This is a genomic window from Streptomyces tateyamensis (genome assembly GCF_003205575.1).
Lineage (GTDB): Bacteria > Actinomycetota > Actinomycetes > Streptomycetales > Streptomycetaceae > Kitasatospora > Kitasatospora tateyamensis.
In genome coordinates this window covers 1-54,917 of the sequence record NZ_PYBW01000047.1, presented here as the reverse complement: position 1 = coordinate 54,917, position 54,917 = coordinate 1, and the positions used below count along the sequence as shown (strand labels likewise).

Genomic DNA, 54,917 nt, shown 5'->3' with positions numbered 1-54,917 from the left:
GGCCCGGGCCCGCAGGCCGGCCAGCTGGGGTGCGTCCGGCGGGTAGGCGTAGGGCGAGTGGCCGGCTGCCTGCACCTGACCGTCCCACAGGTACCGGTAGGCGTCGTCACTGGTGCGCGGCGCCGCCACCAGCGCCACCGCGGCGGCCGCGACCGCGCCGGCCAGCACCAGCGCGGACACCTGCCGGGCCGGCAACCGGCGCAGCGCCCACACCGCCACCGCGAAAAGCACCAGGTCCACGGGGTACCAGAGGGCCAGCGGGCCGGGGTGCCCGAGGGTGCCCCCGGTGGTGAAGGTCAGCGCGAGGGCGGCGACCAGGGCGGTGAGCGGGAGCAGGGCGGCGCAGAGCCGGCGGGTGTCGGACACACCGTCACCCTGCCACCGCAACCGGCGTGCACCGGCTCCCGCCCGCGCGCCGTCCCACTTCCGTAAGGAGACGGGCCGGCGCCGCAAGCCGTGCTCCGCAGCCGCACCCGCCCCGCCCAGGCAGGTACTGACAGGACCACCTTGGGCCCGCCGCCGGCCCGGTTCGCGGGCCCACAATGGGCGCATGGACCGTAGCAGCGAGCTGGCCGACTTCCTCCGCTCCCGCCGGGCCGGCCTCACCCCCGCGCAGGCGGGGCTGTCGGCCGGCGGCCGCGCGCGGCGGGTCCCCGGGCTGCGCCGCGACGAGGTGGCCCGGCTGGCCGGGGTCAGCACCGAGTACTACACCCGCCTGGAGCAGGGGCGCTCCGGCCACCCTTCCGCCGAGGTGGTGGACGCGCTGGCCCGCGCGCTGCGGCTGGACCAGGCGGAGCGCGAGCAGCTGGACGACCTGCTGGCCCGCCCGCTCCCGGCCCGCCCGGGTCCCGCCGCCGCGCAACGGGTGCGCCCGGGGCTGCACCTGATGCTGCATACGCTGGAGCAGGTGCCGGCCTTGGTGCTGGGTCGGCGCACCGACGTGCTGGCCGCCAACCGGCTGGCCCGCGAGGTGCTCACCGACTTCGATGCGCTGCCGGCCACCCGCCGCAACCTGGCCCGCTACTACCTGCTCGACCCCGCTGCCCGCGACCGGGTCGGCGACTGGGCCCGGATCGCCGCCGAGACGGTGGCGATCCTGCGGTTCGAGGCCGGCCACCACCCGCACGACCGCCGGCTCGCCGCCCTGGTCGGCGAACTGACACTGCGTTGCCCGGAGTTCACCATCTGGTGGAACGACGACCGGGTGCTCCGGCGGACCCACGGCAGCGCGTCCTACCACCACCCCGAGGTCGGCGAACTGCACTTCGCCTACGAGTCCTTCCAGTCGCCGGGCGACCCGGACCAGACGCTGTGCGTCTACAACGCCGAGCCGGGCTCGGCGACCGCCGACGCGCTGCGGCTGCTGGGCAGCTGGACGGCCGACCCGGCACTGCATCCGGGGCCCGTAGGACTTCCGTAAGCAGGTCGCAGCGCCGACTCGGGCCGCCGGCGCGGTCTGATGGAGGGGTGGACCTCAAGACTTCCCGCACCCCCCGCGCCGCCCGCCTCCAGGCGCTGCTGCGCCGCGGGCCGCTGCCCGAGGGGGCGTTCCGCTCCCCGCTGCACGAACCTCGCACCGCCGTCGTGATCGGCCGCTGGCTCGGTGCCGCGCTGCTGATCTGCTTCGCGACCGGCCTGTTCAGCCACGTGCTGCAGGATCCGCCCAGCTGGCTGCGCGACCACCTGCCGAGCCGTCCGGTGGACGGCTACCGGGTGACCCAGGGCCTGCACGTCATCAGCGGCATCGCGGCCGTCCCGCTGCTGGGCGCCAAGCTGTGGACCGTGTACCCGCGACTGTTCGAGTGGCCGCCGGTGCGCGGGGTGCGGCACGCCCTGGAGCGCGTCGGGATCGCGGTGCTGGTGGCCGCGCTGCTGCTGGAGCTGTTCACCGGGCTGCTGAACACGCTGCAGTGGTACCCCTGGCCGTTCCCGTTCCGGCAGACGCACTTCTGGCTGGGCTGGCTGGCCACCGGCGGCCTGCTGGTGCACGTGGCGGCCAAGGCGCCGCTGATCGCCGAGCACTGGCGCCGGGTGCGGCCGGCCCTGGTCGAGCGGCGCGGCTTCCTGACGGCGGTGGCGGTCTCGGTCGGCGCGGTCACCCTGACCACGGCCGGCCAGACGGTGCCCGGGCTGCGCCGGCTCGACCTGTTCGCGCCTCGCCGCCCGGACCTCGGCCCGCTGGGGCTGCCGATCAACCGCACCGCCGCCCAGGCCGGGACCACCACCGCGCCCGCCGACTGGCAGCTCGTGGTGGACGGCCCGCGGGCCTACCGGCTCACCCTGGCCGACCTGCGGGCGATGGCGCAGGTGACGGTCCGGCTGCCGATCGCCTGCGTGGAGGGGTGGAGCGCGGACGCGCACTGGACCGGGGTCCGGGTGCGGGACCTGCTGGACCGGGCCGGTGCGCCTCCGGGCGCCCGGGTGCGGGTCACCTCCTTCGAGGCGGACGGCCCGTACGCGGTCAGCGAGCTGCCGGCCGACCACGCCCGCGACCCGCTCACCCTGCTGGCCCTGCGGGTGAACGGCGAGGAGCTGACCGCCGACCACGGCTTTCCGGCCCGGATCATCGCGCCCAACCGGCCCGGCGTGCTGCAGACCAAGTGGGTCGCCCGCCTGGAGGTGCTGTGATGAGGGCGGGCACCGTGCTGCGGGCCGCTACCGCACTGGGCGGGGCGGCACTGATCGGCTACGGCCTGTACGGGCTGCTGCACGACCACTACATCACCGACCCGCTCGACGTGCTGGGCTGGGCGGCGGGCGGCCTGGTGCTGCACGACGGGATCTGGCTGCCACTGGTCTGCCTGGCCACCGTGCTCTTCGCCCGCCTGGTGGCGCCGCGGGTGGGCACGCTCGCGCGCTCGGTGCTCACGGTGCTGGCGGTCACCGCGCTCGCGCTGACCGCCGTCGCCCTGCCGGCCGCGCTGCGCGCGGGCACCCCGCGGGTCAACGCGACCGTGCTGCCGCTGCCCTACCTGCGCAACTACCTGCTCGCGCTGGCGGCGCTGGCCGGGCTGGCCGTGGCCACGGCCGGCTGGGCGGTGCTGGCCCGGCGGCGCGCCGGGCGGCGCTGAGCAGCAAGGTGGTCTAGCACCTGAATATTTGACATGATGAAGTACTGGCCGGCCACCGTCCGGTGTGCCGGCCCAGTGCTCCCGAGAGGCGACCCTCATGCCCGCCCTGCCCAGCGCCACCCACCAGGCCGCCGTGGCCGCCGAGACCGAACGGTTCGCCGAACTGCTGCTCGGCGCCGACCCGACCACTGAGGTGCCCAGCTGCCCGGGCTGGACGCTGAGCAACCTCGCGGTGCACGCCGGCAGTGTGCACCGGTGGTTCAGCAAGCTGCTGGACCAGCGCGTCCAGGAGCGCCCGACCAGCCGCGAGGTGGACCTGCAGCTGCCCGCCGACCCGGCCGACCACCCCGAGTGGCTGGCCCGCGGCGCCTCCCTGGCCGCCGCGACCTTCGCCGCGACCGACCCGGAGCTGCCGATGTGGGCCTGGGGCGCCGACCAGCACGCCCGGTTCTGGATCCGCCGGATGCTCTTCGAGACCCTGGTGCACCGGGTGGACGCCGAACTGGCGCTCGGCCGCACGCCGGCCGTCGACCACGCGCTCGCGGTCGACGGCATCGACGAGTTCCTGACCAACCTGCCGTTCGCGACCCTGTTCGCGCCGGGCGTGGCCGAGCTGCGCGGCACCGGCCGGACGATCCGCTTCACGGCCACCGACGGCGGCGGCGACTGGACCGTCCAGCTGCGGCCGGACGGCTTCGGCCTGGTCGAGACGGCCGCGTACCCGGCTCCCGACGCGAGCCTGGGCGGCACCGCGGCGGACCTGCTGCTGCTCCTGTACGGACGCCTCGAGCTGGCGGCCGGCCGGTTCGAGACGGCGGGCGACCGGCAGCTGCTGGACCACTGGTTCGCCCACTCGGCCTTCTAGTGCCGGTCCGGCCGACGCCGGGTCAGAACCCGGGCAGGCCGGTCGCCACCCCGTCCAGCGCGTGCGAGCAGATGCAGTCCCGGGTGGCGGGCAGCGCCTCGACGGCCTTGAAGAGCACTCCGCGCAGCCGGTCCACGTTGCGCGCGAAGACCGCCAAGACCTCGGCGTGGGTGACGCCCTCCCCGGTCTCCACGCCGGCGTCCAGGTCGGTGACCAGGGCCAGCGAGGTGTAGCAGAGCCCCAGTTCACGGGCGAGCACGGCCTCCGGATGGCCGGTCATGCCGACCACCGACCAGCCGTTGGCGGTGAACCAGCGCGACTCGGCCCGGGTGGAGAACCGCGGGCCCTCGATCACCACCAGGGTCCCGCCGTCCATCGGGGGCCAGTCCTGGTCGCGGGCGGCGGCCAGCGCGGCCGCCCGACCGACCGGGCAGTACGGGTCGGCGGCGGAGACGTGCACCACCTCGGGCACCGTGCCGTCGGGCAGCGGCAGCCCGTCGTAGAAGGTCTGCACCCGGCCGCTGGTGCGGTCCACGAACTGGTCGGGCACCAGTAGCGTGCCCGGGCCGTACTCGGGCCGCAGGCCGCCCACCGCACACGGGGCGACCACCTGGCGCACGCCCAGGGCGTGCAGCGCCCAGAGGTTGGCCCGGTAGTTGATCCGGTGCGGTGGCAACTTGTGCCCGCGGCCGTGCCGGGGCAGGAACGCGACGGAGCGCCCCGCGATCTCGCCGAGGAAGAGCGAGTCGCTGGGCGCTCCGTAGGGGGTGCCGACGGTGATCTCGGTGACCTGGTCCAGCAGGGCGTAGAGGCCGGAGCCGCCGATCACGCCGATCTCGGCCCGCTGCTCGAGGTGGTGGGAGTGCATGTCCCATGATGGGCACACCACCCGCCGCGGACGGGGCAACCGGCTAACGCGTCAGCGATCCGTAACCGGTCTCAGTGGTGCACGGTCGGCTTGAGCACGGTCTTGAAGGCCGGCACGTGCCACCGGCCGGCGATCTCCTCCTCCTCGCGCGGGTCGCCGCCGTGCCGCTCGCGCCAGTACGGGTTGTCGTGCGGCAGGCGCCCGCTGACCCGGCCGTACATCCCGAAGGTGGCGATCACCAGCCCGAAGACGAAGCTGAAGAGCACGTTGGCCATCCGGAACGCCAGGTGGTTCCAGCCGCTGTCCAGCGCGGCCAGGCCCACGAAGCCGGCCACGAAGAAGATCAGGCCGACCACCATGTTGATCCAGGAGGCGATGTTCCCGCCGATCACCGCGCCGATCATCAGGATCGCGCCGAAGACCACCGAGAGCACGCCCAGTGCCCCGTTGCTGGACATGCCCGCCACGTTGTTGCCCTGGGTGTCCAGGAAACCCGGCGCGCCGGCCAGGCCGAAGCAGCCCCAGATCAGCAGCAGCAGACCGGCCACGCCCGCGCCGTACCGGTAGACCCGGCCCAGGCGGTGGTCGACCGGAAGTTCGTCCCGCAGTCTCATCCCGACCTCCACTGGAGGGTTCGCGGTGGGCCCCTTGGCGGCCCGCGGGCCCCTGGAGGGGGACCCGTTCCGCACTACCGATCAACGCTACGCCCGCACCGGGGACAAGGCGCACCGGCGCCGCGCAAGCTCCCGACCGGCCGTCCTGTCACCGCAGTTCGGCCATTTCGGTCCGCACGATGGCCACGCCCACCAGTGCGGCGTAGCGTCACCAGTCGCACACGGAACGCACTGCGACGGAGTTCGGGACGACCAGAAGGGCAGATGCACATGTGCGGAATAGCCGGCTGGGTGGCGTTCGACCAGGACCTGACCCAGCAGCGCCCGGTACTGGCGGCGATGACGGGGACGATGGCCTGCCGCGGCCCGGACGCCGGGGGGATCCACCTGAGCCCGCACGCCGGCCTCGGCCACCGCCGGCTGGCCGTGATCGACGTCGAGGGCGGCGCCCAGCCGATGACCGTCGAGCAGGACGGCCGGCTGCTGGCCGCGCTGACCTACAGCGGCGAGGTCTACAACCACCTGGAACTGCGCGCCGAGCTCGAAGGCCTGGGCCACCGGTTCCGCACCCGCAGCGACACCGAAGTGGTGCTGCACGCCTACCTGCAGTGGGGCGGCGCCTTCGTCGACCGCCTCAACGGGATGTTCGCCTTCGCCCTGTGGGACGCCCGGCAGGAGCAGCTGCTGCTGGTCCGCGACCGGATGGGGGTCAAGCCGCTGTTCTTCCACCGCACCCCGGACGGGGTGCTGTTCGGCTCCGAGCAGAAGGCGGTGCTGGCCCACCCCGCGGTCGAGGCGGTGGTGGACCTGGACGGGCTGCGCGAGCTGTTCACGCTGGCCAAGAACCCGGGACAGGCGATCTACCGGGACCTGTACGAGGTGCGGCCCGGACACGTCGTCACGGTGCGCCGCGAGGGCCTGACGGACCGCCAGTACTGGCGGCTGGCCGCGGTGGAGCACACCGACGACCTGGCGGCCACCGTCACCACCGTGCGCGAGCTGCTGCACGACATCGTGCGCCGCCAGCTGATCTCCGACGTGCCGCTGTGCTCGCTGCTCTCCGGCGGGCTGGACTCCAGCGCGATCACGGCGCTGGCGGCCAGGGCGCTCGCCGAGGCCGGGGCCGGGCCGGTGCGCTCCTTCGCGGTGGACTTCGCCGGGCAGGCCGACCACTTCCGCCCCGACGAACTGCGGCCCACCCTGGACGGCCCGTTCGCCCACCTGCTGGCCGAGCACGTGGGTGCCGACCACGCCGACATCGTGCTGGACGCGGCCGCACTGATCGACCCGGAGCACCGGGGCGCGGTGCTGCGCGCCGCCGACGTGCCGACCGGGTTCGGCGACATGGACACCTCGCTCTACCTGCTGTTCCAAGAGGTCCGCCGGCACTCCACGGTGGCACTGTCCGGAGAGTCGGCGGACGAGCTGTTCGGCGGCTACGCCTGGTTCCACCGGCCGGCCGCGGTGGCCGCGCCCACCTTCCCGTGGATCGCCGCGCAGCAGCAGGTGCTCGGCCCGAACGGGCTGCCGCGGACCGGGCTGCTGGACCCGGACCTGCTGGCCGCCCTGGACCTGCCGGCCTACCTGGGCGACAGCTACGCGACCGCGCTGGCCGAGGTCGAGCACCTGCCGGGGGCCGAGGGCCGCGAGCGCCGGATGCGGGAGATCTGCCACCTGCACCTGACCCGGTTCGTCCGCACCCTGCTGGACCGCAAGGACCGGATGAGCATGGCCAGCGGCCTGGAGGTGCGGGTGCCGTTCTGCGACCACCGGCTGGTCGAGTACGTGTACAACACGCCGTGGGCGATGAAGGTCTTCGACGGGCGGGAGAAGAGCCTGCTGCGGGCGGCGACGGCCGACGTGCTGCCACGGAAGATCCTCGAGCGGGTGAAGAGCCCCTACCCGGCCACCCAGGACCCGGGCTACCCGCTGGCGCTGCGGACCGGGCTGCGGACCGTGGCCGGCGATCCGCAGGCGCCGGTGCAGGGGCTGTGGAACCGGGCCCTGGTCGGCTCGGTGCTGGCCGACGGGCAGGACCCGCAGCTGACCCGGGGCGCCACCGAGATGGTGCTCGCGCTGGACAGCTGGCTGCGCGAGCGTCCGGTCTCGCTACGGCTGTGACGGTCCGGGCCGGGGCGGTGCGGGTCGGCCCGGGTGCCGGCAGGCGTCAGCGCGGGTACTCGTCGTCGTCGACCGGGACCTGGCGGGTCTGCTCGACGGCATCGGCCACGTCGGCGGCGGCGGAGAGCGGGAGCTCGGCGCGCGGCGGGATCGACTCCTCCGCCGCCCCGGACTCCAAGTCCTCCAGGTCCTCCGGGTCCAGCGCGTCGACGGCGAACTCGGTGGCGTTGTCGGTCATGACCTCACACCCCTCACGGCTCGAGGACCCGGGCGGCCCCTGCTGTGTCCAACACTTACCCGACCTGCGCCCTCCCACTCGGCACTGTCGGCCAAGCGTCGGCGTGTTGCGGTCCCGGGCAGCGGGGTGCGGCGGAATCGGGACCGTCAGTCCCGGTGCGGCGGGAACTGACGGTGCAGGACGGTACGGCTGGCGGACCTCGACCCGGTGGGGTCAGATCCAGGCGGTGTCGCGCCGCGTGGTGGACGGCTGAATGGCCATCGGTCTACCTCCCTCGTGAAGCGGTGCAGCCGATCCGGACCGGCTGGGTCGGTGCCCTCCCCTGTTCGGCACCGACCCAGCCGGGCTCGGTCGTGAAGAGTCTGCTGCAGGCCGCTCACGGCCGGGTAACATCCGGATAATGGACCATCAACAGGGGGCCGACCAGGCCCGACAAGGCGGTACCGGCATGCCCGGCGACACGCTGCGGTTCGGGCTGCTCGGACCCCTGGCGGTCCAGCGCCCGGACGGCACCGCCCTGCCGGTCAGCTCGCCCAAGGTCCGCGCCCTGCTGGCCATGCTGCTGCTGGAGCCGAACCGGGTGGTCTCCCGGGACCGGCTGACCAGCGCGCTCTGGGGCGAGCAGCCGCCCGCCACCGCCCCCACCTCCCTGAACAACCACGTGGTCCAGCTGCGCCGGCTGCTCGGCCCGGGCGGACCGGTCCGCCTGCGCACCGTACCGCCGGGGTACCTGCTCCAGGTAGCCCCCGGGGAACTGGACAGCGAAGTCTTCACCGAGCGGCTCGAGGCCGCCCGCAGCGCCCGCCGCGAGGAGGACTGGCAGCGGGTCGGCCTGCTGACCGCCGAGGCGCTGCGGCTGTGGCGCGGCACCCCGCTGACCGACCTGCCGGCCATGGCCGAGGAGGCCGAGCCCTACGTGCAGCGGCTGCGCGAGCTGCAGTTGCAGGCGCTGGAGTGGCAGTTCGACGCCGAGCTGGAGCTCGGCCGGCCGCACGGGCTGATCCCGGAGCTGGGCCGGCTGACCGCCGAGCACCCGCTGCGCGAGTCCTTCCACCGGCAGCTGATGCTGGCCCTGCACCGCACCGACCAGCGGGCCGAGGCGCTGGCCGTGTACCGCCGGCTGCGCACCACCCTGATCGACGAGCTCGGCATCGAGCCGGGCCCCAGCGTGCGGGCCGCCCACCAGGAGGTGCTGAACGGCGACCTGGTCGGTCCCGAGCCGCCCGCCGCTCCGGCGCCGCCGGAGCCCGAGCCGGGCCTGGCGGTGGCCGCCGGCGCCGGGCTGCCCCGGGACGTGGCGGGCTTCACCGGGCGGCACGAGGAGCTGGAGCACCTGCTGGCCGCCTGCCGCACCGCCCGGGCGGGCGGCGAGCTGGTCGGCATCCACGTGCTGGACGGGATGCCCGGGGTGGGCAAGAGCGCGCTCGCGGTGCACGCGGCGCACCGGCTGGCCGCCGACTTCCCGGACGGCCAGATCTTCCTGCCGCTGCACGCGCACACCCCCGGCACCCCCGCCGTCGCCCCCGCCGAGGCGCTGTACGCGCTGCTGCTGACCATCGGGGTCGCCCCGCAGCAGATCCCGCCGGACCTGGACGCCCGGGCCAACCTGTGGCGCAGCCGGCTGGCCGGGCGCCGGATGCTGCTGCTGCTCGACGACGCCAGCGGCAGCGAGCAGGTCCGCCCGCTGCTGCCCGGCACTCCCGGTTCGCTGGTGCTGGTGACCAGCCGGCGCCGGCTGCCCGCGCTCGGCGACGCGGTCCCGATGACGCTGGGCGTGCTGCCGCCGCACGAGGCCGCCGCGCTGTTCACCGCCACCGCCGGGCGGACCGACCTGACCCCCGGCCACCCGGCCGTGGTGGAACTGGTCCGGCTCTGCGGCTACCTGCCGCTGGCCATCCACCTGACCGCGGCCCGGCTGCGCCACCGCCGCACCTGGACGGTGGCCGACCTGGTGCCCGACCTGGCCGCGGCGGCCGGCCGGCTGGCCGCGCTCAGCGCCGAGGACGTCTCGGTGGCGGCCGCCTTCGACCTCTCCTACCGGGACCTGACGCCGGCCCAGCGCCGACTGTTCCGCCGGCTCGGCCTCTACCCCGGCGACCACTTCGACGCCCGGGCCGCCGCCGCGCTGGACGGCACCGACCTGCCCACCGTGCGCCGGCTGCTGGAGGAACTGGAGGACCACCACCTGGTGGACGAGCCGGTCCGCGGCCGCTACCGGATGCACGACCTGATCCGCGAGCACGCCCGCGCGCTCGGCGACGGCGACGGCCCCGAGGTGCGGCGGGCCGCGGTGGCCCGGCTGCTCGACTGCTACCTGGCCACCACCGTGGAGGCCGGCCGCCAGCTGGCCAGCCGGCGCTGGGGCGTGCCGGCCCAGCGCACCGCGGTGCCGGCCATGACGGACGAGCACGAGGCCTCCACCTGGCTCAAGCTGGAGCGCAACAACCTGCAGGCCGCCGTGGAGTACGCGGCCGGGAACGGGCACCCGGAGTACGCGGTGCGGCTGCCCGCCGCGCTGCACGACTTCCTGCGGGCCCAGGGGCACTGGAGCCAGGCCCGGGCGCTGCACCTGACCGCGCTGGAGACCGCCGAGCGGATCGGCGACCGGCTCGGCCAGGCCGAGGCCCTCACCCACCTGGGCACCTTCCAGCGCCTGACCGGCGAGCACGAGGCCGGGCGCGCCCGCCTGCTGCGGGCGCTGGAGCTGTTCCGGGAGCTTGACGACGCCACCGGGCAGTCCGCCGCCCTGGTGCAGCTGGGGGCGATGGCGCGCACCTTCGGGGACAACGCGGGGGCGCTGGACCTGTTCACCGAGGCGCTGGAGCTGGCCCGGCGGGCCCGGGACCTGCCCGGCGAGGCGGAGTCGCTCAGCCAGCTGGGCATCCTGGGCCGGATCACCGGGGACTACGCCGAGGCCACCGGGTACGCGACCCGGGCGCTGGCGCTCTACCGGGACCTGGGCAACCGCACCGGCGAGACCGCCGCGCTCAGCGAGCTGAGCCTGATCCAGCAGCTCACCGGCGACCTGCGCGGCTCCGAGGCCAGCCTGCAGCAGGCGCTGGCGATCTGCCGGGCCCGCGGCGACCGGCCGGGCGAGGCGTACGCACTGGCCAGCCTGGGCTCACTGCAGCAGCTGACCGGCCGTTACCCGGCGGCCGAGGCGGCGCACCGTCAGGCCCTCGCCCTCTACCGGGGCCTGGGCAACCGGATCGGACAGGCCAACGCGCTGATGGCGGTCGGCGCGGTCCGGCTGGTCACCGGGCAGTACGAGGCGGCCGAGCAGGACCTGCTGCGGGCCAGCGAGATGTACCACGAGCTGGACGAAGCGCGCGGGCGGATGAACACCGTGGCGTACCTGGGGGTGCTGCGGCACGCCACCGGCCGGCACGCCGCGGCGGCGGAGAACCTGCGGGCGGCGCTGACCCTGTACCGCGAGCAGGGGGACCGGTTCGCCGAGTCCCGGGTGCTGGCGTACCTGGGGGACGTACTGCTGGCGCAGGGGGACCACGGCGGGGCCGAGGGGCACCTGCGGGCGGCGCTCGGGCTCAACCGGGAGCGGGCGGACGTGGCGGGCGAGGCGGAGACCCGCAACATCCTGGGCCGGCTGCTCACCGCGGCGGGCGACCCGGACCGGGCCCGCTGCGAGTTCGCCACCGCCCTGGAGGCGGCCCTGGCGGTCGGCTCCCCGCTCGAACAGCTGCGGGCCCTGATCGGACTGGGCGAGGGCGACCTGGCCGCCGGGCGCCCCGCCGAGGGCACCGCCCAGCTCCGCGAGGCCCTCGTGCTGGCCACCCGCCTCGGCGTCCCCGAGGCCGCCCGTCTGCACACCCTGCTCGCCACCACCCGCGCCGCCTGCTGACCCGCCGTCACCCGTCGGCGGCTGACAGTAGATGACCTCGGGTGACGGGGGGTGACGGCGGATCAGCCGGTTGGCCCGGGTGGGGTTGCGGTGCCGACCCGGGGCGGCAGGCTGGGTGGGGACGGGGTGACGGTGCGTGCGGCGGGAGGTTTGCGGTGGGCTACGCCTACTGGTCGGTGCGGGTCGTGTCCTACCTGATCGACTTCCTGGCCTGCGCCGCGCCGAACATCATCGCGGGCGTGGTGGCCCCCGGCTCGCCCCGCCTGCAGCTGGGCCTGGCCGTGCTCTCACTCGCGCTGCTCGGCTACAACCGGTGGTACCTGGCGGGGCGGACCGGCCAGAGCTGGGGCCGCCGGCTGATGGGAATCCACCTGTTCCTGCTGGACACCACCACCCCGGTCGGCCCGCTGCGGGCCTTCCTGCGCGACCTGGCGCACGCGCTGGACTCGCTGCCCTTCTTCCTGGGCTGGTTCTGGCCGATCTGGGACCGACGGCGCCAGACCTTCGCGGACAAGGCCGCCCGCACCGCCGTCCTGGCGGGCTGACGGCGAACTCTTGGTGACGCCGGGGCGAACAGTTGTGCCGCAAGCCCGCCTAGCACACGGAACCGTTCCTTCCGGACTGACTAAGGTGGCTGGACAACTTTCCACCGCTCCCCCGCAGATCGGAGTCCCCGTGTCGTCCAGCCTCTGGCCCGCCGGCCCGCGTCGTGTCCTGGTGGTCGGCATCGACGGCGTCCGGCTGGACCTGCTCGGCCAGCTCGCCACCCCCGCCCTGGACCAGGTGGCCGCCGCCGGCTTCCTCGCCCCGGTCGAGGTGGACGAGGCGACCCCGACCATGTCCGGACCGTGCTGGGCCACCATCGTCACCGGCGTGACCGTGGCCAAGCACGGCGTCTTCGGCAACCACCTCGGCGGCAACCGGCTGGACGTCTTCCCCGACTTCACCACCCGGCTGGCTCGCACCCACCGCCGCCGCACCTTCGCGGTCGGCGGCTGGGACCCGCTCTTCCTGGCCCGCGAGGGCGGCCCGCTCTTCGCGGCGCCGGGCCGGCTGGCCTACATCGGGCCGCTGGAGGACACGCCCGAGGCCTGGGAGGTCTGTGACGAGCGGGCCACCGCCGAGGCGGTCACCGTGCTGACCGGGGACGACGACCCGCAGGCGAGCTTCGTCTACCTGGGCGCGGTGGACGAGACGGCGCACTTCCTGGGCTGCGGCGAGGAGTACCGCCGCTCGATCGAGACCGCCGACGCCCGGCTCGGCCGGCTGCTCGCTGCCGTCCGCTCCCGCCCCGGGTACGCCGAGGAGGAGTGGACCGTCATCGTGGTCACCGACCACGGCCACCTGGACCAGGGCGGCCACGGCGGGCGCAGCACCCTGGAGCGCACCGCCTGGGTGGCCGCCTGCGGCCCGGGCCTGGTGCCGGGCGCCCCGGTGCAGCCGGTCCGCCACGTGGACGTGGCCGCGCACGTCTACCAGGCGCTGGAGATCGTGCCGGACCCGCACTGGACCCTGGACGGCCGCCCGTTCACCCCGGCCACGGCCCCGGTGCCGCACCCGGCGGGCGCCTGACGGGACGTCAGAGCACCTTCACCAGCTTCTCGAAGGCCAGGTCGGGCCGCTTCGGCTGCCCGAACCGCTCGTCGCCGTAGGGGAACGGGGAGAGCTCGCCGGTGCGGGTGAAACCGCGCCGCTCGTACCAGGCGATCAGGTCGGTGCGCTGGACGATGACCGTCATCTCCAGCGTGGTGGCCCGCCACTCCTCGCGGGCGATCCGCTCGGCCTCGGCCAGCACCGCCCGCCCGACCCCGCCGCCCTGCAGGGCCGGGCGGACCGAGAACATGCCGAAGTAGGCGCCGGCACCGCGCCGCTCGACCTGGCAGCAGGCGAGCAGCTCACCGGTGGCGGCGTCCTCGGCGAGCAGCACCAGGGTGCCGGCGACGGCCAGCAGCTCGGCGAGCGACTGCGGATCGGTGCGCTGACCGTCCAGCAGGTCGGCCTCGGTGGTCCAACCGGCCCGGCTGGCCTCGCCCCGGTAGGCCGACTCCACCAGCTCCACCAGCGCGGTCACGTCGGCCTCGGTGGCAGGGCGGAAGGCCAGGTCAGGGACGGTGGTGGACATTCCGGACTCCCGGGGCGGCTCGGCGAAAGGGACGTCCTGGCATGGTGCCACACCCACGCACACGCCCCGGATGGCCCACCTGGTGTCGGCTTCGGCCGCCGGAGCGGGGAGGATGGGCGAGTGCCTGTCCACACTGATCGTCGGGGGATCTGAGAAGCCATGCACCCGCGTTTCTTCGCGTTCGTGACCGCCGTGCTGCTCGCGGCCCTGGGGCTCGGCGCGCTCGCCGTCACCCACTGGGTGCCCGACGCCGCCCCGGCGGCGGCTCAGGTGGGCCAGGCGGTGCCGGCCGGCACCGGGCCGGCCAGGAGCGCCCCCTCTGCCGCCGCCTCGCCCACCGGGGACCCCGCGGTGTGGACCCGGTCCACCCTGCGCAACAAGCTGATGGCCGAGATGGAGTCCACCGACCCGGGCGTCGCGCTGGCGGACCTGGACCGGATCAGCAAGGACAAGCCGTACACCGTGCGGTTCTGCCACCCGATCGCGCACGAGCTCGGGCACGCGGCGGTGAAGCGGTACAACCACGACTTCCAGAAGGTGCTCTCCTTCCCGCACGACACCTGCGCGGCCGGCTACCTGCACGGCGCGGTGGAGGAGATGCTGATCGCCTCCACCGACCCGGGTAGCGACCTGCTCAAGCTCTGCCAGCCGCAGATGACCGGCCCGTGCGTGCACGGGGTGGGCCACGGCACCATGTTCGTCAGCAACCAGAACTTGGACAAGGCGCGTGACCTGTGCAGCAAGTTCGGCTCCGCGAGCCGGATCGTCACCTGCTCCGAGGGCCTGTACATGCAGTTGTTCGGCCCGGACGAGGAGGACGAAAAGGCCAAGGCACTGGTCCCGGCGGACAAGCTGGCCGCCGAGCCGCTGTACCCGTGCCCCGAGCAGCCGTCCCTGTTCCAGTCGGCCTGCTTCTTCTACGCCCCGACCTACTACCTCTCCTCACACGACTACGCCAACCACCCCGAGATCTACGCCCAGGCGCTCAAGTGGTGCCTGAACGCCCAGGCCAGTGGCGGGGCGAACGACTGCTCGCGGGGTGTCGGCTCACGGCTGATGAAGTACAACCTGGACCGCGAGGACTGGGTGGGCCAGCAGTGCGCCACCGCGGCCGACGGCTGGCAGAAGAAGGCCTGCGTGGACGGGATCGTCAGCTACTACACCGTCAACTACACCGATGCCGGAGCGGCCGGGCGGCTGTGCGGGAAGCTGACGAACCAGGAGATCGCCCGCTACTGCCGCTCCTCGGCGCACCTGTCGGGGTCGCTGGACTGACCGGCCGTACGATGATCAGCATGGCTGACCCGAACTTCCGCACCGCCGCCCGCGCCGCCGCCGACCTGGTGGCCGACTACCTGGCGGCGGTGCCGGACGGTCCGGTCTGGCAGCCGATGGACCCGGCCGCCCGCCAGGCCCTGCTGGAGGCACCGCTGCCCGAGCAGGGCCGCGAGCTGACCGAGCTGCTCCAGGTGATCGCCGCCGAGGTGATGACCGCGCCGATGGGCAACGGGCACCCGCGGTTCTTCGGCTGGGTCAACGCCGCCCCCGCCCCGGCCGGCGTGCTGGCCACCCTGGCGGCCGCCGCGGTCAACCCCAGCTCGGCCGGCGGCGACCACGCCGACGTGCACCTGGAGCGCGCGGTGGTGCGCTGGATCGCCGAGCTGGTCGGCTACCCCGCGGCCGACGGCGCCGGCGGGCTGCTCACCTCCGGCGCCTCGATGGCCACCATCGTCTGCCTGGCCGCCGCCCGGCAGCGCGCCGCCGCCCGGGCCGGCTGGGACCTGCGCGAGGACGGCCTGTCCGGCCTGCCCCCGCTGGTCGGCTACGCCACCGGCGAGACCCACTCCTGCGTGCGCAAGGCCGCCGAGCTGCTCGGCATCGGCAGCCGACAGCTGCGCGTGGTCCCGGCCGACGCCCAGGGCCGGATCGACCCGGACGGGCTGCGCGCGGCGATCGCCGCCGACCGCGCGGCCGGCCGGCTGCCGTTCCTGGTCGCCGCCTCGGCCGGCACCGTCAACACCGGCGCGGTGGACCGCCTCGACGCGCTCGCCGACCTGTGCGAGCAGGAGGAGCTGTGGCTGCACGTGGACGGGGCCTACGGCGCCTTCGGCGTGCTCGACCCGGCGATCGCGCACCGCTACGCCGGGCTGGACCGGGCGGACTCGCTGGCGCTGGACCCGCACAAGTGGCTCGGCGTCCCGGTGGACTGCGGCTGCGCGCTGGTCCGCGACGCCGCCCAGCTGCGCGGCACCTTCAGCCTGGTCCCCTCCTACCTGCGCGACGAGGAGGGCGACGGCTTCGGCTGGTTCTCCGAGTACGGCATCGAGCAGACCCGCCCGTTCCGCTCGCTCAAGGTGTGGGCCACCCTGGCCCACCGCGGCCGGGCCGGCCTGGCCGCCGACGTGGCGCACTGCACCGCGCTGGCCCGCCGGCTGGGCGAGCTGGTGGCCGCCGATCCCGAGCTGGAGCTGCTGGCCCCGGTGGAGACCTCGATCACCGCGTTCCGGGCCCGCCCGGCCGGGCTGGACGAGGCGGCGCTGGACGCGCTCAACCGGGCACTGCCGCTCGCGGTGCAGAAGCGCGGGCGGGCCTTCGTCACCGGCACCGTGCTGGCCGGCCGGGAGGCGCTGCGGGCCTGTCTGATCAACGCCGCCGCCACCGAGTCGGACCTGGCCGTCCTGCTGGCCGAAGTCCGGGCCGCCGCGGCCGACCTGATGCACCCACAGTAACCGTCCGGCGACCTGACGCTTCCCGAAGACATTTACCGCGCGGTCATAACAGATTCGTGATCGCGAAACACCCACGCGTCATCGTGGTGTCATGACTCAATCGCCGATTACTACCCACTGCCCGCCGACTCAGTCCGGCCCGTCCCGGGCGGCCCGGCGCCGGGCCAGAAGCGAGCGCTGGCGGCACACCAGCGTTGAGCTGGCCGGCGTCTTCCTCGCGGTGGCCATCGCCGACCTGGTCGCCAACATCGTGGTGCACGGTCAGCACGGCCCGGTGCTGCTGGCCGCGTCCGCACTCGCCCTGCTCGCCACCGCGGTGGGCCACGCCTGGTGGGCGCACCGGCACCCGCACGGACCGCCGGGGCCGCGCCCAGGGCCCGAGCCGGCCGCGGAGGCCGCCGAGCCGGCCGGGGTGCTGGCGGCGGAGGGCCGGCTGTGGCGGGTGCGGACCACCGTCTCGGACGCCCCGGGCAGCCTGGCCACGGTCTGTGCGGCGCTCGCCGCGCTGCGGGTCAGCATCGTCTCGCTGCAGACCCACCCGCTGCCGGACGCCACGGTGGACGAGTTCCTGCTGCGGGCACCGCGCTCGCTGCCCCGCGCCGAGCTCACCGAGGCGGTGGCCCGGGCCGGCGGCCGGGAGATCTGGACCGACCCGGCCGACGCCCACGACCTGGTGGACGTGCCGACCCACGTGCTGGCACTGGCCACCCGGACGGCGCTGGACGCGGCCGAGCTGCCGGTGGCGCTGCGCCAGCTGTTCGGGCAGGTGACCATCCGGTCCTTCCCGGCCGCGGCCGACGCGGCCGCCGCGCCGAGCCTGGCGGGGCACCTGATGCGGCTGCCCGGCCCGGGCGGCGAGCTGATCGAGCTGAGCCGTCCGCACCTGCCGTTCACGCCCACCGAGTTCGCCCGGGCCAAGGCGCTGGTCGAGCTGGACGCGGTGCTCGGCCCCCGGGTCCCCAAGGTGGCCGACCGGCTGAGCCTGCCGGCCGGCACCGACCTGACGGTGCGCCGGGCCGCCCCCGACGACAAGGCGGCGGCGCTGGCCATGCACGGCCGCTGCACCGCGGCCACGCTGCGCAAGCGCTACCACGGCCCGGTGGCCGACGCGGACCGCTACCTGGACCACCTGCTGGACCCCCGGCACGGCCAGACCCTCGCGGTGGAGACCGCGGACGGCCGGCTGGTGGCGCTGGCCCACCTGATGTGGGACGACGACAGCGCCGAGCTCGCGGTCCTGGTGGAGGACGACTGGCAGCGCCGCGGCCTCGGCCTGGACCTGCTGCGCCGGATGGCCGCACTGGCCGCCGAGGCCGGGGTGGCCACCGTGTACGCGGTCACCCAGGCCGGCAACACCGCGCTGATCGGCGCGATGCGGCGACTGGCGCTCCCGCTGGACTACCAGGTGGAGGACGGCACCCTGGTGATCACCGCCCACCTGGCGGGCGCCGCAGAGCAGTTGCCCAGCCCGTGGCCGAGCGTGCCCGGCCGTCCCTGACCCCGCGCCCCGTCGTGCGCCCGGCGGCCGCCCCGACCCGGGGCGGCCGCCAGGCCTGTCCCTGGGCCGCCGTCAGGACGCTGAGCACGCAGGACCGGGGGCCCGCGACTCGGCCCGGTGGCGAGGAGCCGTTAGGCTGAGCCCGTCCCCGCCACCCGGCGGTCCGGACGCGGTGGACCGGCTCGGCCCGCCGCCGACGTCCGTCCCGGGGGGTCGTTCGCCAGAGGAGGAACCCCTGAGCATGCCAGGCACCGGATCGGAGGCCGCGGCCACCGGCGCGCGCGACTCCTCACTGCCCGCCCGCTCCAAGCTCGCCGTCACCGCGGGCCGGATGGCCGCCGCCGCCTCCCGTTCGGTCGGCCGCGGCAGCGGCTCGGTGATCGGCGGGAAGGTCGCCCTCAAGCTCGACCCCGACCTGCTGGCCCGGCTGGCCGAGCACCTCGACGTGGTGCTGGTCTCGGCCACCAACGGAAAGACCACCACCACCCGGCTGATCGCCGAGGCGCTGCGCGCGGCCGGCCCGGTGGTCTCCAACGCGCTGGGCGCCAACATGCCGGCCGGCATCACCGCCGCCCTGGCCGGCGGCTCGGACTCGCGCTACGGCGTGATCGAGGTGGACGAGAAGTACCTGGCCGGGGTGGCCCGGGACACCAGGCCGAAGGCCATAGCGCTGCTCAACCTCTCCCGCGACCAGCTGGACCGCGCCGCCGAGACCCGGATGCTGGCCGAGCGCTGGCGCGAGGGCCTGCAGCACACCGAGGCCGTGATCATCGCCAACGCGGACGACCCGCTGGTGACCTGGGCCGCCTCCTCCTGCAGCCGGGTGGTCTGGGTGGCCGCCGGTCAGGCCTGGAAGGAGGACGCCTGGTCCTGCCCGTCCTGCGGCGGTGTGATGCAGCGTCCGGGCGACGACTGGTTCTGCCAGGACTGCGGCTTCCGCCGCCCGCAGCCGCACTGGGCGCTGCAGGGCAGCCACGTGATCGACCCGAACGGCGCCGCCTGGCCGATCCAGCTGCAGCTGCCGGGCCGGGCCAACCTGGCCAACGCGACCAGCTCGGCCGCGGTGGCCGCGGTCTTCGGTGTGCCGCCGCAGGTGGCGCTGGAGCGGATGCAGTCGGTGGCCGCGGTGGCCGGCCGCTACGACGTGGTCAACTACCAGGGCCGCGACGTGCGGCTGCTGCTGGCCAAGAACCCCGCCGGCTGGCTGGAGACCTTCTCGCTGATCGACGCCCCGCCGGCGCCGGTGGTGCTGTCGGTGAACGCGCTCGACGCGGACGGCACCGACACCTCCTGGCTCTGGGACGTGGACTACGAGCGGCTGCACGGGCACCCGATCTTCGTGATGGGGCAGCGCCGGCTGGACCTGGCGGTCCGGCTGGAGGTGGCCGGGCTCCAGTTCCACGTGGTGGAGACGCTGGAGGAGGCGGTCCGGATGGCGCCGCCGGGGCGGATCGAGGCGATCGCCAACTACACGGCCTTCCAGCAGCTGCGCAAGGTGGTGGCGGGCGGATGAGCACCCCCGACGGTTTCGGCCCCCCGCAGGGCTACCCGCAGCAGCCGCAGCAGCCCATACCGGGGCACGGGCAGCAGCCGCAGCAGCCCGGCTACGGGCAGCCGGGCCAGCCGCAGCCCGGGTACGGGCAGCAGCAGCCGGGCCAGCCCCACCCCGGGTACGGGCAGCAGCAGCCGCCGCAGCCCGGCTACGGCCAGCCCCAGCCGGGCCAGCCCTACGGCCAGCCGCCCGCGCAGCCGTACGGCCAGCCCGCCGCGCCGCCGCCCCCGCCGGCGCAGCAGCAGCCGCAGCAGCAGCAGAGTTACGGAAGGCCTTCTCGGATGAGCGAAAGCAGCCTGCGGCTGGTCTGGATCTACCCCGACCTGCTCAGCACCTACGGCGACCGGGGCAACGCCCTGGTGGTCGAGCGCCGGGCCCGCCAGCGCGGGCTGAACGTGCAGCGGATCGACGTGCGCTCCGACCAGCCGGTGCCGACCAGCGGTGACATCTACCTGATCGGCGGCGGCGAGGACCGCCCGCAGCGGCTGGCCGCCGAGCGGCTGCGCCAGGACTCGGGCCTGCCGCGCGCGGTGGACAACGGTGCGATCGTCTTCTCGGTCTGCGCGGGCTACCAGATCCTGGGCCACGAGTTCATCAACGACCTGGGCCAGCGCGAGCCGGGCCTGGGCCTGCTGGACGTCTGGTCCACCCGCGGCGAGGGCGCGCGCAGCGTCGGCGACGTGCTGGCCGAGCCGGACCCGCGGCTGAACCTGCCCACCCTGACCGGGTTCGAGAACCACCAGGGCGTGACCCACCTGGGCCAGGGCGTGGCACCGCTGGCCCAGGTCACCGCGGGCGGCGGCAACGGCGACGGCAGCCGCACCGAGGGCGCCTGGCGGGACACCGTCTTCGGCACCTACCTGCACGGCCCGGTGATGGCCCGCAACCCCGCCGTGGCCGACCTGCTGATCAAGCTGGCGCTGGACGTGAACGCGCTGCCGCCGGCCGACACCACCTGGTACGACGCGCTGCGCGCCGAGCGGATCGCCGCCACCCGGCAGCCCGCCTGACGCCCGACCGGTGAACTTCTCCCGGCGCCCGGATGTCCAACATCCGGCGCCGGGAGCCGGGCCGGCGCAGAAGTACCACAATGAGCTACACCGGATGCACACCCTCCTCGGCAACCGGCTGAAAAACCGCGCGGGCGCGCCGACGACGCCGCCCCCGCGCCTGCCCGCCACCTGGCCGGAGGTGCGGGTAGTTACGATCAGATTCGGGTTGAATGTCCGTTATCTGGTCCCGCCCTCACCAGGCGGTGGTCCGGCTGTCCGGTTCTACCGCCGGCCCAGCGGCTGGCGGTGCCCCCAGGGGAGTTGCAGAGACAGATGCGTATTGGTGTGCTGACCAGCGGTGGCGACTGCCCCGGCCTGAACGCCGTGATCCGCTCCGTGGTCCACCGGGGGGTGGTCGACCACGGCGACGAGGTGATCGGTTTCCAGGACGGCTGGCGCGGTCTCCTGGAGGGCGTCCACCGCCCGCTGACCCTCGACTCGGTCAGCGGCATCCTCGCCCAGGGCGGCACCATCCTGGGCTCGTCCCGGGTCCAGCCCAGCCACCTGCGCGACGGGGTCGAGCGGGCCAAGAAGTACTGCGCCGACCTGGGCATCGACGCCGTGATCCCGATCGGCGGCGAGGGCACCCTGAAGGCCGCCAAGCTGATGAGCGACGCGGGCCTGCCGGTGGTCGGCGTGCCGAAGACCATCGACAACGACATCGCCTGCACCGACGTCACCTTCGGCTTCGACACCGCCGTCTCGGTGGCCACCGAGGCGCTGGACCGGCTGAAGACCACCGCCGAGTCGCACCAGCGGGTCATGGTGGTCGAGGTGATGGGCCGTCACACCGGCTGGATCGCGCTCAACGCGGGCATGGCGGCCGGCGCCCACGCGATCGTGGTGCCGGAGCGCCCGTTCCACATCGACAAGCTCACCGAGGTGGTCCGGGAGCGCTTCGAGCGCGGCAAGAAGTTCGCCATCGTGGTCTGCGCCGAGGGCGCCAAGCCGGAGCCCGGCACCATGCACTGGGAGGAGGGCACCCGGGACATCTACGGCCACGAGCGGTTCACCGGCATCGCCACCCAGCTCTCCGGCGAACTGGAGCACCGCCTGGGCAAGGAGGCCCGCCCGGTGATCCTGGGCCACACCCAGCGCGGCGGCACCCCGACCGCCTACGACCGGGTGCTGGCCACCCGGTTCGGCTGGCACGCGGTGGAGGCCGCGCACAAGGGTGCCTTCGGCCACATCACCGCGTTGCAGGGCACCCAGATCAACCTGGTCCCGCTGGGCGAGGCGGTCGCGGACCTGAAGACCGTGCCGGCCGACCGCTACGTCGAGGCCGAGACCGTCATCTGACGGCCGCGCGAGCCTTCGGACGCCCCGCCGACCTGCGGCGGGGCATCCGGCGGCCGGCCGGCGGAACGCGAACACCCTGGTTTCGCAAGAGAGCTGACGCACCGACGGATTACAGTGCCCCCATGGACACTGTGAGTACTCCTGACGCCGGCTCGGCCGGCGGCTGCCCGATAGCCGCCACCATCTCCCCCGAGTTCCGCAGCACCGCGCACCAGCACTACCAGCGGCTGCGGGCCGCCGGGCCGGTGCAGCGGGTGCGCCAGCCCAGCGGCCTGGAGGTCTGGCTGGTGGTGGGGCAACAGGCGGTCCGGGAGGCGGCCGTCCACCCGGCGCTGGTCAAGGACGCCGCCACCGCCCAGGAGGCGCTGGACGCCATCGGGTTCACCGGCAACAAGCCGGGCAGCGGCTTCGGCGGCAACATGCTGACCGCCGATCCGCCGCACCACACCCGGCTGCGCAAGCTGGTGGCGGGCGCCTTCACCGGCCGCCGCACCGAGCTGCTGCGCCCGCGGGTGCAGGAGATCACCGACCGGCTGCTGGACGCGATGGCCCCGGCCGGGCAGGCGGACCTGGTGGCCGCCTTCGCCGGCCCGCTGCCGATGACGGTGATCTGCGAGCTGCTCGGGGTGCCCGAGGAGCACCGCGAGGACTTCCGCAGCTGGTCGCACGAGGCGATCACCGCTCCGGTGCACCTGCAGCGCGAGGGGGCGCAGAAGCTCAGCGACTACCTCGCCCGACTGCTGGACGCCAAGCGGGCAGAGCCGGACGAGGGCCTGCTCTCGGCGCTGGTCGCGGTCAACGACGAGCAGGACGGGCGGCTGTCCGACGTCGAACTGCTGGGCACCGCCGCACTGCTGGTGGTGGCCGGGCACGACACCACGGTCAACCTGCTGGCCAATGCCGCGCTCGCGCTGCTCACCCACCCCGAGCAGGCCGAGCTGCTGCGGGCCGACCCGGCGCTGCTGCCTGGCGCGGTCGAGGAGTTCCTGCGCTTCGACGCCCCGGTGGAGTTCGCCCCGTTCCGGTTCGCCGCCGAGGACCTGGAGCTGGCCGGGACGAAGATCCGGCGCGGCGACGTGGTCCAGCTCGGCCTGACCGCGGCCGGGCGCGACGTCGAGGGCGGGGACGTGCTGGACGTGACCCGGCCCGACCCGCGGCACGTCTCGTTCGGCCACGGCATCCACTACTGCCTGGGCGCCCCGCTGGCCCGGCTGGAGGGCGAGGTCGCCGTCGGCACGCTGCTGCGCCGGTTCCCGGACCTGGAGCTGGCGGTCCCGGTGGAGGAACTGAGCTGGCACCCGTACGGGATCACCCGCGGGCCGGTGGCGCTGCCGGTGCGCTGGGGGCGCTGACGAACCGCCGCCGCGAAAACCCGTCAGGTTCGGCTTGCCGGAGGCAAGCGCGTCTGGCTGGATCCCGGCGGCGCCGTCACGGTGCTGGGGGCCGACCCCGCCGCGGGGCTGCGGGGTCGGACCGCAGCTGTGCGGCCCGGCGACCCGGCCGGCGGCGTGACATTCTCGGGCACCGATTCACTCCGCGCCAGGCGGGTTTAACGCCATCTCAGGATGGTCCGGAACCCGCCCCCTCGGCCCGGTCTGTCCGAGATCGTCTCGACCGATCGGTCGGTCGGTAGACGAAAAGCCCGTCCGCACCGTTGACCGGGCTTCGCCAACTCTGGTTTGCTTCACCGCAGCGAACGGCGCACCACCTGTCAGACCGTAAGAAACCGTGCGTTTCGGCACGGCAGGTACCACTCCCCCACCGGAGCAGGACGAGAGCGCTGTGCTTTCTCCGTTGCTCTCCGCTCCCGCGCCCTGCAGTCACCTCCGGTCCGCACCACTGGTGCGCCCGTCGTCCTGTCCCACGCATCCGACCCCGCCCGCGCCGACCGGCGCGGGGCGATCGGCAGGAGAGAGGAACCCCCCACACCATGGGCACCCCCCGTTTCCGCGGCGCGGCACGAGTAGCCATGACCGGCCTCGCATCGCTGTCGCTCGTCACCGGCGCCATGCTCGCCTTCGCCGCACCCCAGGCGGTCGCGCAGACCGGCACCGCAGTGACCAACTCGGCTTCGACGAACCACAGTCAGCACGTGATGCCGACCATCGACAAGCAGAACCGGATCAACGAGTCACTCGCCTCGATGCCGGCCCCGCACGCGGCCACCGGCCCGCAGACCCTGTCCTACGGCGGCGGGATCGACGGCATCGGCGTCATGAGCGGCGCCAAGTCCCAGGTTTACCTGGTGTTCTACGGTAACCAGTGGGGCACCCAGAGCACCGATGCCAACGGCAACGCGAAGTTCTCCGGCGACTCGGCCGGCGCCGCCGGTGCCGCCCAGCAGATGTTCAAGGGCATCGGCACCAACAACGAGCTCTGGTCGGCCGAGCTGACCCAGTGGTGCGACGGCCCGAACGTGGCCTCCGGCGCGGTCAGCTGCCCGAGCAACGCCAACTTCATCCCGTACCAGAGCGGTGGCGTACTGGCCGGTGTCTGGTACGACAACTCGGCCGCCTCGCCGTCCGCGGCCAGTGGCCACCAGCTCGGCCAGGAGGCGCTGAACGCGGCGCACCACTTCGGCAACACCACGGCGGCCTCGAACCGGCACGCGTACTACGTGATCCTGTCGCCGCACGGCACCAACCCGGACAACTACCAGGGCCAGTACTGCGCCTGGCACGACTACAACGGTGACTCCACCCTCACCGGCGGCGCGGTCAGCTCGGACGTGGGCGACTTCGCCTTCTCCAACCAGCCGTACAACATGGACTCGGGCGCGGGCTGCGGCGTCGGCTTCGTCAACTCCCCCGGGACGCTCGACGGTTGGACGATGACCCTGGGCCACGAGTGGCACGAGACGCTCTCCGACCAGAACCCGGCGGGCGGCTGGACCAACCACGTCTCCGGCAGCTCGTACAACGGCCAGGAGAACTCCGACGAGTGCGCCTGGCTCTCCCCGGGCACCGCGGGCGGCGCGGCCAACATCTCCTTCGGCTCCTTCGGGACCTACTCGGAGCAGGCCAGCTGGTCCAACGACACCAACTCCTGCGCCATCTCGCACCCGATCGTGGGCGGCGGCTCGCAGGGCAACACGGTCACCGTGAACAACCCGGGCAGCCAGACCGGCACCGTGGGCACCGCGGCCAGCCTGCAGGTCACCGCGAGTGACTCGGCCTCCGGCCAGACCCTGACCTACTCGGCCACCGGCCTGCCGGCCGGCCTGTCGATCAACGCCTCCTCCGGCCTGATCTCCGGCACCCCGACCACCGCGGGCACCTCCTCGGTCACCGTCACCGCGAAGGACACCACCAACGCGAGCGGCTCGGCCAGCTTCTCCTGGACCATCAACCCCGCCGGTGGCGGCGGCTGCACCGCCGGCCAGCTGCTCGGCAACGCCGGCTTCGAGACCGGTAGCGCCGCCCCGTGGACCGCCTCCGCCGGCGTCATCGACAACAGCTCCTCCGAGGCCGCCCACAGCGGGTCCTGGAAGGCCTGGATGAACGGCTACGGCTCCGCCCACACCGACACCCTGTCCCAGACCGTCACCATCCCGGCCGGCTGCCACGCCACCTTCAGCTTCTGGCTGCACATCGACACCGCCGAGACCGGTTCGACCGCCTACGACAAGCTGACCGTGGCCGCCAACACCACCACCCTGGCCACCTACTCCAACGTCAACGCCGCCACCGGCTACGTGCAGAAGTCCTTCGACCTCTCCTCCTACGCCGGCAAGTCCGTCACCCTGAAGTTCACCGGCACCGAGGACTCCTCGCTGCAGACCAGCTTCGTGGTCGACGACACCGCGCTCAACGTCTCCTGACCCACGAGCGGTGCCCCTGAGCCCCGAGCTCCCGCCACCCGGCGGGGGCCCGGGGCCCCCGCGCGTCCGGAGGCCCCGGGGCGCCCGTAGTGTGGAGCCCGAAAAACGGACGAACCGGACCCGCGGCGGCACCGGTCGTCCCCGGGCACGAGGGAAAGCGGGACCGCCGATGGACGGCATGACGGGGATGCACCACCACGGGGGCGGGATGCTCGGCCCGTTCTCGCTGCACTCGGTGCTCGCCTGGTCCCCCGACTGGCCCTTCCTGCTCGGCAGCCTGCTGGCGCTGGGCCTGTACGGCACGGGCGTGGTCCGGCTGCTGCGGCGCGGCGACTCCTGGCCGGTGGGCCGCAGCATCGCCTGGGTGCTCGGCGTGCTGACGGTGATCGCCGTCACCTGCTCCGGGCTGAACGACTACGGCATGGTGCTGTTCAGCGCGCACATGATCCAGCACATGGTGCTCAGCATGCTGGCGCCGATCCTGCTGCTGCTCGGCGCGCCGATCACGCTGTCGCTGCGCGCGCTGCACCCGGCCGGCAAGGGCCGCCCGCGCGGGCCGCGCGAGCTGCTGGTGGCACTGCTGCACAGCCGGTACGTCAAGGTGGTCTCCCACCCCGCCTTCACCATCCCGCTCTTCATCGCGAGCCTGTACGGCCTCTACTTCACCCCGATCTTCGACAACCTGATGCAGTCGCGGATCGGCCACCTGGGAATGATGGTCCACTTCCTCGGGGCCGGCCTGCTCTTCTTCTGGCCGATCATGGGCGTGGACCCGGGCCCGCACCGGCCCGGCCACGTGCTGCGGATCTTGGAGCTGTTCATGGGGATGCCGTTCCACGCCTTCTTCGGCGTGGCGGTGATGATGGCCACCACCCAGCTGGTCACCACCTTCAACGCCGCGGGCGCGCCGCCCGGCACCGACCTGATGGCCGACCAGAAGACGGCCGGCGGGATCACCTGGGCGTTCGGCGAGATCCCGACCGCCGTGGTGCTGATCGCGCTGGTCTTCCAGTGGGCCAAGTCCGAGCAGCGCCAGGCGACCCGCACCGACCGGGCCGCCGACCGCGACGGCGACGCGGAACTGGTCGCCTACAACGCCTACCTGGCCTCGCTGGACAAGCGGGGCAACCGCCCGGCGCAGGCCGGCTGAGCCTGCCGTTGCGTCGCCCCGGTCCCGTCCGCCTCCCGGTGGGCGGGACCTTCGCGTCCGGTCAGCAGGCGGCGCAGCAGCAGGGCGTCCGGGGCCAGCGCGGTGAGCAGCCGGGCGCCGCTGCCGGGCAGGGTGAGCAGGACCGCTCCCCCGTCCGGCGCTGCTTCCTCCTCGGGCGGGTGCAGCGGCCGGTGGACGGCGAGCAGCTGCCCGAGGGCCCGGTGCGGGCCGAGCACCGCCGGGCCGTCCCAGCCCGGGGCCCCCGGACCCAGGTCGGTCTGCTGGGCGAGGATCTCGACCCCGTCCTGACGCACTGTCAGGGTGGCGGTGAGCCGGCCCGGTCCCGCGCCGCTGGTCCAGTCGTGCCGACGGCCCAGCACCTGCTCCTCGCGCAGCAGCAGCGCGGCACCCGCGGCCAGCTCGACCCGGGTCTCCAGCAGCAGGTGGCTGCCGGCCGCCGCGACCACCGGTTCCGGTCGCCAGTCCAGCAGGCCGCCGGGCGCGACGGACAGCTCCAGGGTGCAGTGGGCCGGGCCGTCGCCGGGCAGCGAGACGGTGGCCGCCACGCTGGTCACCCGCAGCCGGGCGCCCGGACCGACCGTCACCCGCACCCCGTACCGGTCGCCGCCGAGCGGGCCGGCCATGCTGCCGACCATCGCCACCTCGGCCGGCTCCCCCGGCGGGGGCCGCCGCCACTGTCGCAGCGCCACCGGGCCGGCCCCCGCGAGCACCGGCAGCACGGTGCGGCCGCGCCCGTCCAGCTCGGCCTCGATCCGGGCCGGCCCCGCGCTCACCCCCATCCGGCCAGCCGCTCGCGCACCCAGGCGGTCACCGGTGCCACCCCGTCCGGGGCGGCCAGCGAGGTGAAGACGAACGGGCGCTCGCCGCGCTGGGCGGTGGCGTCCCGGGCCATCACCGCCAGGTCCGCGCCGACCAGCTCGGCCAGGTCGGTCTTGTTGATCACCAGCAGGTCGGCACTGGTCACCCCCGGCCCGCCCTTGCGCGGGATCTTGTCGCCGCCGGCCACGTCGATCACGAAGATCTGCGCGTCCACCAGGCCGCGGCTGAAGGTGGCGGTGAGGTTGTCGCCGCCCGACTCGACCAGCACCAGGTCCAGCGGGCCGGCCTTCGCCTCCAGCTCCTCGACCGCCTCCAGGTTGGCGGAGATGTCGTCGCGGATCGCGGTGTGCGGGCAGCAGCCGGTGGCCACCGCGGTGATCCGCTCCGGCGCCAGCACCGCGTGGCGCAGCAGGAACTCGGCGTCCTCGGTGGTGTAGATGTCGTTGGTGACGACGCCCAGCGACAGCTCGGCGCGCAGCGCCCGGCACAGTGCGGCGACGGTGGCCGTCTTGCCGGAGCCCACCGGACCGCCCAGGCCGATCCGCAGCGCCCGGCGGGGCCCGGGCGGCGCGGCGCTCACGACGGGGGCGCCGGACTCGTCCGCGATGTGGTCACGATGCAAAGAGTTTCACCTTCCAGGAGTCGTACCGCTCGCCGTACAGGTCGAGCAGCGGTGCCGAGGCAGCGGGCAGCCGGGTGGCGGTGGCGGCCCGCTCGGCCACCAGGTCGAGCTGGGGGGCCAGCCGGGCCAGCACGGCCACCAGCTGGTACGGGTCCAGGCCGAGCAGCCGCAGCGCCGCGGTGGCCGGGCCGCTGACCGCCTCGTGGACGGCCAGCTCGGCGGCCCGACGGTCGGTCAGGCCGGCTGCCCGGGCGGCGGTGCCGAGCACCACCGGGTGGTGGGTGCCGGCCGGCAGTGCGGCCAGCCCGGCGTCGGCGGGCCAGCCCGCCCGGGCCGCGCGCAGCAGTTGGCGCCCGAGCCGGCGGCTGACCGCGCGCAGCGCCGCGGACGGGGTGCGGGCCTCGGTGGCCCGGTCGAGTTCGGCCAGCTCGGCGGGGTCGGCGGTGCGGGCGGCGGCTGCGGCGAGCCCGGCGGCGGTCAGCCCGACCGTGTGCAGCCGCCCGAGCAGGAACCGCTCCAGCGAGGGCACGTCGGTCACCGTGCCCGCGGCCACCGCGGCGGCGGCGCCACCGGAGTGGGCGTGCCCGCCGGCCGGGAACCTCCCGTCCGCCAGGAGCAGCAGGGCGGCCGTCATCAGAAGAGGAAGTAACGTTGGGCGAGCGGGAGTTCGGCGGCCGGTGCGGGCACCACCAGCTCCCCGTCGATGGTCACCCGGAAGCTGTCCGGGTCCACCCGCACGTCTGGGCGGGCGCTGTTGTTGACCATCTGGTCCTTGGTCACGCCCCGGGTGTCCCGGATCGCGCTGAACGCCTTGCCCAGGCCCAGGCGTTCCGGCAGGCCGTCGGCCAGCGCCTGCTGCGAGGTGAAGTTGACCGAGTTGGCCGCCGGGGCCCGCCCGAAGGCGCCGAACATCGGCCGCGGCAGCACGGGTTGCGGGGTCGGGATGGAGGCGTTGGCGTCGCCCAGCTGGGCCCAGGCGATCTGGCCGCCCTTGAGCACCAGGTCGGGTTTGACGCCGAAGAAGGCCGGCGACCAGAGCACCAGGTCGGCCAGCTTGCCCGGCTCCACCGACCCCACCTCGTGGTCGATCCCGTGGGCCACCGCCGGGTTGATGGTGTACTTGGCCACGTACCGGCGGGCCCGCTGGTTGTCCGCCCGGCCGTCGCCGGGCAGCGAGCCGCGCCGCAGCTTCATGCAGTGCGCGGTCTGCCAGGTGCGGCAGACGACCTCACCGATCCGGCCCATCGCCTGCGAGTCGGAACTGATGATCGAGATCGCGCCCAGGTCGTGCAGGATGTCCTCGGCGGCGATGGTGCTGGGCCGGATCCGCGACTCGGCGAAGGCCAGGTCCTCGGGCACCGAGGGGTTCAGGTGGTGGCAGACCATCAGCATGTCGAGGTGCTCGTCGAGCGTGTTGACGGTGTGCGGGCGGGTCGGATTGGTCGAGCTGGGCAGGATGTTGAGCTCGCCGACGACGGTGATGATGTCCGGGGCGTGGCCGCCGCCGGCGCCCTCGGTGTGGTACGCGTGCACCCCGCGCCCGGCGATGGCGGCGAGCGTGTCGGCCACGAAGCCGGCCTCGTTCAGCGTGTCGGTGTGCAGTGCGAGCTGCGCGCCGGTGGCCTCGCAGACCCGCAGGCAGGCGTCGATCACGGCCGGGGTGGCGCCCCAGTCCTCGTGGATCTTGAACCCGAGCGCGCCGGCCCGCAGCTGGGCGTGGAGCGCGGCCGGATTGACGGTGCTGCCCTTGGCCGTCAGCCCGATGTTGACCGGCAGCCCGTCCAGCGCGGCGAACATCCGGGTCAGGTGCCAGCCGCCCGGGGTGACGGTGGTGGCCTTGGTGCCCTCGGCCGGGCCGGTGCCGCCGCCGATCATGGTGGTGATCCCGGAGCCGATCGCCTCGGCCGCCAGCTGCGGCGCGGTGAAGTGCACGTGGGCGTCGATCGCGCCGGCCGTCAGGATCCGGCCGTTGCCGGAGATCACCTCGGTCTCCGGGCCGATCACCAGGCCCGGGTGCACCCCGTCCATGGTGTCCGGGTTGCCGGCCTTGCCGAGCGCGGTGATCCGGCCGTCGCGGATCCCGACGTCGGCCTTGACCACGCCCCAGTGGTCCAGCACCACCGCGCCGGTGATCACGGTGTCCGGCGCGCCCTCGGCCCGGGCGGTGCGGGCCTGGCCCATCGACTCGCGGATCACCTTCCCGCCGCCGAACACCACCTCGTCCCCGCCCGCGCAGTCGTCCCGCTCCACCTCGATCAGCAGCGCGGTGTCGGCCAGCCGGATCAGGTCGCCGGCGGTCGGCCCGTACAGCTCGGCGTACCGCTCGCGCGAGAGCTCAGCCATCGAGCCGCCCGCCGACCGCGCCGCGCAGACCGGGCACCTCGCGCCGGCCGCCGATCGGCACCAGTGCCACCTCGATCGGGATCCCGGGCTCGAACCGCACCGCGGTGCCGGCCGGCACGTCCAGCCGCAGCCCGTGGGCGGCCTCGCGGTCGAACTCCAGCCCGGGGTTGGCCTCGGCGAAGTGGTAGTGCGAGCCGACCTGCACCGGGCGGTCCGCGCCGTTGCGGACCACCAGCCTGGTCACCGGGCGGCCCGCGTTGAGCGTGACCGCGCCCTCGCCGTAGAGGATCTGACCCGGGATCACTTCCTGTTCGGCCGTCACCGGATCGGTCCGTGAACCGTGACCAGCTTGGTCCCGTCCGGGAAGGTCGCCTCGACCTGCACGTCGGGGATCATCTCGGCGATCCCGTCCATCACGTCGGCTCTGGAGAGCACCCGGCCACCGGACTCCATCAGCTCGGCGACGCTGCGCCCGTCCCGGGCGCCCTCCAGCAGGTGGGAGGTGATCACCGCGACCGCCTCGGGGTGGTTGAGCCGCAGCCCGCGGGCCCGCCGAGCGGCGGCCACCTCGGCGGCGACGTGGATCAGCAGGCGTTCCTGCTCGTGGGGGGTGAGCCTCATCTGCGCGCACCTCAAGGGGAGTTCAGAGGGCGCGGACACAGCGCTGTGCCGCGGGGGACGTTCTCGTGGCGGTAACGGTAGCGGAGCGGCGGCCGGTTGCAGTAGGGGGTGCCGCGTGTCGCTGCGCTCACCGCTCGTTCGAGTGGCAGGCTGGAAGGAGGTGAAGCAGATGACCGTCTTCCATGACTCGTTCCACGACTCGGGCCGGCGGACCAGGTTCCGTGACCGGACCGAGGCCGGACGGCTGCTGGGCGAGCGGGTGGCCGCCTGGCGGGCCGACGACCCGGTGGTGCTGGGGCTGCCGCGCGGCGGGGTGCCGGTCGCCCACGAGGTGGCCGAAGCGCTCGGCGCGCCGCTGGACATCCTGGTGGTCCGCAAGATCGGCGCACCCGGCCAGCCGGAGCTGGCGCTGGGCGCGGTCGGCGAGGGCGGGATCCGGCTGTTCAACCACGACATCGTGACCGCCCTGGGCATCGGGCCCGACCAGCTGGAGCGGCTGGCGCACGCCACCGCCCTGGAGGTCGCCGAGCGGACCGAGCTGCTGCGCGGCGCCGCGCCGCCGCTGGAGCTGGCCGGGCGCTCGGTCGTGGTGGTCGACGACGGGGTGGCCACCGGGGCGACGGTGCGGGCCGCGATGGCAGTGCTGCGCCGCCGCGAGGTGGCCCAGCTGCTGCTCGCCCTCCCGGTCACCGCCCCCGAGGCGCTGCGGCTGCTGGGCCCGCTCGCCGACGACCTGGTCTGCCTGAGCACCCCGGCGGACTTCCAGGCGGTCGGGCAGTACTACGAGGACTTCGACCAGACCACCGACCAGGAGGTCCGCCGCCTGCTGGCACACTGACGCCATGCAGCTGCGCATCGAGGGCCACACCCTGCCGGGCCGCACCTGCGGGCCCGGGCTCCGGTTCCCGGGGGCCGCGGCGATCGAGGTCGCCGTCCAGCGCCGGGACCGGCCCGCCGACCTGCTCGACCCCCAGCCCGGGGACGCCGAGGCGGTGAGCTGGGCGCTGCCCTGCGAGTTCACCGCCGAGGGCGAGCTGCGCGGCCCGTACGTGCAGAACCGGCTCGGCGGCCGGTTCGTCTACCTGAGCTGGCTCGGGCGGCCGCCGGGTGAGGAGCAGGCACGGATGTTCCGGCGCGCCAAGCTGATGCTGGCCGACGTGCCGTCACCGGTCCTCGCCGCCGCCCGCGCATCCGGGCTGCTGGTGGGCCGGCTCGCCCTCACCGACGCCAAGGGCCACCCGCTGTGCGGGCGGGTGGTGCCCCCGGCGGTCGAGTGGCGGGCCTGAGTGTCAGTGCCGGCCCGCACTCTGGTGGCAGGCCAGCACGCGCCGCACCTTGCGAAGGAGAACACCATGACCCAGCCGGTCAAGGACCCCGCCAGCTACTTCCCCGCGATCGAGCAGAAGTACGGCCGCCCGGTCACGCAGTGGCAGGAGCTGATCCGCTCCTCCCCGCTGACCAAGCACATGGAGCTGGTCGCCTGGCTCAAGTCCGACCACGGCCTGGGCCACGGCCACGCCAACGCCCTGGTCGCTGCCACCCTGGCGAAGTGAGCCGGTCACTCCGTCGGCAGCCGCAGGCAGTACTGGACCCCGAGCTCCCGGAACCCCAGCCCGGCGGCCACCCGACGCGAGGCCGCCGGGCGCGCCCGCCACTGCGGCAGCAGGTCGGCCGCCAGCGCATGGGCGACGGCCGCAGCGGCGGCGGACCGGGCATGGCCCCGGTTGCGCTCGCCGGGGTCGGCGAAGACGTTGAGCTGGGCGGCGCCACCGGGCCAGACGTGGTACCCGGCCGCCGCCAGGGCCCGTCCGTCCGGGGCGAGGACGGCAAAACTCAGGTTCGCCAGGTCGGTCTCGTCCGCCTCCGGCGCGGTGGCCCTGGCGCGCAGCGCGACCAGGGCTGGGTCGTCGTGGGGCAGGTGCACGGCGGGCTGCCCGATCGGGCGGAACTCGGCCCGGTCCAGGTAGGCGAGGTGGGCGGGGCCGATCACCTCGGTGGCCTCGGGGTGCCGGGCCAGGTCGGCCACCGGCACGGCGCGCAGCCGCTGCGCCGCCCGGTCGGTGGGGGCCGTGACCAGCGTGCCGTCCCCGAGCGTGACCGCCCCGCACCACCCCGGCGGGCAGAGCCCCGAGTCCGGGGAGACCACGACGCTCACGCCCGCTTCGGGGAAGTCCGCCCGGCCCAGCCCGGCCCAGAGCAGCCGGGCCCGCTCGCTCAGGTCACTGCTCACCGAGGAGCATCCACTTCTCGGTGACCGTCAGCGGCTCGAAGCCGACCTTCGCGTACACGCCGTGCGCGTCCAGGGTGGCCAGCATCACGCGGCGCAGGCCGAGGGGCATCAGTTCGTCGCGCACCGCTGCGGCCAGGGCGGTGCCGAGGCCCAGGCCGCGGGCCGCCTCGGCCACGAAGACGTCGCAGAGCCAGGCGAAGGTGGCGCGGTCGGTGACCACCCGGGCATAGCCGACCTGGGCGCCGGTGCCGGCCTCGTAGAGCCCGAAGTTGAGCGAGTTGGCCACCGCCTGCTCGTGCTTGTCCCGTGGCCTCCCCTTCGCCCAGTACGACTCCTCGGCCAGCCAGCGGTGGACCAGCTCGCGGTCCAGCCGGGCCGGGTCGGTGGAGATCTCGTAGCCTTCGGGCAGCTCAGTCGTCATGCCGGGATCCAAGCAGCCCGGGCCGGCGCCGACCACCGGATTTCACCAGGCCCAGCCCCCCTTCAGCACCCCCCGGACCGCTGTCCGCAGCTGCTCGCGGCTCGGCTGCAGCGCGCGGTCCAGCTCGGGGGCGAAGGGCAGCACCGCGCCGTCCGGGCGGGTCACCCGGCGCGGTGGGGCGACCAGGCGGAACTCCTCGCTCGCGGTGGCCAGTACCTCGGCCGCGAAGCCGCAGCTGCGGTTGGCGTCGTCCAGCACGACCAGGCGGCCGGTGCGCTCCAGCGAGTCGCCGAGCGCCTCCCAGTCGAAGGGGTGCAGCGTGCGCGGGTCGAGCACCTCGATGTCCACCTCCCCCGCCAGTTCCTCGGCCACCGCGAGCGCCTCGTGCACCAGGTGGCCGATCGCCAGCACCGTCACCTCGGTGCCGGGCCGGTGGATCCGGGCCGAGCCGAGCGGGATCGGGACCAGCGGCGCCACCACGTCCTCGCGCACCGGCAGCGCGCCGGCCGGCGCGAAGAGCAGCACCGGGTCGTCGTCGCGGATCGCGGTGGCGAGCAGGCCGTAGGCGTCGCTCGGGGTGGCCGGCACCACGGTCTTCACCCCGACGTGGGCGAACAGGCTGTACGGCTGGTCCGAGTGCTGGCCGGCCCAGCCGAGCCGGGAGCCCGAGCCGGGAACCACCACGGTCAGCGGGACCCTGGCCTGACCCCCCGTCATCAACGAGAACTTGTGTGCCTGGTTGGCGATCTGTTCGAAGGCCAGGAAGAGCAGCGAGGGGATCTGCAGCTCGATCACCGGCCGCATCCCGGCCAGCGCCGCCCCCACCCCCATCGAGGTGAAGGCCTGTTCGGAGAGCGGGGTGTCGACGATCCGGCCGGCCCCGAACCGGTCCCGCAGGCCGAGCGTGACCCCGGCCATCCCGGCGCCGACGTCCTCGCCGAGCACGCAGACCGTCTCGTCCTCGGCCAGTGCGTCGGCCAGCGCCCGGTTGAGCGCCTTGGGGTAGGAGAGCCAACTCATGCGCCCGCCCCCGCCCTGGCCCGCAGCCCGTCGGCATACAGGTAGCGGCTCGCCCCGGTCGCCGCCGGCACCGCCCCGGCCCGCGCGAACTCCTCGGCCCGGTCCAGCAGTTCGGCCACCTCGGCATCGATCGACGCGGCCTCGGCGGGCGGGTCGAGCAGCAGCGGGTCACGCGCCCGCCAGGCGGCCACCTCGGCCGCGTCCCGGTAGCTCAGCTTCATCCGCCGCTCCACGGTGTGGTGGCCCTCGAACCGGTAGGTGCGGCACTCCAGGAAGCTCGGCCCCTGGCCCGCCCGGGCCCGGGCCGCCGCGCGCCCGGCCGCCGCGGCGACAGCGGCCACGTCCATCCCGTCCACCGTCTCGGCCGGGATGCCGAAGGCCGCCGCCCGCCCCACCGCGCTGCCCGCGACCCCGGCACTGGCCGGCAGCGTGGTGGCGTAGCCGTTGTTCTCGCAGACGAAGACCACCGGCACCCGCCAGATCGCAGCCAGGTTGAGCGACTCCAGCAGCACCCCCTGGTTCAACGCGCCGTCGCCGAAGAAGGCGGCCACCACGGTGTCGCGGCCGCGCCGCCCCGCCGCCCAGGCGGCGCCGACCGCGATCGGGGCGCCGGCGCCGACCATGCCGTTGGCACCCAGGATGCCGAGCGAGAGGTCGGCAGCATGCATCGATCCGCCCCGTCCGTGGTTCAACCCGTTCTCCCGGCCCAGCAGTTCGGCCAGCAGCCGCCCCGGGTCGGCGCCCTTGGCGAGCACGTGGCCGTGGCCGCGGTGGGTGCTGGTCAGCTGGTCGCCGGTCCGCAGCGCCGCGCAGACGCCGACCGCCACCGCCTCCTGCCCGGTGTACGGGTGGGTCCCGCCGACGATCAGCCCCTCGCGGACCAGCGCCAGCGCCCGCGTCTCGAACTCCCGGATCAGCCGCATCATCCGGTACCGCTCGGCCGGGGTCTCCAGCGTCGGCGAGGAGACCTGGGTCACCGCGGTTCCTGCCAGACCACCGGGCAGTACGCGGGGTCGGCGTAGTCCGGCTGCCCGTCCGCGGTGCGCCGCACCAGCACGTCGTGGTTGTACACCACCGGCGTGCCGTCGGGCCGCCGGAACGGCCGGTAGCGGTTGCCGCCGTCCTGCAGGTGCAGCGAGACGGCCCGGCGCGGGTGGCTCGCCAGGTTGGGCCCGCTGCCGTGGTAGGTGCGGCAGTGGTGGAAGGAGACGTGCCCGCGCGGGATCTGCACCGGGATCCTGGTCACCTCGGCGCCGTTGAACTCCGCGTTTCGCGCCAGCAGTTCCTCCAGCTCGGAGCGGTCGCGGCGGGCGAAGTGGCGGCTGGAGTCGTCGCCGCCCGGCAGCTCCTGCCACTGGTGGCTGCCGTCCACCATGGTGATGGTGCCCTGCTCGGTGCCGCAGTCGTGGAACGGGATGAAGGCGGTGAGCATCCGCTGCGAGGTGGAGGTCTGCCAGTAGTGCTTGTCGAAGTGCCAGGGCACCAGGTTGCTCGGCTCGGCCGGGTTCGGCGGCTTGAGGATCAGGGTGGCCTGGAAGACCCGGATCTGCTCGGCCTGGGCCAGCCGGGCCGCCACCGCGCCGAGCAGCGGCTTGCAGAGGATCTCGCGGATCGCCTCGCTCTCGTAGTGCACGTAGTCGTTGTGCCGCTGCACCTCCCCGTCGGCGGGCGTCCAGGCGGCCAGGTTCGGCGGGCGCAGCGGGAGTTCGCGGTCCTTGAGGCCCGCGTAGTAGCTCTCGGTGGCGGCCTGCAGGGTGTCCAGCTCGGCGTCGCTGAACAGCCGCCGGGACAGGTACCAGCCGTGCTTCAGGTACCCCAGCACCTCGCCGTTGCTGGGCAGCAGTGCCGCCTCCTGCTCGGTGAGGGTGAACCGGGGGGCCGTCAGCTCGGTCGCCGGCTCAGTTGTCAGTTCGGCCGTCAGCTCGGTCGTCAGCTCGGTTGTCAGGTCGGTCATCGCGCCGATCCTCCCGTCGGTCAGTGGTCGCCGGCGGCGGCGCGCTGGCGCTCGACCGCCTCGTAGAGGGCCTTGATGTTCGCCGTGCCGAAGGTGCCGGCGCCGCGCCGCTCGATCAGCTCCAGGAAGAAGGTGCGCCGCGGGTGGGTGGAGCGGGCGAAGATCTGGAACAGCTGGCCCCCGTGGTCCTCGTCGACCAGGATGTGCAGCTCGCGCAGGGTCTCCACCGGGATGGCGCACTCGGCCACCCGCTCGGCGAGCTGCTCGTAGTAGGCACCGGGGGTGACGAGGAACTCCACGCCGCGCTCGGTGCTCTCGCGCACCGCCCGGGCGATGTCCCCGGTCTCGAAGGCCAGGTGTTGCACGCCGGTGCCGCCGTGGCCGGCCAGGAAGGCGTCGATCTGGCCGGGTTCGCGGCTCAGGTCCGGCTCCAGCAGGGTGAAGGTCACCCCGGTGGACTCGCTCTGCACCACCTTGGAGTCCATCGCCTGCGCGCCCACCTCGATGAACTCGCCGAAGATCTCGCGCAGTCCCAGCGCCCGGGCGGCGTAGTCGACGGTGCCGGCCAGCTCGCCGCCGGGCACGCAGATCGCCACGTGGTCCAGCGAGCGCAGCAGCCCGGCGGGGCCGGCCGCGGCCAGCACCGGGTCGTCGGCGGCGACCGGACGCAGCGCCAACTCGCCGAAGCCGCCGACCAGTCCGCGCTCCGGCAGCTCGACGGCCCCGGCCGCCAGCGCGGCCGCCCGCACCGCGCCGGGGTCGGTGCAGCGCAGCGCGAGCGCGGCCACCGCGTCGCCGTGCCGGCGCACCGACTCGGCCACCGGGTGCTCGGGGTCCGCGGCGCTGACCAGCACCAGCCGGACGCTGCCCTGCACGGCCAGCCGGGCGGTGGTGCCCGGGCGCTGCGGTCCGGGCAGGTGGCGCAGGGCGAAGCCGTAGTCGGTCGCCAGGCCGACGGCGGTCTTGTCCGCGTCTGCCACGTGGAACTCCACGTAGGCGATGTCCTGCACGGTCACGAGGGGTCTCCCACGGGGTGCTTGGTGACGGGGGTGGGCGGCGGGCCGAAGACCAGGCAGAGGTTGTGGCCGCCGAACGCGAAGGAGTTGGAGAGCACGGCGCGCAGCGGTCCGCGCCGGGTGGTGCGGACGTGGTCCAGCTCGCACTGCGGGTCGACCTCGTCCAGGTTGGCGGTGGGCGGCAGCACCCGGCCGGCCAGCGCCAGCACCGAGATCGCGGCCTCCACCGCGCCGGCCGCGCCGAGCAGGTGGCCCAAGGCGCCCTTGGTGGAGCTGACGGCCGGGCCGTGCTCGCCGAACACGGCCCGCAGCGCCGCGGCTTCGGCCCGGTCGCCGAGCTTGGTGCCGGTGCCGTGCGCGTTGACGTAGTCGAGGTCGGCGGCGGCGAGCCCGGCACTGCGCAGCGCCGCTCGCATCGCGTCGGCCGCACCCGCGCCGTCGGGGCGCGGCGTGGTCGGGTGGTGGGCGTCGGTGGAGGCGCCCCAGCCGAGCAGTTCGGCGTAGCCGGCCGCGCCGCGGGCCGCCGCGTGCTCGGCCCGTTCGATCACCAGGACGCCGGCGCCCTCACCGAGCACGAAGCCGTTGCGCCGCCGGTCGAAGGGCCGCGAGGCCAGCTTCGGTGCTTCCCAACCAGACGCCAGCGCGCGGGAGTTGTAGAAGGCGGCAGCCACCGTGGGGTGCAGCGAGGCGTCGGTGCCGCCGCACACCACCACGTCCGCCTCGTCGGCCCGGATCAGCCGCAGCGCCTCGGCGACCGCCTGGGCGCCGGCCGCGCAGGCCGTGACCGGAGCCGAACTGTAGCCGCGGATCCCGTACTTGATGGCGATCCGGGCGGCCGCCATGTTGCTCAGCATGCCGGGCAGCAGGTACGGGCTGACCGCCGGGCGGCCGCGCTCCTGGCGGGCGCGGGCCTGTGCCTCGTAGGTCTCCAGGCCACCGCCGCCGGTGCCGACCACCACGGCCACCCGGTGCGGGTCCGCGTTCTGACCGACCATCAGTTTCGCGTCCTGGACGGCGTCCTCGGCCGCGGCCAGGGCCAGCAGTGCGAACCGGTCCACGCACCTGGCCTCGGTGACGGGCAGCACCTCACCGCCGTCCACCGCGGGGGCGATCCCGGCCTCGGTCAGCAGGCCGGCCACCGGGTGCCCGGAAGGCGGGCGGACCAGCCCGGACCGCCCGGCCAGCAGGGCGCCCAGCACCTGGTCCGCACCGCGCCCCAGCGGGGTGAGCAGGCCCAGGCCGGTGACCACCGCGGCCGGGCCCCGTGCCGGGCGGCTCACCGGGCGCCCAGCTCGGCCGGCTGCCGCTCGCGCAGCAGCACCTTGCGGACCTTGCCGGTGGGCCCCAGCGGGATCGCCGCGTCGGCCACCACGCTGACCTGGCGGACGGTGCGGGCCACCGCCGGCTCCAGCGCGGCGACCACCTCGGCGGTGCGGTCCACCGCCGGGTCGGCTCCGGCGGCCAGCTGCAGCAGGATGTCGGTGACCACCTGCTCGTCCACCCGCCGGGCCACCACGGTGCAGTCCGCCACCTCGGGGCAGGCGGCCAGCACCCGCTCCTCCGACAGCGCGGTGTACAACCGGGCGCCGCCGGGCAGTTCGACCGCGTCCACCAGCCGGTCGACGTGGTAGTAGTAGCCCTCCTCGTCCCGGTGCACCAGGTCGCCGGTGCGGAAGTAGCCGCGCAGCCGGGTGCGCTGGGTGGTCACCGAGTCGTTCCAGTAACCCAGCGCCAGCGTCGGCGACTTGGTGATCAGCTCGCCCACCTCGCCGGGGCCCAGCTCGGTGCCGTCCGGGCCGACCACCTGGCAGTCGACGAAGGTGTGCGGCTTGCCGACGCAGCGGCCGTACCGCTGGGACTCGGGGGTGTGGGTGAGGAAGAAGTGCGAGTGGCCCATCTCGGTGGAGCCCAGGCCGTCGACGAAGACCGAGCCGGGCAGCCGGGTGCGCCCGGCCCGGGTGGCCTGCTCCCGGCTGCCGACCGCGACCAGGCGGCGGATGTGCGCCTCGTGCGCGCAGTCGCCGGTGTTCCACCACAGCGAGACCGAGTCCAACCGGCGCCGCGCCAGGTCGAACCGGGCGAGCGCCGCCCAGGTGGCGGCGAAGCCGAAGACGCCGTGCGGTCGCCAGCTTTCGATCTCGTCCAGCACCTGGGCGCCGCTCGGCTGGGAGAGCAGCAGCAGCTCGGCGCCGGAGCCGAGCGCCAGGTTGACCGCGATCAAGGTGGCGGCGTGCGCGGCCGGCAGTGCGCTGAGCACCCGGTCGGCGCCCTGCGCGCGGGGCAGCGAGTAGCGGTGCCGGATCGCGGCGAACAGGCTCTCGTGCGAGTGCAGCACGGCTTTGGGCAGGCCGGTGGTGCCGGAGGAGTGGGTGATCGCCACCGGGTCGCCGGACCAGTGCGGGTAGGGCTCGGGCGCCTGGTCGGGGTCGCCGTCGAGCTCCGGCAGCAGCGGGGTGCCGGCCAGCTCGGCGTCGGCCAGCGCCACCCGGTGCTCGGCGTCGGCCAGCACTCCGACCGCGCCGAGCCGGGCGATGTAGCGGGCCGCCCGCTCGGCGTCGAGCAGCGGGTTGAGCAGCGCCGGGATCGCGCCGAGCCGGGCCAGCGCCAGGAAGCCGAGCACCTGGTCGGCGGCGGCGGTGGCGAACACCACCACCGGGTCCCGCGGGCGGATCCCGAGCTCGGCCAGCGCCGCGGCCCGACCCCTTACCAGTTCGTCAAGTTGACGTACCGTCAGTGACAGGCGGGCCGGGTACTGGTCGACGGGCGTGTCGAAGGCCAGCGCCGGCGCGTCGACGTCCAGGTCCAGCCGCATCCGGGTGGTCAGGACGTTGCCGGCGCCGAGCTGCTCGTCCGCGGCCAGCACGGCGCGGAGACTGCGGTTGCTCATGGGATCGCTCTCTCGTCTGGAACGGAAGATCAGTGGGCGGGCGCCAGCAGCACCGCGGTGGCGTGGTCCGACTCCCCGTCGGCGGTGGCCTGTTCGGCGGCGACCAGCAGCACCAGGTCGGCCTCGCCGCCGCTGAGCAACAGCTCGGCCTCGGCCAGCCCGACCGGCTCGCCGCCGCTGCCGAGCGCCAACACGGGGCCGGTCAGCAGCCAGCGGGCCGCCAGGTGGCCGAGCACGGCGTTCGGGTTGGACTGGAAGAAGAGCAGCGGCGGCACCCGGCGCCCGTCCGCGACCGCACCGGCGATGGCGCGCGCGGTGCCCACGTCGCCGCTGCTGCTCACCAGCACCAGGGCGGTCCGCCCGACGGCGCCGAGCGGGGCCGCGCCGTGCCACCGGGTCAGGCAGCGGTCGGCGGTCTCGGCCACCAGCGGGTTGAAACTGGACACGGTGAACCCGGCCAGCCGCGGCAGTTCGGTGTCCCCGGGCTCCGGCCAGGCCGCCCGGGCCAGCTCGACCATCACGGCGCACCGACCAGCAGCGCGGTGTTGGCGCCGCCGAACGCGGAGTTGACGGTGAGCAGGTGGGGCGCGGCCAGGGTACGCGGTGCGTCGACCACCACGTTCAGCCGGCACTGCTCGTCCGGCCCCAGCCACCCGGCGTTCACCGGCACCTTCCCTTCTGCCAACACATCTATGGTCACTGCGAGTTCGAGCAGCGCGGAAGCCTCGAGGGCGTGTCCGTGCAGGCTCTTGGTGGAGCTGACCGGCAGTTCGGCGAGCTGCTCGCCGAAGGCCAGGGCCAGCGCCGCCGCCTCGGCCGCGTCGCCGATCGGCGAACCCGTCCCGTTGGCGTTCAGCCAGCCCACCTGCGCCGCGCCCACGCCCGCCCGGTCCAGCGCGGCCCGGATCGCCCGGGCCAGCCCCGCCCCGCTCGGATCGGGCCGGCAGACGTGGTAGCCGTCCCCGGCCCGGCCCCAGCCGGTGATCCGGGCCAGTGCGGACCGCCCGGCGGCCGGCCCGGCCTCCAACGCGAGGGCGACCACGGCGTCGCCGAGCAGCAGTCCGTCCCGCCCCCGGCTGAACGGACGCAGCACGCCGCTGCGGGACAGCGCCCGCCCCGCGTCGAAGACCGCGAAGGTGTCCGGCTCCACCAGGTAGCCGGCCGCCACCACCAGGCGCTCGGCCCGGCCGGCCGCGATCAGCGCGGCGGCGTCCGCGACGGCGGTCGAGGCGGCGACGCAGGCGCCGGTGTAGACCCGCGGGTCGACGCCGAACCGGGCGGCGAGCCCGGCCGTGATCGGCCGCGCCCGCTCGTCCCCGTGCAGTGCGAGCAGCACGGGCGAGCCCTGGACGCCGACCTCGGTGAGCACCTCGGCCAACTGCCCCGCCAGGTCCGGGTCCCCCGGTTGGGTGGCGGCCACCACGGCCTGACGGTTCGACACGTCGAACCGGGTCACCGGGGCGAAGGTCCCCGACCGTACCGCCAACCCGGTCACCAGCACCGGTACCGCAGTCATACGTCGGCAACCGGTGCCGCGTCAGGCAGCCTCTGCCCGTCGAGGAGCGGCTCCCCCGGCCTGCGGCCGGGAGGTACCCCCAGGGCCCTGGTACTGGAGCTGCTCGGGCTGTCGGACGGTGCGGCGGGAGCGGATGCCGGGGGCCGCGACGGGGCGAGGGCCGCCTGAGGCGGCACCAGCGTCTGCAGCGCCGCGACGGCCTGCCCCACCGTGTGCACGGTGGCCAGCTCCGGGCTCTCCGGGTCCAGCTCGACGCCGTAGCGCTGCTCGGCCTCGGACAGCAGCCAGGTCAGTTCGAGCGAGCCGATCTCCTCGTCGACCTGCTGCGGTGCCCGCTCGCCGAAGGCGGCCAGCATCTCCAGCACCGCCTCCCGGGTGACCGTCACGCGGGGCCGCCCACCGGCGCCGCCTCGACCCGGCGGGCCACCTCGGCAGTGAACTCGTCGATGGTCATCAGGGCGGTGCTCTCCATGTCGTCCAGGTCGAAGCGCACCCCGAACTCCTCCTCGACCTGCACCGCGAGGTCGGCCAGGGCCAGCGACTCCAGGTCCAGTCCGGCCGGGCCGAGGTCGGTCTGGCCGGTCGCCTCGGAGACGTCGTAGTTCATCGCGGTCAGTGCGGCCAGCACGAAGCCACGGATCTGGTCCTGCATGGGAGTTCTCCTCGGGGGGGTCGTCAACTTGGGTGGACCGCGGCGGCCGCGGCGCGCAGCGCCTGCGCGTCCCGCAGCACCTTGCCGGTGGCCGTGCGCGGCAGGGCCGGCAGCAGGGTGAGCCGGCGCGGCAGCTTGTAGCCGGCCAGTTGCCCGGCCAGCTCGGCGCGCAGCAGCTCGGCGGTGGTGTCGGCCGCCGCGTAGGCCTCGATCGCGCCGTCGGCGAAGGCCACCACGGCCTCGCGCACGCCGGGCAGCGCGGCCAGGGTCTGCTCGACCTCGGTGAGGTCGACCTTGAGCCCGCCGATCGAGACCTGCGAGTCCTGCCGGCCGCGCACGGTGATCAGGCCGGTCGTCCGGTCGAGGTCGGCCGCGTCCCTGGTGTGCAGCAGGCCGTCCGACCAGCGTCCCGGGTCGGTCAGGCCGAGGTACGGCGACTCCGGTTGGGCCAGGTGGAGTTCACCGTCGATCAGTTCGGCCCGCATCCCGGCCACCGGCCGCACCGACGGGTACAGCTCGCCGGTCAGGTCGGTGGCGATGACGCCGATCTCCGTCATCCCGTACATGGTGCCCAGCGGTACGCCGTAGCGGGCCGCGAAGGCTGCGGGCACGCTGGGCCGGACCAGCTCGCCGGCCACGATCATCCGGACCAGCTGGGGAGTGGGCGGCGGCTGCGCCATCCGGGCCAGCAGTTCGGCGTAGAACGGCACGCCGAGCAGGGTGGTGGGGACCTCCGCGGCCCGCACCGCCGCCAGGATGCCCGGCGGGGTGAGCCGCTGCGGCACCACGAGTTCGAGGCCGGAGCGCAGGCTGTGCAGCAACCCGCCCACCAGACCGAGCACGTGGACCATCGAGGCGAGCAGCACGATCCGTTCGCCGCGCCCCGGGTAGTGCGCCAGTTGCCGGTAGCAGTCCAGCTCGCGGACCAGGTCGGCCGAGGTGCGGGCGATCACCTTGGACGGACCGGTGGAACCGGAGCTGAGCTGGACCAGTACGTGCGCACTGGTAGCCGGTTGACCGTCCGTCAGTGGTTCGACGGACTCCGGGCCGATCAGGTACTGCGGCCGCAGCCGGTGCAGTGCCCGTTCGGTCTCGGCGAGGGTCAGCCGGTGGTCGAGCAGCGCCACCTGGGCGCCGAGCCGCCACGCCGCGAGCAGTGTGGTGACGTAGTCCAGCGAGGGCGGCAGCCGTAAGGCCACCGTTCCGCCGGCGGTCAGTCCGACCGCCGCCAACTGTTGTCGGCGGTCGTCGACCAGGCGCCGCAGATGGTGCCGGTTCACCGGCTCGCCGAGGTGCAGGCAGGGTTCGGCCGGGTCGCCGGAAAGCAGGTAGTGGTCGACCCAACCCGCCACGCCTTCGGAAAGTCGGGCCGTTGGGGAGAATCGTGCTGTTGGAGCGGGATAACCAGTCAACGCCACTCCATGGCAGACAGAGTCGGTAATGGTTGACTTCTCGTAGTGCTTTCCCCGTGGCCCCGACCCTGGCACAGGAAATTTCCCGGGTCAAGGTCTATACCAATGGTCGGGCAGCCGCCTACGCTGCCTGCCCGGAGTGGGTCGCCCGGCCCACCGGGAGGGAGTCCGGCCCTGTGGATTTGAACGTGGACGCGCCAAGAAGCGGCCTCTCGGGACCGCCCGGCGACCCCTCCCGGGACTGGGACTGGGAGGACCCCGAGGCACTCGCGGCACGCATGGCGGAATTCTCCGCGGAACTCGCCGAATGCGGGTCGATCGAGGTGGCGGCGGAGAATCTTCCGCACACCGCGGCGGATTTCGCCGCCCTCGGTCTGGACGGGATCGAATTCGCCGCATTCCGCACCCGGCATCCGCGCGGACTCGGCTCGGACATCACCGCGATGCACCACGGGAATTCCCGCACCGAATTCGGCCGGGTGTACCGGATCGACGGATCGGCGCTGTTCACCATGCTGGACGTGGCCCGGCCGCTGCCGTTCGCCGACGCCGCCGTGGACTGGGTGTACGCGGAGCACCTGATCGAGCACATCCCGCTGCCGGTCGCCGTCGGCTGGCTGCGCGAGGTGCGCCGAGTGCTGCGCCCGGGCGGCGTGCTCCGCCTCACCACCCCCGACCTGGCCCGCTACATCGCCGGCTACGCCGACCCGGCCGGCGGCTTCTTCGCCCGCCACCGGCGCCGACTGCGGCTGATGCGGGTCGGGCCGCCGATGCCGGAGCGCCCGGCCTTCATGCTGAACCAGATCTTCTACCACTACGGCCACCGCTGGATTTACGACGAGGCCGAACTGCGCCACGTACTGGGCGAGGCGGGTTTCGCGGCCGACCGAATGCGCCGGTGCTCCTTCCAGCAGGGCGCCCGGACCGATCTGGCCGAGTTGGACACCGTCTTCCGCAACGACGAGACGATCTACCTTGAGGCCACCGCCGACTGAGCGTCCGTCAGTTGCAACGGCCCGGATTCCGTCGATCCAGCGGAAATGAAGGATCATTAGATGCCCCATCATCCTCAGCTGCGGACCGCGTACGAACAGCGGGCTGCGGCCGGTACCCCGCCGCTCTACACGCTGACCCTCGAACAGGCCAGGGCCGCCGATCTGGCCGACCTGCGGGCGGCCGGCGGCAACCCCGAACCAGTGGCCCGGGTCGAGGAGTTCAGCATTCCCGGCCCCGGCGGCCCGCTGCCGCTGCGGCTCTACCGGCCCAGCCCGCACCGCGAGCTGCCGGTGCTGCTCTACCTGTTCGGCGGCGGCTGGACGCTGGGCTGCCTGGACACCGCGGACGCGATCTGCCGCACGCTGGCCAACGCGGCCGGCTGCGCGGTGGCGGCCGTCGGATACCGGCTGGCGCCCGAGCACCGCTTCCCGGCCGCACTGCTGGACTGCCACGCGGCGCTGAGCTGGCTGGCCGCCGAGGCACCCGCGCTCGGGCTGGACCCGCGGCGACTGGCCGTCGGCGGAGACAGCGCGGGCGGCAACCTGGCGGCCGCGCTGACCCTGCTCTGCCGCGAGCGCGGCGGCCCGCTGCTCCGTCACCAGCTGCTGGTCTACCCCAACACCGACCACGCGGCCGACACCGAGTCCCGGCGCACGGCCGAGGACCCGCTGCTCTTCAACCGCTGGTCGGTCCAGTGGTACTGGGGCCACTACCTGGCCTCGGCGGCGGACGGCGCCGACCCGCTGGCCTCGCCGCTACGGGCCGCCTCGCTGGCCGGCCTGCCGCCGGCCACCGTGATCACCGCCGAGTACGACCCGCTGCGCGACGAGGGCGAGGCCTACGCGAGCCGCCTGGCGGCCGAGGGCGTGCCGGTCGAGCTGCGCCGCTACGACGGCATGGCACACGGCTTCTTCGCCATGCCGGGCCGCTTCGACGACGGGCGCGCGGCGCAGCGGTACGCGGCCGAGCGGGTGCGCGCGGCACTCTTCGACTGAGCAGCACGTGTAGCGGGGCCCTCCGCCTGGCGGAGGGCCCCGCTAAGCGCGCGCCCGCGCGGGTGTCAGCGCACCCGGTCGGTGAACAGCCGCGCCGACCAGAGCACCGCGACCACCGTGAGCGCCGAGACCAGCACCAGGCTGCGCCAGACCGAGGCGTCACCCAGGTGGCCGGCGAACAGTGCCCGGATGCCCTCCACGGCCCAGTAGAACGGGTTCCAGTCGGCCACCGCCCGCAGCCAGCCGGGGGCCAGCGAGAGCGGCAGCAGCACCCCGGAGAGCAGCGCGATCGGCTGCGCGATGGTGTTCAGCACCGGGGCCAGCGCCGCGTCGCTGCGCACCATCAGAGCCAGCCCGAAGGAGACCGAGGAGGCCATCAGCGCCAGCAGCCCGAGCAGCAGGTAGGCCAGCAGCAGCAGCCCGAACGGCACCGTGAGCCCGAACGGCAGCGCCACCAGGGTGATGATCACCGCCTGCACCAGCAGCGCCACCACCTCCCGCATCGCCCGGCCGAGCAGCAGCGCGGTGCGGCTGACCGGAGTGACCCGGGTCCGCTCGATGATGCCCGCACGCAGCTCGCCCAGCAGCGAGAAGCCCGTGAACAGGCCGCCCATGATGACCAGTGCGGTCAGCAGGCCCGGCACGTAGATCCGGTAGGCCTGCGCGTAGCTGCCGCCCGGCGCCAGCACCGGGCGCAGCAGCGGGGCGAACAGCAGCAGGTAGAACAGGGGTTGGACGACTCCGACGATGAGCCAGATCGGGGTGCGCCACATCAGCAGCAGCTGCCGCTGGAAGATCAGCCAGGTGTCCCGGGCCAGTTTCAACGCGTGCTCCGCTCAGTGCTTCCTGACCTGGGGTCAGGAGATGGTCCGTCCGGTCCTGGCCAGGAAGACGTCGTCCAGGCTGGGCCGCTGCAGCCGGGTCTGCTCGGGCCGCAGCCCGGCCTCGGCCAGCGCGTGCAGCAGTTGCGGGATGGCGCTCGCGCCGTCGGTGACGTACAGCCGCAGCTCGTCGCCCTCGCGCGGCTCGATGCGGTGCACGCAGTCCAGCCCGGTGAGCACCTTCTCGGCGGCCTCGGCGTCCGCCGCGGCCAGCTCCAGGGTCACCACGTCGCCGGAGATCTCCCGTTTGAGCTGCTCCGGGGCGCCCTCGGCGACCAGTTCGCCGTGGTCCACGATGGCGATCCGGTCGCAGAGCGCGTCGGCCTCGTCCAGGTAGTGGGTGGTCAGCAGGACGGTCATGCCCTCCTCGCGCAGCCGGCGCACCTCGGCCCAGACCTGGGCCCGGCTCTGCGGGTCCAGGCCGACCGTGGGCTCGTCCAGGATCAGCAGGCGGGGCCGGTGGATCACGCCGAGGGCGAGGTCGACCCGGCGGCGCTGGCCGCCGGAGTAGCCGGCGCACGGGCGGTCCGCGAACTCGGTGAGCTCGAAGGCGGCCAGCGCCTGCTCGGCCCGCCGGCCGGCCTCGGCCTTGCCGATCCCGTAGAACCTGGCCTGCAGCACCAGTTCCTCGCGGGCACTGGCGCCGTCGGTGGTGCCGCCGCCCTGGGCGACGTAGCCGATCCGGCGCCGCACCTCGTGCGGCTCGGTGCGCAGGTCGGCGCCGGCCAGGGTGACCTCGCCGTCGTCGGGGCGGACCAGTGTGGCGAGCATCCGCATGGTGGTGGTCTTGCCCGCGCCGTTCGGTCCGAGCAGGCCGAAGATCTCACCGGGTTCGACAGTGAGATCCAGGCCCCGAACCGCGTCGACGGGGGCGGAGCGACGGGACCGGAAGCTCTTCCGCAGTCCCTTGGTGACGATCAACCGAGACTCCCGGGGTCGGTGGGATCGGCGAAGCACCCGGGGCGCGGCGACATGGGCAGCGCCTGGCGAGATCCCCGGGGTCGCCGGTCACCCTATGGTGCGCGGACCCTGGAAAACAATGGTCTGGACCATGAAGTCCAGTGGTCAGGCTGCCACTTCCTCGATCCGGCGGGCGGCCGCAGGCGCCCCGCCGGCCGCCCGGAAGTCCGCTGCCAGGGCGGCGGCGGCCGTCCGGTAGCCGGGCTGTTCGAGTACGGCCGTCAGTGCGGCGCGCAGTTCGGCCGGGCTCGCGGTGGCGAAGTCCACCTGTCGGCCCGCGCCCGCGGCCACCAGCTGGACCGCGGTCACCGGCTGGTCGTGCCGGATCGGCGCGGCCACCACCGGGACCCCGTGGGCCAGCGCCTCGCAGGTGGTGTTCATCCCGCCGTGGCACAGCACCGCGCCAAACTCGGCGCGGCGCAGCAGCTCCAGCGTCGGCACCCGGTCCACCGCCAGCACGTGGCCGGGCAGTTCGCCCGGGGCACCGGCCACGATGCCCTGCACCCGGTCGGCGAGCGGGGCCAGCGCCCGGGCCACCCGCTGGTGGAAGTCCCCGGCCACGTCGGCTGCCAGCGTGCCCAGGCTGACCAGCACCGGGGTGCGGTCCGGGTCCAGCCGCTCCCACGGGAAGGGCTCGGCCACCGGACGACGGCCCAGCAACGGCCCGACCAGCGCGACCTGACCGGGCAGCGCCACCTCGCCCAGCAGCGCCCGCCCGGTGAAGGCCAGCACCAGGGCGGGCGAGAACCGCGGATCGGCGTACTCCTCGGCGGGCAGCCCGGCCCCGGCCCACAGTGCGCGCAACAGCTCGTCCCGCCACTGGGCCTGCCGCGGCGTCAGGCGCTCCACCAGCTCGAGCGCCGAGGGCGCCAGAGTCACCCAGGGCAGCCCCGCGCGCCGCGCCACCAGTGCGCCGGCCGGCGTGTGCTGATCGACCAGCAGCACGTCCGGGCGCCACTGCTCGACGATCCCGGTCAGCGCCTTCCTGGTGAACCGGGCATACGGCACCACGAAGCCCTCCCAGAGCGAGCGGATCGCCGCCTCGCCGCTGCCGCCCTGCGGGCGGAACAACCGGCTGCCGGTGGAGAGCACCGGTTCCTGCTCGCCGAGCAGCGCCCGCAGTCCCGCACCGGAGCCGGCCCAGGCCACCTGGTGGCCGCGCGCCCGCAGTTCGTCGGCCAGGGCGAGCGCGGGCAGCACGTGGCCGGCCAGCGGCGGAACGACCAGCAGGCAGCGCAGGGCGGAAGTGGTCATCTGGGGGCCTCCGAGCGGCTGGTGGGACCGGCGGCGGCTTGTGCGGTCCGCGGGGCGCGGGCATAGTAGCCCGGGTGACCGCACTGGCGGCAGTCGCCGTCCATCTCCCCCCTTCCTCCGTGTCGGTCGAACAGCTCGGTGCCAAGCTCGGTCTGACGAGCCGTCAGATTACGTTGTTGCGTCGTTTCCACGGCCTGGACCGGGTCCGGCTCGATCCCTCGGGCGACCTGGAGACCCTGCTGGCCGGCGCCCTGTCGGCGCTCACCGAGCTGCCCGGCCGCGAGCACCTGGTCCGGTACGTGCTGTACGCCCGCAGCATGCCGGTCGGCGTGCCCTACCCGCTCGATCCGCTGCCCGGCCTGCTGGACCGCTTCGGCCTGCACCGGGCCCGCTCCTTCACCGTCACCCACCACGCCTGCGCCGCCTCGCTGCTGGCCGTCGACCTGGCGGGCCGGTTGCTGACCGCCGACGGTGACCCGGAGGCGCTCGCGCTGGTGCTGGCCGGCGAGAAGACCTTCACCCGGGACGCCCAGCTGGTGCCGGAGACCTCCTTCTTCGGCGAGGGCGCGGCCGCCTGCCTGGTCGCCTCCGGGGACGGCCCCGACCGGGTGCTCTGCTACGCCAGTCGGCAGCTGGGCGAGTTCGACGGGCGCCTGGCCGAGGATCCCGAGCTGCTGGTCCGCTACCAGAAGGCCTACCCGGAGGCGATGGCCGAGGTGATGACGGCCGCCCTGGCGCGGGCCGGCCTCGGCTGGGACGCGCTCGCCCTGGTGCTCCCGCACAACGTCAACCGGGTGTCCTGGCAACGGCTCTGCCGCCTGGTCGGCTTCCCGGTGGAGCGGGTGGTGCTGGACAATGTGCCCGAGGTGGGGCACAGTTTCGCTGCGGACGCGTTCATCAACCACCGCACTGCCACCGCTCGTGGTCTCCTCCGGTCGGGCGACCGGTACCTGATCGCGGCGGCCGGCCTCGGCGCGACCTTCTCGGCCATGGTGCTCGAACACTGAGCGACCCTCAGCATTTCACCACTGAGCGGCCCACCCTTCTTCCGGCCTCGGGCCCCTGCGGCCCGCTGCGCTTTCTTCACTCGTCAATCTTCCTTCCAGGGACGGACCGTGACGGACTCTGCGATCGACCTCTCCGCATCCGACCCCGCTGCCGAGGCCGCGGCCGGCCACGCCGCGGCGCCGGACCCCGAGCTGCGGGCCCGGGTGCTCACCGGCATCGGCGAGCTGCTGCCCCGGGTGCTCAAGCGGGAGCTGGCCGAAGTGGCCGAGAACGCCTGCCTCTTCGACGATCTCGGGCTCACCTCGGCCAGCACGCTGGAGCTGATCCTGGAACTGGAGGACAGCCTGGAGCTGCAGATCGACGTGGAGGAGATCGGCGAGGACGACCTGCGCTCGGTCGGCTCGCTGGCCGACTTCGTCGCCGGGCACACCATCGGCGAGGACTGAGCCGATGTTCCTCGCCGATCCCCCGGCAGCCGCCGAGCCGGGCCCGGCACTGGGCCTGCGCCGGGTGCTCGCCCGGGAGTTCGGCGGGCACAGCGCCGCCGCGCACCATCCGGACCTGCGGGTCTTCCTCTCCGACCTGGTCCGCCCCTACGGGCTGGAGCCGGACCGGGAGGCGTTGCGGACCGGGCGCGGGCACGCCTACGCGGAGCTGGGCGAGGCGCTGGTGCGCGAGCTGGTCGGGCCCAAAGAGCCGGTCGACCTGCTGGTGCTGGCCTTCGCCTCACCCGACGTGCAGCCCGGGCGGGCCGCCGCGGTGCACCTGGGTGAGGTCTGCCCGGGCCGCCCGCTGGGCTTCGCGCTCTGCGACCAGGGTGCGGCCGGCGTCTTCACCGCGCTGCGCATCGCCCAGGCCTACGCGCGCGACGGGGCGGTGCGGCGCGCACTGGTGCTGGTCGCCGAACAGGCGCAGTCCTACTACCCGTTGGCCCGTCCGGCACCGTGGCCCGACGGGCACCGGGCGGTCGGGCTGCTCTGCGAGGCGACCGGCTCGGACCCTGACCTGGCCGTGACCGACCAGGTCGGGGTGGGCCTCGCGCAGGTACCCGAGCTGCTGGCCAGGGCCTGGCGACCCGGCGAGGCACTGCTGCTGGGGCCGGGGCTGGCCCGAGCGGCCGCGCCCGCGGGCAGCGACCCGGTGCGGACCGATCCGGGCCGGCCCTTCACCGGACTCTGGTCCGCCCTGGCCGACCACCACCCGGGGCGGCGGCCGGTCCTGCTGGCGGAGTACGCCGACGGCTTGCTCTGCCTGGCGCGGTGGCAGCCTGCGGCGGAAACCGTACGACCGTTCGTGCTGGAGGCCGCCGAGTGACCGAGGTCGAGCTCTGGCTCATCCCCACCGACCAACCACCTGATATCTGCGCCGAGTTGGCCGCACTGCTCGACCCGCAGGAGCGCGACCGGGCCCGCCGCACGGCGGACCCGCGCCGCCGCCGGCGGTTCGTGGTGGCCCACGGCGCGGCCCGGCTGCTGGCCGGCGTTCGCTGCGGGCGGCCGCCCGCCGCGCTGCGCTGGCAGCGCGGTCCGCACGGCAAACCGGAGCTGCCCGGCCCGGTGGGCGTCAGCCTGTCCACCGCAGGCGGCTTCGCCCTGTTCGCCACCGTGGAGCAGCGGGCCGTGGGGGTGGACCTGGAACCGGTGCCCGCCGAGCCGACCGCGCTGCGGCTGGCCGAGCGCTACTTCCCCGCCGACGAGGCGGCCTGGGTGGCCGGCCACCGTGCCGCCGAGCGGTTCACCCGGCAGTGGACCCGCAAGGAGGCCGTGGTCAAGGCGCTCGGCGGCCGGCTGGCCGACGGGCTGCGCCACCCCCTGCTGGGCCCGCCGCGGCTGCTCACCGAGACCGCGGGCGGCCCCTGCCAGGTCCTCGACCTCACCGGACCGCCCGGCCACCGGGCCGCCGTCGCCCTGCTCGGCGCCGCGCCGTTCACCGTGCACCAGCGGGTCTGGTGCCCGGACCCGACCGTCAACTCCTCACCCCTGGTGGAACCATGAACGAAGCCGACGCCCGCCCGGTGCCCACGGGGGCGCCCGGTGTCTACTGCTACCCCGAGTCCTTCGAGCGCCTGGTGGCCGACCTGCGCACCGGCATCGCGGCGCTCGCCGCGGACGAGCCCTTCGGCCGCCTCGCGGTGCCGCCGGTGATCGCCCGCCGCACCCTGGAGCAGGCCGGCTACATCGCCTCCTTCCCCCAGCTGCTCGGCACCGTGCACAGCTACGCGGGCACGCCCAAGGAGTGGGCCGCGCTCGCCCCGCTCGCCGGCGAGGGCGGCCCCTGGCACCAGCGGCAGGAGATCACCGACCTGGTACTGCTGCCCGCCGCCTGCTATCCGGTCTACGCCTCGCTCGCCGGGCGCGAGTTGGCCGAGCCGGTGCGCTACGCGGTGGAGGCCGGCTGCTTCCGGCAGGAGCGGACCACCGAGACCGGGCGGCTGCGCAGCTTCCGGATGGCCGAGCTGGTCACCGCCGGCACCGAGGAGCACTGCCTGGACTGGCGGGAGCGCTGGCTGGACCGGATGGCCGACTGGCTGACCGGCTGCTCGCTCAAGCCCGCGGTGGAGGTGGCCGACGACCCGTTCTTCGGCGCCGGCGCCAAGCTCTACCAGGCCGCCCAGCGCCGCCAGCAGCTCAAGTACGAACTGCGGGTGGAACTGGAGGACGGGCTGGTGCAGGCGGTGGCCTCGGCCAACGTGCACAAGGACCACTTCGGGGAGGCGTTCGGCTTCACCGCGGCCGGGGCCACCGGGCAGACCGCGTGCGCGGCCTTCGGGCTGGAGCGGATCGCGCTGGCGCTGCTGCACGCGCACGGGCCCGACCCGCGGCAGTGGCCGGCCGCGGTCCGGGACGCGATCACCGGGGGCCGGCCCCGGTGACCCCGCACCTCGTCCGGTACCGCAGCGACGGCCCCGGGGGCAGCGGTCCGCTGACGCTGGGTCAGGACAACATGATCCGGTGCATGCTGAACGACGCGCCCGAGGCCATCAACAAGCAGGCCGTCTGGCCGGTGCCGCCGGGCACCACGGTGGCGGCCGCGCTGGACGCGCTGCGGGCGCTCGCCGAGCGGCACCCGGCGCTGCGCACGGTCTTCCCCGGTGACCACTTCACCGAGCAGGTCGAGCTCGCCGAGGGCGAGTTCACCGTCGCGGTGGTGCCGGTGCCGGACGGCGACGACCCCGACCGGCTGGGCGAGGAGCTCGGCCGCAAGGGGCGGGCACAGGCCTTCGAGCCGGCCACGGACTTCCCGCTGCGGCTCACCCTGCTCACCTCGGGCGACCGCCCGGTGCGGCTGGTGGTGGTCGTCTCGCACGCCCAACTGGACGGCTCCGCAACGGCGCTGCTGTTCCGCGACTGGCTGCTGCTGGCGGCCGGCCGGCCGCTGCCGGAGTCGGACTCGCCCAGCCCGCGCGAGCTGGCGGCGCAGGAGCGGAGCACCGCCGGACAGCGCCGGGCGCGTGGTGCGCTGCGGCGCTGGGAGCGGATCCTGCGCGAGGACCCGGTCACGGTCTTCGCCGACGACCGGGTCGAGCCCTCGGACGGCCTGCTGCCCGCCCTGCTGGTCCGCTCCGCCACCGCCGGCCAGGCGCTGGAGCGGGCGGTGCGGCGCACGGGCGCCAGCCCGTCCACCCTGCTGCTGGCCGCCTACGCCGCGCTGGTCGCCCACCTGGCGGACCAGCGGACACTGGTGGTGGCGACCCTGTCGGCCAACCGGAACCGGGCGGTGCTGGCCGGCCACGTCGGCACGCTGGCCCAGGACGCGCTGCTCTCGGTGCGGGTGCCGCTCGACGACCCGGCGGCCGGCTTCGACGCCCTGCTGCGGCACGCCCAGGCAGCGGCGCTGGCCGGGTACTGGCACGCCACCTTCGACGCGCAGCAGCTGTGGGGGCTGATCGACCGGGTGGCCCACGAGCGCGGGGCGCGCTACGTGCGGCACATGGTGCTCAACGACCTCAGCTCCACGGTGCCGGACGAGGCAGTGGCCCGCTACCAGGCGCCCACGGCGGACCCGGAGTTCGTCTGGCTGCCGCCCGAGAGCGCGGCGACCCGGATCATGCTGGACGTCTGGCGGCTGCGCGGCGAGGTCGCGCTCAGCCTGCGCCTGGACCCGCAGCTGTTCCCGCGCGAGCAGGGCGAGCAACTGGCTCGGGCGCTGCTGCACCTGATCGAGGTCGCGGGCGAACGCGACTTCCTGCTGGCCGAGTTGCCGCAGCTGACCGGCCTGCCCCGGGCCCGGCGCGACCGCCCGGGCTGGCGCCTGGTGGCCGGCAGCTGGGTGGAACTCGAGGCGGTGGCCGCACTGGTCCGCTCGGCTCTCGATCTGGCGGCCGAAGTCAGCTTCGCCAACGGCGAGTTGACCGCGACCATGGAGCTGCCGCCGGGTTCGGCGCTGACTCCGGTCGAGGCGCACGCGGCCGTGGTCGCGGCGCTGCCCCGG

At 74.5% G+C, this 54,917-nt stretch carries 55 protein-coding genes (1 of these 55 running past the window's edge); 28 read left to right on the top strand and 27 right to left on the bottom strand.

Annotation, left to right across the window (positions count from 1 at the left end; genetic code table 11):
* Positions 1-366, bottom strand: partial view of a glycosyltransferase 87 family protein gene (locus tag C7C46_RS15310; RefSeq protein WP_220040627.1) — the 5' end (the start) only. The gene continues 969 nt to the left of window position 1, outside the view; 366 of the gene's 1,335 nt are visible here — the first part of the coding sequence; its start codon is at positions 364-366; its stop codon lies off the left edge, out of view.
* A 184-nt stretch (positions 367-550) separates the two neighbouring features.
* On the opposite strand from C7C46_RS15310, the gene C7C46_RS15305 reads away from it, so the two are divergent.
* The 4 genes from C7C46_RS15305 to C7C46_RS15290 all read left to right on the top strand — a co-directional run bounded on the left by C7C46_RS15305 (position 551) and on the right by C7C46_RS15290 (position 3,936).
* The gene (locus C7C46_RS15305) at positions 551-1,420 is read left to right on the top strand and encodes a helix-turn-helix domain-containing protein (protein WP_110669917.1); all 870 of its coding nucleotides are present in this window, start codon (positions 551-553) and stop codon (positions 1,418-1,420) included.
* Between the two features lie 98 nt (positions 1,421-1,518).
* Positions 1,519-2,628, top strand: a complete 1,110-nt coding sequence (locus C7C46_RS15300; RefSeq protein ID WP_425470076.1) for a molybdopterin-dependent oxidoreductase — start codon at positions 1,519-1,521, stop codon at positions 2,626-2,628.
* Positions 2,628-3,071 carry a hypothetical protein gene (locus C7C46_RS15295; RefSeq protein ID WP_110669914.1) on the top strand — a complete coding sequence of 148 codons (444 nt, stop codon included), beginning with the start codon at positions 2,628-2,630 and terminating at the stop codon, positions 3,069-3,071. Before C7C46_RS15300 ends, C7C46_RS15295 begins: the two co-directional genes overlap by 1 nt.
* 97 nt (positions 3,072-3,168) lie before the next feature.
* The gene (locus C7C46_RS15290) at positions 3,169-3,936 is read left to right on the top strand and encodes a maleylpyruvate isomerase family mycothiol-dependent enzyme (protein ID WP_110669913.1); all 768 of its coding nucleotides are present in this window, start codon (positions 3,169-3,171) and stop codon (positions 3,934-3,936) included.
* A gap of 22 nt (positions 3,937-3,958) precedes the next feature.
* On the opposite strand, the gene C7C46_RS15285 is transcribed toward C7C46_RS15290, so the two are convergent.
* Together C7C46_RS15285 and C7C46_RS15280 are read right to left on the bottom strand one after the other, a co-directional pair.
* On the bottom strand, positions 3,959-4,804 hold the full coding sequence (locus tag C7C46_RS15285) for an S-methyl-5'-thioadenosine phosphorylase (protein ID WP_110669912.1): 846 nt from the start codon (positions 4,802-4,804) through the stop codon (positions 3,959-3,961).
* 71 nt (positions 4,805-4,875) lie between these two features.
* The gene (locus C7C46_RS15280) at positions 4,876-5,418 is read right to left on the bottom strand and encodes a DUF4383 domain-containing protein (RefSeq protein WP_110669910.1); all 543 of its coding nucleotides are present in this window, start codon (positions 5,416-5,418) and stop codon (positions 4,876-4,878) included.
* 270 nt (positions 5,419-5,688) lie between these two features.
* Here C7C46_RS15280 and asnB point away from each other — a divergent pair, with 270 nt between their 5' ends.
* On the top strand, positions 5,689-7,539 hold the full coding sequence (gene asnB / locus C7C46_RS15275; RefSeq protein WP_110669908.1) for an asparagine synthase (glutamine-hydrolyzing): 1,851 nt from the start codon (positions 5,689-5,691) through the stop codon (positions 7,537-7,539).
* A 46-nt stretch (positions 7,540-7,585) separates the two neighbouring features.
* Here asnB and C7C46_RS15270 read toward each other — a convergent pair whose 3' ends face one another.
* Complete coding sequence (locus C7C46_RS15270; RefSeq protein ID WP_110669907.1) at positions 7,586-7,777, bottom strand: hypothetical protein; 192 nt, start codon at positions 7,775-7,777, stop codon at positions 7,586-7,588.
* 400 nt (positions 7,778-8,177) lie between these two features.
* Between C7C46_RS15270 and C7C46_RS15265 the strand changes: the two genes are divergently transcribed.
* The 3 genes from C7C46_RS15265 to C7C46_RS15255 all read left to right on the top strand — a co-directional run bounded on the left by C7C46_RS15265 (position 8,178) and on the right by C7C46_RS15255 (position 13,208).
* A complete protein-coding gene (locus C7C46_RS15265) occupies positions 8,178-11,636 on the top strand; it encodes an AfsR/SARP family transcriptional regulator (protein WP_110669905.1) in 3,459 nt (1,152 codons plus the stop codon).
* A 155-nt stretch (positions 11,637-11,791) separates the two neighbouring features.
* The gene (locus C7C46_RS15260) at positions 11,792-12,181 is read left to right on the top strand and encodes an RDD family protein (RefSeq protein ID WP_181442362.1); all 390 of its coding nucleotides are present in this window, start codon (positions 11,792-11,794) and stop codon (positions 12,179-12,181) included.
* Between the two features lie 130 nt (positions 12,182-12,311).
* Positions 12,312-13,208 carry an alkaline phosphatase family protein gene (locus C7C46_RS15255; protein WP_110669901.1) on the top strand — a complete coding sequence of 299 codons (897 nt, stop codon included), beginning with the start codon at positions 12,312-12,314 and terminating at the stop codon, positions 13,206-13,208.
* Positions 13,209-13,215: 7 nt separating this feature from the next.
* Here the strand turns inward: C7C46_RS15255 and C7C46_RS15250 are convergent, their stop codons facing one another.
* Positions 13,216-13,758: a GNAT family N-acetyltransferase gene (locus tag C7C46_RS15250; protein ID WP_110669899.1), complete on the bottom strand. Its 543-nt coding sequence runs from the start codon at positions 13,756-13,758 to the stop codon at positions 13,216-13,218.
* A 159-nt stretch (positions 13,759-13,917) separates the two neighbouring features.
* Here C7C46_RS15250 and C7C46_RS15245 point away from each other — a divergent pair, with 159 nt between their 5' ends.
* The 9 genes from C7C46_RS15245 (at position 13,918) to C7C46_RS15205 (ending at position 26,858) form a co-directional block, all read left to right on the top strand.
* Entirely contained in the window at positions 13,918-15,033 is a 1,116-nt protein-coding gene (locus C7C46_RS15245) for a hypothetical protein (protein ID WP_110669897.1), read from the top strand.
* 20 nt (positions 15,034-15,053) lie between these two features.
* A complete protein-coding gene (locus C7C46_RS15240; protein WP_245984430.1) occupies positions 15,054-16,487 on the top strand; it encodes a pyridoxal phosphate-dependent decarboxylase family protein in 1,434 nt (477 codons plus the stop codon).
* 91 nt (positions 16,488-16,578) lie between these two features.
* Entirely contained in the window at positions 16,579-17,985 is a 1,407-nt protein-coding gene (locus C7C46_RS15235) for a GNAT family N-acetyltransferase (RefSeq protein WP_110669893.1), read from the top strand.
* 241 nt (positions 17,986-18,226) lie between these two features.
* Positions 18,227-19,498, top strand: coding sequence for a MurT ligase domain-containing protein (locus C7C46_RS15230; RefSeq protein WP_110669891.1), 1,272 nt, complete (start codon positions 18,227-18,229; stop codon positions 19,496-19,498).
* 320 nt (positions 19,499-19,818) lie between these two features.
* The gene (locus C7C46_RS15225) at positions 19,819-20,547 is read left to right on the top strand and encodes a type 1 glutamine amidotransferase (protein WP_110669952.1); all 729 of its coding nucleotides are present in this window, start codon (positions 19,819-19,821) and stop codon (positions 20,545-20,547) included.
* A gap of 315 nt (positions 20,548-20,862) precedes the next feature.
* On the top strand, positions 20,863-21,888 hold the full coding sequence (locus C7C46_RS15220) for a 6-phosphofructokinase (RefSeq protein ID WP_110669890.1): 1,026 nt from the start codon (positions 20,863-20,865) through the stop codon (positions 21,886-21,888).
* A gap of 122 nt (positions 21,889-22,010) precedes the next feature.
* A complete protein-coding gene (locus C7C46_RS15215) occupies positions 22,011-23,240 on the top strand; it encodes a cytochrome P450 family protein (RefSeq protein WP_110669888.1) in 1,230 nt (409 codons plus the stop codon).
* Positions 23,241-23,857: 617 nt separating this feature from the next.
* A complete protein-coding gene (locus tag C7C46_RS15210; protein ID WP_245984429.1) occupies positions 23,858-25,708 on the top strand; it encodes a putative Ig domain-containing protein in 1,851 nt (616 codons plus the stop codon).
* 187 nt (positions 25,709-25,895) lie between these two features.
* A complete protein-coding gene (locus tag C7C46_RS15205; RefSeq protein WP_110669950.1) occupies positions 25,896-26,858 on the top strand; it encodes a cytochrome c oxidase assembly protein in 963 nt (320 codons plus the stop codon).
* On the opposite strand, the gene C7C46_RS15200 is transcribed toward C7C46_RS15205, so the two are convergent.
* Genes C7C46_RS15200 through C7C46_RS15175 form a run of 6 tightly spaced genes read right to left on the bottom strand, consistent with a single transcriptional unit; the run spans position 26,807 to position 31,284 of the window.
* Entirely contained in the window at positions 26,807-27,658 is an 852-nt protein-coding gene (locus C7C46_RS15200; RefSeq protein WP_110669884.1) for an urease accessory protein UreD, read from the bottom strand. The two genes, C7C46_RS15205 and C7C46_RS15200, sit on opposite strands and share 52 nt — an antisense overlap.
* On the bottom strand, positions 27,649-28,320 hold the full coding sequence (gene ureG / locus C7C46_RS15195) for an urease accessory protein UreG (RefSeq protein ID WP_110669882.1): 672 nt from the start codon (positions 28,318-28,320) through the stop codon (positions 27,649-27,651). Before ureG ends, C7C46_RS15200 begins: the two co-directional genes overlap by 10 nt.
* Complete coding sequence (locus C7C46_RS15190; protein WP_181442365.1) at positions 28,310-28,957, bottom strand: urease accessory protein UreF; 648 nt, start codon at positions 28,955-28,957, stop codon at positions 28,310-28,312. Before C7C46_RS15190 ends, ureG begins: the two co-directional genes overlap by 11 nt.
* On the bottom strand, positions 28,954-30,663 hold the full coding sequence (locus tag C7C46_RS15185) for an urease subunit alpha (RefSeq protein ID WP_110669877.1): 1,710 nt from the start codon (positions 30,661-30,663) through the stop codon (positions 28,954-28,956). The genes C7C46_RS15190 and C7C46_RS15185 overlap by 4 nt, the downstream gene beginning before the upstream one ends.
* A complete protein-coding gene (locus C7C46_RS15180; protein WP_110669948.1) occupies positions 30,656-30,967 on the bottom strand; it encodes an urease subunit beta in 312 nt (103 codons plus the stop codon). Before C7C46_RS15180 ends, C7C46_RS15185 begins: the two co-directional genes overlap by 8 nt.
* A 14-nt stretch (positions 30,968-30,981) precedes the next feature.
* Positions 30,982-31,284 carry an urease subunit gamma gene (locus C7C46_RS15175; protein WP_110669875.1) on the bottom strand — a complete coding sequence of 101 codons (303 nt, stop codon included), beginning with the start codon at positions 31,282-31,284 and terminating at the stop codon, positions 30,982-30,984.
* 169 nt (positions 31,285-31,453) lie between these two features.
* Between C7C46_RS15175 and C7C46_RS15170 the strand changes: the two genes are divergently transcribed.
* From C7C46_RS15170 to C7C46_RS15160, 3 genes are all read left to right on the top strand, one after another.
* Entirely contained in the window at positions 31,454-32,122 is a 669-nt protein-coding gene (locus tag C7C46_RS15170) for a phosphoribosyltransferase (RefSeq protein ID WP_110669873.1), read from the top strand.
* Positions 32,123-32,126: 4 nt separating this feature from the next.
* Positions 32,127-32,570 carry a DUF5990 family protein gene (locus tag C7C46_RS15165; RefSeq protein ID WP_110669871.1) on the top strand — a complete coding sequence of 148 codons (444 nt, stop codon included), beginning with the start codon at positions 32,127-32,129 and terminating at the stop codon, positions 32,568-32,570.
* Positions 32,571-32,636: 66 nt separating this feature from the next.
* Positions 32,637-32,837, top strand: coding sequence for a DUF4287 domain-containing protein (locus C7C46_RS15160; protein WP_110669869.1), 201 nt, complete (start codon positions 32,637-32,639; stop codon positions 32,835-32,837).
* Between the two features lie 5 nt (positions 32,838-32,842).
* Here C7C46_RS15160 and C7C46_RS15155 read toward each other — a convergent pair whose 3' ends face one another.
* The 13 genes from C7C46_RS15155 to C7C46_RS15095 are packed head-to-tail and all read right to left on the bottom strand — an operon-like array spanning position 32,843 to position 44,332.
* Complete coding sequence (locus tag C7C46_RS15155; RefSeq protein WP_110669867.1) at positions 32,843-33,514, bottom strand: GNAT family N-acetyltransferase; 672 nt, start codon at positions 33,512-33,514, stop codon at positions 32,843-32,845.
* Positions 33,504-33,935 (bottom strand): GNAT family N-acetyltransferase, encoded by a 432-nt coding sequence (locus C7C46_RS15150; protein WP_110669865.1) that lies wholly within the window; start codon positions 33,933-33,935, stop codon positions 33,504-33,506. Before C7C46_RS15150 ends, C7C46_RS15155 begins: the two co-directional genes overlap by 11 nt.
* 42 nt (positions 33,936-33,977) lie before the next feature.
* Complete coding sequence (locus C7C46_RS15145) at positions 33,978-34,955, bottom strand: alpha-ketoacid dehydrogenase subunit beta (protein WP_110669863.1); 978 nt, start codon at positions 34,953-34,955, stop codon at positions 33,978-33,980.
* The gene (locus tag C7C46_RS15140; protein ID WP_245984428.1) at positions 34,952-35,932 is read right to left on the bottom strand and encodes a thiamine pyrophosphate-dependent dehydrogenase E1 component subunit alpha; all 981 of its coding nucleotides are present in this window, start codon (positions 35,930-35,932) and stop codon (positions 34,952-34,954) included. Before C7C46_RS15140 ends, C7C46_RS15145 begins: the two co-directional genes overlap by 4 nt.
* A complete protein-coding gene (locus tag C7C46_RS15135) occupies positions 35,929-36,909 on the bottom strand; it encodes a phytanoyl-CoA dioxygenase family protein (RefSeq protein WP_110669860.1) in 981 nt (326 codons plus the stop codon). The genes C7C46_RS15140 and C7C46_RS15135 overlap by 4 nt, the downstream gene beginning before the upstream one ends.
* Positions 36,910-36,929: 20 nt before the next feature.
* The gene (locus C7C46_RS15130) at positions 36,930-37,925 is read right to left on the bottom strand and encodes a VOC family protein (RefSeq protein ID WP_110669858.1); all 996 of its coding nucleotides are present in this window, start codon (positions 37,923-37,925) and stop codon (positions 36,930-36,932) included.
* On the bottom strand, positions 37,922-39,205 hold the full coding sequence (locus tag C7C46_RS15125; RefSeq protein ID WP_110669856.1) for a beta-ketoacyl-[acyl-carrier-protein] synthase family protein: 1,284 nt from the start codon (positions 39,203-39,205) through the stop codon (positions 37,922-37,924). The genes C7C46_RS15130 and C7C46_RS15125 overlap by 4 nt, the downstream gene beginning before the upstream one ends.
* Positions 39,202-40,812 (bottom strand): class I adenylate-forming enzyme family protein, encoded by a 1,611-nt coding sequence (locus tag C7C46_RS15120; RefSeq protein ID WP_110669854.1) that lies wholly within the window; start codon positions 40,810-40,812, stop codon positions 39,202-39,204. The genes C7C46_RS15125 and C7C46_RS15120 overlap by 4 nt, the downstream gene beginning before the upstream one ends.
* Before the next feature lie 29 nt (positions 40,813-40,841).
* Positions 40,842-41,330 carry a hypothetical protein gene (locus tag C7C46_RS15115; protein WP_110669852.1) on the bottom strand — a complete coding sequence of 163 codons (489 nt, stop codon included), beginning with the start codon at positions 41,328-41,330 and terminating at the stop codon, positions 40,842-40,844.
* Positions 41,330-42,328 carry a beta-ketoacyl synthase N-terminal-like domain-containing protein gene (locus tag C7C46_RS15110; protein ID WP_110669849.1) on the bottom strand — a complete coding sequence of 333 codons (999 nt, stop codon included), beginning with the start codon at positions 42,326-42,328 and terminating at the stop codon, positions 41,330-41,332. Before C7C46_RS15110 ends, C7C46_RS15115 begins: the two co-directional genes overlap by 1 nt.
* On the bottom strand, positions 42,325-42,714 hold the full coding sequence (locus C7C46_RS35030) for a hypothetical protein (protein ID WP_181442361.1): 390 nt from the start codon (positions 42,712-42,714) through the stop codon (positions 42,325-42,327). The genes C7C46_RS15110 and C7C46_RS35030 overlap by 4 nt, the downstream gene beginning before the upstream one ends.
* A complete protein-coding gene (locus C7C46_RS15100; protein ID WP_110669847.1) occupies positions 42,711-42,980 on the bottom strand; it encodes a phosphopantetheine-binding protein in 270 nt (89 codons plus the stop codon). The genes C7C46_RS35030 and C7C46_RS15100 overlap by 4 nt, the downstream gene beginning before the upstream one ends.
* A 23-nt stretch (positions 42,981-43,003) precedes the next feature.
* Complete coding sequence (locus C7C46_RS15095; protein ID WP_220040626.1) at positions 43,004-44,332, bottom strand: class I adenylate-forming enzyme family protein; 1,329 nt, start codon at positions 44,330-44,332, stop codon at positions 43,004-43,006.
* A gap of 338 nt (positions 44,333-44,670) precedes the next feature.
* On the opposite strand from C7C46_RS15095, the gene C7C46_RS15090 reads away from it, so the two are divergent.
* Both C7C46_RS15090 and C7C46_RS15085 read left to right on the top strand, forming a co-directional pair.
* Entirely contained in the window at positions 44,671-45,387 is a 717-nt protein-coding gene (locus tag C7C46_RS15090; protein ID WP_110669843.1) for a class I SAM-dependent methyltransferase, read from the top strand.
* Positions 45,388-45,447: 60 nt separating this feature from the next.
* Positions 45,448-46,383, top strand: coding sequence for an alpha/beta hydrolase (locus C7C46_RS15085; RefSeq protein WP_110669841.1), 936 nt, complete (start codon positions 45,448-45,450; stop codon positions 46,381-46,383).
* A gap of 65 nt (positions 46,384-46,448) precedes the next feature.
* Here the strand turns inward: C7C46_RS15085 and C7C46_RS15080 are convergent, their stop codons facing one another.
* From C7C46_RS15080 to C7C46_RS15070, 3 genes are all read right to left on the bottom strand, one after another.
* Positions 46,449-47,207 (bottom strand): ABC transporter permease, encoded by a 759-nt coding sequence (locus tag C7C46_RS15080; protein WP_110669838.1) that lies wholly within the window; start codon positions 47,205-47,207, stop codon positions 46,449-46,451.
* Between the two features lie 33 nt (positions 47,208-47,240).
* The gene (locus C7C46_RS15075) at positions 47,241-48,185 is read right to left on the bottom strand and encodes an ABC transporter ATP-binding protein (RefSeq protein ID WP_110669836.1); all 945 of its coding nucleotides are present in this window, start codon (positions 48,183-48,185) and stop codon (positions 47,241-47,243) included.
* A gap of 144 nt (positions 48,186-48,329) precedes the next feature.
* Entirely contained in the window at positions 48,330-49,478 is a 1,149-nt protein-coding gene (locus C7C46_RS15070) for a glycosyltransferase (RefSeq protein WP_110669834.1), read from the bottom strand.
* 119 nt (positions 49,479-49,597) lie between these two features.
* Between C7C46_RS15070 and C7C46_RS15065 the strand changes: the two genes are divergently transcribed.
* From C7C46_RS15065 to C7C46_RS15045, 6 genes are all read left to right on the top strand, one after another.
* Positions 49,598-50,485 (top strand): 3-oxoacyl-[acyl-carrier-protein] synthase III C-terminal domain-containing protein, encoded by an 888-nt coding sequence (locus tag C7C46_RS15065; RefSeq protein WP_245984427.1) that lies wholly within the window; start codon positions 49,598-49,600, stop codon positions 50,483-50,485.
* Between the two features lie 108 nt (positions 50,486-50,593).
* Complete coding sequence (locus C7C46_RS15060) at positions 50,594-50,932, top strand: acyl carrier protein (protein ID WP_110669830.1); 339 nt, start codon at positions 50,594-50,596, stop codon at positions 50,930-50,932.
* A gap of 4 nt (positions 50,933-50,936) precedes the next feature.
* Positions 50,937-51,800, top strand: a complete 864-nt coding sequence (locus tag C7C46_RS35025) for a 2-hydroxy-acid oxidase (protein WP_181442360.1) — start codon at positions 50,937-50,939, stop codon at positions 51,798-51,800.
* Complete coding sequence (locus C7C46_RS15055) at positions 51,797-52,480, top strand: 4'-phosphopantetheinyl transferase family protein (protein WP_181442359.1); 684 nt, start codon at positions 51,797-51,799, stop codon at positions 52,478-52,480. The genes C7C46_RS35025 and C7C46_RS15055 overlap by 4 nt, the downstream gene beginning before the upstream one ends.
* Positions 52,477-53,358, top strand: coding sequence for a class-II aminoacyl-tRNA synthetase family protein (locus C7C46_RS15050; protein WP_110669825.1), 882 nt, complete (start codon positions 52,477-52,479; stop codon positions 53,356-53,358). The genes C7C46_RS15055 and C7C46_RS15050 overlap by 4 nt, the downstream gene beginning before the upstream one ends.
* Positions 53,359-53,441: 83 nt before the next feature.
* Positions 53,442-54,917, top strand: a 1,476-nt coding sequence (locus C7C46_RS15045) for a condensation domain-containing protein (protein ID WP_181442358.1), incomplete at its 3' end; no start/stop codon positions are given.

What these genes read in the sequence shown, in the direction of transcription:
- C7C46_RS15305 (WP_110669917.1), top strand. Translation starts at nt 551, where the DNA reads ATGGACCGTAGCAGCGAGCTGGCCGACTTCCTCCGCTCCCGCCGGGCC.
- C7C46_RS15295 (WP_110669914.1), top strand. Translation starts at nt 2,628, where the DNA reads ATGAGGGCGGGCACCGTGCTGCGGGCCGCTACCGCACTGGGCGGGGCG.
- C7C46_RS15290 (WP_110669913.1), top strand. Translation starts at nt 3,169, where the DNA reads ATGCCCGCCCTGCCCAGCGCCACCCACCAGGCCGCCGTGGCCGCCGAG.
- C7C46_RS15285 (WP_110669912.1), bottom strand. Translation starts at nt 4,804, where the DNA reads ATGCACTCCCACCACCTCGAGCAGCGGGCCGAGATCGGCGTGATCGGC.
- C7C46_RS15280 (WP_110669910.1), bottom strand. Translation starts at nt 5,418, where the DNA reads ATGAGACTGCGGGACGAACTTCCGGTCGACCACCGCCTGGGCCGGGTC.
- asnB (WP_110669908.1), top strand. Translation starts at nt 5,689, where the DNA reads ATGTGCGGAATAGCCGGCTGGGTGGCGTTCGACCAGGACCTGACCCAG.
- C7C46_RS15270 (WP_110669907.1), bottom strand. Translation starts at nt 7,777, where the DNA reads ATGACCGACAACGCCACCGAGTTCGCCGTCGACGCGCTGGACCCGGAG.
- C7C46_RS15265 (WP_110669905.1), top strand. Translation starts at nt 8,178, where the DNA reads ATGGACCATCAACAGGGGGCCGACCAGGCCCGACAAGGCGGTACCGGC.
- C7C46_RS15250 (WP_110669899.1), bottom strand. Translation starts at nt 13,758, where the DNA reads ATGTCCACCACCGTCCCTGACCTGGCCTTCCGCCCTGCCACCGAGGCC.
- C7C46_RS15245 (WP_110669897.1), top strand. Translation starts at nt 13,918, where the DNA reads ATGCACCCGCGTTTCTTCGCGTTCGTGACCGCCGTGCTGCTCGCGGCC.
- C7C46_RS15240 (WP_245984430.1), top strand. Translation starts at nt 15,054, where the DNA reads ATGGCTGACCCGAACTTCCGCACCGCCGCCCGCGCCGCCGCCGACCTG.
- C7C46_RS15235 (WP_110669893.1), top strand. Translation starts at nt 16,579, where the DNA reads ATGACTCAATCGCCGATTACTACCCACTGCCCGCCGACTCAGTCCGGC.
- C7C46_RS15230 (WP_110669891.1), top strand. Translation starts at nt 18,227, where the DNA reads ATGCCAGGCACCGGATCGGAGGCCGCGGCCACCGGCGCGCGCGACTCC.
- C7C46_RS15225 (WP_110669952.1), top strand. Translation starts at nt 19,819, where the DNA reads ATGAGCGAAAGCAGCCTGCGGCTGGTCTGGATCTACCCCGACCTGCTC.
- C7C46_RS15220 (WP_110669890.1), top strand. Translation starts at nt 20,863, where the DNA reads ATGCGTATTGGTGTGCTGACCAGCGGTGGCGACTGCCCCGGCCTGAAC.
- C7C46_RS15215 (WP_110669888.1), top strand. Translation starts at nt 22,011, where the DNA reads ATGGACACTGTGAGTACTCCTGACGCCGGCTCGGCCGGCGGCTGCCCG.
- C7C46_RS15210 (WP_245984429.1), top strand. Translation starts at nt 23,858, where the DNA reads ATGACCGGCCTCGCATCGCTGTCGCTCGTCACCGGCGCCATGCTCGCC.
- C7C46_RS15205 (WP_110669950.1), top strand. Translation starts at nt 25,896, where the DNA reads ATGCACCACCACGGGGGCGGGATGCTCGGCCCGTTCTCGCTGCACTCG.
- C7C46_RS15200 (WP_110669884.1), bottom strand. Translation starts at nt 27,658, where the DNA reads ATGGGGGTGAGCGCGGGGCCGGCCCGGATCGAGGCCGAGCTGGACGGG.
- C7C46_RS15185 (WP_110669877.1), bottom strand. Translation starts at nt 30,663, where the DNA reads ATGGCTGAGCTCTCGCGCGAGCGGTACGCCGAGCTGTACGGGCCGACC.
- C7C46_RS15175 (WP_110669875.1), bottom strand. Translation starts at nt 31,284, where the DNA reads ATGAGGCTCACCCCCCACGAGCAGGAACGCCTGCTGATCCACGTCGCC.
- C7C46_RS15170 (WP_110669873.1), top strand. Translation starts at nt 31,454, where the DNA reads ATGACCGTCTTCCATGACTCGTTCCACGACTCGGGCCGGCGGACCAGG.
- C7C46_RS15165 (WP_110669871.1), top strand. Translation starts at nt 32,127, where the DNA reads ATGCAGCTGCGCATCGAGGGCCACACCCTGCCGGGCCGCACCTGCGGG.
- C7C46_RS15160 (WP_110669869.1), top strand. Translation starts at nt 32,637, where the DNA reads ATGACCCAGCCGGTCAAGGACCCCGCCAGCTACTTCCCCGCGATCGAG.
- C7C46_RS15150 (WP_110669865.1), bottom strand. Translation starts at nt 33,935, where the DNA reads ATGACGACTGAGCTGCCCGAAGGCTACGAGATCTCCACCGACCCGGCC.
- C7C46_RS15145 (WP_110669863.1), bottom strand. Translation starts at nt 34,955, where the DNA reads ATGAGTTGGCTCTCCTACCCCAAGGCGCTCAACCGGGCGCTGGCCGAC.
- C7C46_RS15135 (WP_110669860.1), bottom strand. Translation starts at nt 36,909, where the DNA reads ATGACCGACCTGACAACCGAGCTGACGACCGAGCTGACGGCCGAACTG.
- C7C46_RS15120 (WP_110669854.1), bottom strand. Translation starts at nt 40,812, where the DNA reads ATGAGCAACCGCAGTCTCCGCGCCGTGCTGGCCGCGGACGAGCAGCTC.
- C7C46_RS15115 (WP_110669852.1), bottom strand. Translation starts at nt 41,330, where the DNA reads ATGGTCGAGCTGGCCCGGGCGGCCTGGCCGGAGCCCGGGGACACCGAA.
- C7C46_RS15110 (WP_110669849.1), bottom strand. Translation starts at nt 42,328, where the DNA reads ATGACTGCGGTACCGGTGCTGGTGACCGGGTTGGCGGTACGGTCGGGG.
- C7C46_RS15100 (WP_110669847.1), bottom strand. Translation starts at nt 42,980, where the DNA reads ATGCAGGACCAGATCCGTGGCTTCGTGCTGGCCGCACTGACCGCGATG.
- C7C46_RS15090 (WP_110669843.1), top strand. Translation starts at nt 44,671, where the DNA reads ATGGCGGAATTCTCCGCGGAACTCGCCGAATGCGGGTCGATCGAGGTG.
- C7C46_RS15085 (WP_110669841.1), top strand. Translation starts at nt 45,448, where the DNA reads ATGCCCCATCATCCTCAGCTGCGGACCGCGTACGAACAGCGGGCTGCG.
- C7C46_RS15070 (WP_110669834.1), bottom strand. Translation starts at nt 49,478, where the DNA reads ATGACCACTTCCGCCCTGCGCTGCCTGCTGGTCGTTCCGCCGCTGGCC.
- C7C46_RS35025 (WP_181442360.1), top strand. Translation starts at nt 50,937, where the DNA reads ATGTTCCTCGCCGATCCCCCGGCAGCCGCCGAGCCGGGCCCGGCACTG.
- C7C46_RS15050 (WP_110669825.1), top strand. Translation starts at nt 52,477, where the DNA reads ATGAACGAAGCCGACGCCCGCCCGGTGCCCACGGGGGCGCCCGGTGTC.